Raw genomic sequence first — 57,231 nt, forward strand, 5'->3', positions numbered from 1 at the left:
CCGCGCGCAGTGGCACACCGGCGACGGCAGCGACAAGCACCCGCGCTTTCCGGGCGTGCTGGACCTGCAGGGCCAGTTGCGCAACGCAGACGGCACGCGCGTGCATCGCTACCTGCCGCTGGAAATCCCTGCCGATGCGCGCCACTACGTGCGAGAAGCCATCCACGCCGGGCGCGCAAGCACGGTGAACTTCAAGGTGCGCGGCCACCTGGACCACGTGCCGGCCGAAAAGCCCAGCCAGGGCGAGTTCCATATCGCTGCCAAGCTGCATGACGTGCACTATGAATATGTGCCGCCCCATCTGCTCACGCATGGCGAGGCGCCCTGGCCGGCCCTGGTCGATCTGTCCGGCGAGCTGGTCTTCGACCGCTCGTCGATGGCCGTGCGCAATGCACGCGGCGAGTTCGCGGGCTACCCGCAGCTGCAGATGCGCGACATCCAGGCCAGCATTCCCAACCTGGGCCACACCGAGGTGGCCGTGACCGCCAAGGGCCAGGGCCCGCTGGCCGACATGCTGGGCGTGGTCAAGACCTCGGCCCTGTCGGCGCTGACCGGGCACGTTCTGGACGGCAGCGAGGCCACAGGCGCCGCGCAACTGGCCCTGCAACTGCAATTGCCCATCGACCATCTGGACCGCAGCAAGGTGTCTGGACAGGTCACGCTGGCGGGCAACTCCCTGCAGCTCGATGATCAGACGCCCCATCTGAGCCAGCTGCGCGGGGCCGTCAAGTTCTCCGAAACCGGCTTCTCGCTGGCCGGCCTGCAGGCGCGCGCGCTGGGCGGTGAGCTGCGCGCCGATGGCGGCATGCAGGCGCTGGCGCGCAATGCGCCGGCCACCGAATCCTCCGTGAAGGTGCGTGTGCAGGGCACGGCCACGGCACAGGGGCTGCGCGAAGCCAGGGAGCTGGGCTGGGTGGCCGACCTGGCACGCCATGCCGAGGGCCAGTCGCCCTATTCCCTGCTGCTGAAGGTGCGGCGCGGAACACCCGAAATCCAGGTCCAGTCCAGCCTGCAAGGCATGCGCATCAACCTGCCCGCCCCGCTGGGCAAGGCGGCGGAGTCCATCCAGCCACTGAACGTGAGCCACCAGCTCGCACCCGCCAGCTTCACCTCGCCCGATGCCCCGCTGCGCGACCAGATCAGCGTGCAACTGGGCGATACGGGCTCGGTGTTCTATGAGCGCGACATCAGTGGCAAGCACAGCCGTGTGCTGCACGGCAGCATCCTCATCGGCCAGGAAGCGGGCACGGCTTCCACTTCGGGCCAGGGCGTGCAGGCCCACGTGCAGCTGCCGCTGTTCAATCTCGACGACTGGCTGGCACTGGCGCCGCAGTCCAGCGGCGCCAAGCCGGAGCCCGCCGATGCCGCGGACCCTGCGCGCGAATACATCCCCGACCGGCTGACCCTGCGCGTCAAGCAGCTGCAGGCCAAGGGGCGGCAGCTGCACGACGTGGTGGCGGGCATCTCGCGCGATGGCGGCTCGTGGCACAGCAACCTCGCCTCCCAGGAGCTTGACGGCTACGTGGGCTTTCGCGAAGGCACGGATGCCCAGCCCGAAGGGCAGCTGGTGGCCCGGCTGTCGCGCCTGACGGTGCCCGAGGCCAAATCCGACCGCGTGGACGCCCTGTTCAGCGAGGGGCCGCGCCAGCTGCCGGCCCTGCAGATCGTGGTGGACGACATGCACCTGTCAGGCCACGCCCTGGGCCGCCTGGAAGTGGAGGCCCGCAACCGCCCCGTTCCCGGCGATGCGGCGGCGCGCGAATGGCAGTTGTCGCGCTTCAACATCGCCACGCCCGAGGCCACGCTGACGGCCAGCGGCCAGTGGCGCCTGCCCCAGGGCCAGTCCGAACACCCGGGGCGCAGCCAGTTGCAGTTCCAGCTGGACCTGCGCGACGTGGGCAAGCTGCTCACGCGCTTCGATATGCCCGGCGTGGTGGGCAACGGCAAGGGCGTGCTGCAGGGCTCGGCGGGCTGGACGGGCTCGCCCATCACACCCGACTTCCGCAGCCTCTCTGGCTCCATGCACCTGGATGTGCAGACCGGCCAGTTCCTCAAGGCCGAGCCGGGCCTGGCCAAGCTGCTGAGCGTGCTCAGCCTGCAGGCGCTGCCCCGCCGGCTGACGCTGGACTTCCGCGATGTATTCAGCAACGGCTTCGCCTTCGACTTCATGCGCGGCGACGTGCAGATCACCGACGGCGTGGCGCGCACCAACAACATGCAGATGAAGGGCGTCAACGCCGCCGTGCTGATGGAGGGCACGGCCGACCTGGTCCAGGAGACGCAGAGTCTGCATGTGGTGGTGGTGCCCGAGATCAATGCCATGACGGCCTCCCTGGTGGCCACGGCCATCAACCCCGTGGTCGGCCTGGGCAGCTTCCTGGCGCAGGTGCTGCTGCGCGGCCCGCTGATCGCGGCGGCCACCAAGGAATTCCGCATCGACGGCAGCTGGGACGATCCCCAGGTCACGGCCCTGCCACGGCGCCGGGCCACGACACCCTCCGATCCTGCCGGCAACAGCCCCGCCAGCACGCCCTCCGGCGCCACCGAGCCCGCTTCTTCAGGAGAGAACCCATGAAAATCGCAGCATTGCAAATGGTGTCGGAACCCGATGTGCGCGCCAACCTCGACCAGGCGCTGGCCCTGCTGCGCCAGGCGCGCGACCAGGGGGCCGAACTCGCGGCCCTGCCCGAGTATTTCTGCGCCATGGGCCTGCGCGACACCGACAAACTGGCCTACCGCGAGAGCTTCGGCGCAGGCCCGATCCAGGACTTCCTGCGCCGCGCAGCACGCGAGCTGCAGTTGTGGATCGTGGGCGGCACCCTGCCCCTGGTGGCCGATGACGACGCCCACGTGCTCAACAGCTCCCTGGTGTTCTCGCCCCAGGGCGAATGCGTGGCGCGCTACGACAAGATCCACCTGTTCCACTACGACAACGGACGCGAGCGCTACACGGAAGCCGCCGTGGTCCAGGCGGGCCACACGCCCGTGACCTGCGACATCACCTCGCGCGAGGGCGAGACCTGGCGCCTGGGTCTGAGCGTGTGCTACGACCTGCGTTTTCCCGAGCTGTACCGCCGCCTTGCCGAGCAGGGCGCCGACCTGCTGCTGGTGCCCGCCGCCTTCACCCACATCACGGGGCTGGCGCACTGGGAAGTGCTGCTGCGCGCCCGCGCCATCGAAAACCAGGCCTACCTGCTGGCACCCGCCCAGGGCGGCCACCATGAGAACGGCCGCCGTACCTGGGGCCACAGCCTGCTGGCCGATCCCTGGGGCATGGTGCTGGCGCAGCAGGCCGAGGGTGCCGGCGTGGTGCTGGGCGAGATCAAGCGCGAGCGCCTGGCGCATGTGCGCCGCCAGCTGCCGGCCCTGGAGCACCGCGTCCTGTGAATCCAACGCACCCGCCCATGTCGCCGATGTCGCCCATGCCCGAAGGCCGCTGGCCCTGGCGCCGCTGGCGCACGGCCTGGCGCCGCTGGTCGCTGTGGAGCCTGCTGGTCGCCCTGGTCCTGAGCATGCTCGTCACCATGGTCTGGCTGGCCGGGCGCTACGAGGCCTCCCAGGTCCAGGACAAGCTGGAGCGCGACACGGCCAATGCCGTGGCCGACATACGCGCCGCGCTCAACCGCAACCTGCAGGACCTGCAGGCGCTGAACGCGCCCGACAACGAGCCCGCCGAATGGAAGACCCGCGCCGCCGAGCTGCTGCAGGTGCGCCGCGAACTGATGCGCATCGAGTGGCGCGACGCGGGCCTGCAGATCCGCTCCCATGCCGAGACCCCCTATCGCAACGTGCAGTGGGAAGACCAGCTGCGCACGAACAACACCCACCCCGAGGCCGTGCTGACCTGCACGCACGCGCGCCGCCTGAACGGCCCCGCCTACTCGCCCAGCTACTTCCAGCTGCTGGCCGAGGGCCTGGGCACGGAGATGATGGAGGTCTGCCTGCCGCTGACGCAAAGCGGCCACATCATCGGCTTCGTCATCGGCACCTACAGCCTGCAAAGCCTGCTGATCACCCAGGTCAGCAAGAACCTGCCGCGCACCCAGGAAGTGTCCTTCACCGAGCCCGACGGCACGCGCCTGGCACTGCTGGGCGCCTCCTGGCGCGGCACGCGCATGTTCACGGCGCAGCAGCTGCTGGACCTGCCCGGCAGCACCCTGGTGCTGCGCATGGACAGCTGGCACCGCGCGCCCAGCGTGTTCCCCAACGTGCTCACGGCCCTGGTGACGCTGATGTCCATCGCCCTGGTCTCCGTGGTCGCCGTGCTGGTGCGCGACAACCGCCGCCGCCTGCGTGCCGAGCGCGACCTGGGCGATGCGCTGGCCTTTCGCAAGGCCATGGAGGACTCGCTGGTCACGGGCCTGCGGGCGCGCGATCTGCAGGGCCGCATCAGCTATGTGAATCCGGCCTTCTGCAACATGGTGGGCTTCACGGCCGAGGAGCTGCTGGGCCTGAGCATCGCGCCCTACTGGCCGCCCGAACGCGCCGAAATCTACGCGCGCCGGCGCGACAACCGCCTGTCCGGCAACGCACCGCCGCCGCGCGAGGGCCACGAAAGCATCTTCATGCGCAAAGACGGCACACGCATTCCGGTGCTGATCTTCGAGGCGCCGCTGATCAACGCCCAGGGCCAGCACACGGGCTGGATGAGCGCCTTCATCGACATCAGCGAGCAAAAGCGCATGGAAGAGATCTCGCGCGCCTCGCAGGAGCGCCTGCAGGCCACGGCCCGCCTGGCCACCGTGGGCGAAATGGCATCGCTGCTCAGCCATGAACTTACCCAGCCGCTGGTGGCCATCTCCAGCTACGCCACAGGATCGCTGAACATGCTGGGCAGCGACGGCGGGGCGGCAGGCAGCGCCGGCAACGAAGCCCATCTGCGCCAGCAGTTGCAGGACTTGCGCATGGCCATGGAGCGCATCAGCTTCCAGGCCGACCGTGCAGGCCGCGTGATCAAGAGCGTGCGCGACTTCGTGCGGCGGCGCGACCAATCACGCGAAGTCATAGGTGCCGCCGAACTCATAGACGCCGTGCTGCCGCTGGTCAGCCTGCAGGCGCGCAACCTGGGCGTGCGCGTGACCACCGACATCGAGCCCGGCCTGTCGCCCGTGCTCTGCGATCCGACCATGATCGAGCAGGTGCTGCTCAACCTGGCGCGCAACGGCATGCAGGCCATGGACTCGCCCGAGACCGTGGACCGCGAACTGCAGTTGCGCGTGCGGCGTGCGGCCGCCAGCACGCGCCGCAGCTGGGTGGAATTCGCCGTCATCGACTGCGGCAGCGGGATCCCCAAGCATGTGGCGGAGCAGTTGTTCACGCCCTTCTTCACCACGCGCAACGAGGGCATGGGCCTGGGCCTGAGCCTGTGCCGCACCGTGGTCGAACAGCATGGCGGCCACCTGCAGCACAGCCCGCACAGCCCGCGCGGAACCGTCTTCGCCTTCACGCTGCCGACCCACAACCCGGCACAGGTGGAACCATAGATGGAACAATAGGCCCATGGAACCTGTACCCGACGCCACCGTCTACATCGTCGATGACGACACCGATGTACGCGAAGCGCTGGCCTGGCTGCTGCGCTCGCGCCGCCTGCTCAGCGAATGCTATGACAGCGCAGAGGCCTTCGACGCCATGCTGCAATCGCGCCCGCCGCCACGCAATCCCTGCTGCCTGCTGCTGGACATGCGCATGGGCGGCATGAGCGGGCTGGCGCTGTTCAACCTCATGCTGGAGCGCAACCAAATCGCGGGCATGCCCGTGATCTTCCTGACCGGCCATGCCGACGTGCCCACGGCCGTGGACACGGTCAAGCGCGGCGCCTTCGATTTCTGCGAGAAGCCCTTTTCGGACAACGCGCTCGTGGACCGCATCGAGCAGGCGCTGGAACTGTCAGCCCAGCACCAGGCCGAGACCCGTGCGCGCGAGGCCGTGCGTGCGCGCTTCAACGAACTGACGGAGCGCGAGCGCGACGTGATGCGGCTGGTGGTGGAGGGCATTCCCAACAAGCTCATCGCCGACCAGCTGGACATCAGCGTGCGCACCGTCGAAGTCCACCGCGCGCGCGTCTTCGACAAGATGCAGGTCAAGTCGGCCGTGGAACTGGCCAACCTGCTGCGCACGCACGGCTGACGTCTTCAGAAATACGTGGCGATCACGTCGACCACGTCGTAGCCATCGTTGACGACGGCCATCTGCCGCCATTTGTCGAAGGTCAGGCAGGGGTGGGAGATATCGAAGGCCAGCATGTCGCCGACGCGCAGGCCATCGTCCTCGGCCACCTTCAGGAAAGCATGCTGGTCCATCATGGCCGTGACCTCCCAATGGGGCGGTGCGGCCACCGGCGCGGCATCACCGGGGCGGTAGCGCAGCGCGGGCCGGGGCGGCACGGCCTCGAAGGCGGTATCGCGCTTGCCCAGCGCCACGATGGCGCGGCCAGGCTCGGGCAGTGACTGCACATAGGCCCAGACCTGCAGCGCAGGCAGCAGGCTGGCACGCATCTGCTGCGCCACGGGGTTGGTCTGGTCGATGCGCTGCTGCGCTGCCTGGTAGATGCCCGCATCATGCGTGAGATAGCAGCCGGGGCGCAGCACCAGATCCAGGGGGCCGCCAATGTCGGCCTTGCCGAATTCCTGGGCCACCACGTCGTACCAGGCCGAGCCGGCCCCCGTGAGCACGGCCGGGCTGCGCTGCAATCGTCCATCACCTGCGAGCCGCTCAAGCCAGTGAACGGCGCGCCGCAGCAGGGTGCGGATGGCATCCTCTTCCTTGAGCACGCCCTCGTAGACCTCGATGCCGGCCAGCCGCACGGCCGCGCCAGCCCTTGCCAGCGCATCCAGCAGCGGCTGCATCTGCGCATCAGAGCGCACACCCGTGCGCCCGCCGGGCGGGCCCAGCTCGATCAGCACCTGCACGGACTGGCCCGCCGCGCCAAAGAAGGCCGCCAGTTGCTCGACCTGCTCGGCGCAGTCCACCAGGCAGAAGAACTCAAAACCGGGATCGGCCAGCAGCTCGGCCACGGCGGCCATATTGCGCCGTCCGATCAGCTGGTTGGCCATGAGCACGCGGCGCACGCCGTGGGCATGGGCCACGCGTGTCTGCTGGGCGGTCGCCAAGGTGATGCCCCAGGCGCCCGCATCGATCTGCTGGCGGAACAGGCGGGGCGCCATGGTCGTCTTGCCGTGGGGCGCGAGCTTGGCGCCGTAGGCGTCCACAAAGCGCTGCATCCAGGCAAGGTTGTGCGCCAGGCGCGACTGCGAGAGCACGGCGGCCGGCAGGCCCAGATCCTCGCGCAGCAGGTTCCAGCCCTGCGCTGCGGCGTCCTGCGGCGTGCAGGGCGCCGACAGTGCACCCAGGCCCTTGTCGAGCGGGCTGACCACGTCGGCCATGCCTGCTGTGCTTGCTTCACTCATACGACTCCCCATTGATGGATGGGTGCCAGCATAGGGCAAGGCAGGTGGCCGCCCACGCAAAAACGCCCCGCGTTGCGGGGCGTTGCATCCGGGCCAGAGCCGGGATCAGCGGGGCTGCTGGTACTGGGGCTGGTATTGCGGCTGCTGGTACTGCGGCTGCTGTTGATACTGGGGCTGCTGCTGTTGCTGCGGGATCTCGCCCACGAAGATTTCAACGCGGCGGTTCATGGCACGGCCGCTGGCCGAGTCGTTGGAAGCCACGGGCTGGTGCGAGCCACGGCCTTCGGTGGCGATGCGAGCGCCCGAGACGCCGCGCATGGTCAGGTAGTTGCGCGTGCTGTTGGCGCGGTCCAGCGACAGCGGGTTGTTGATGGCGTCCGAGCCGGTGCTGTCCGTGTGGCCGATGATGCGCACCTCGGCATTGGGGTTGTTGCGCAGGCCTTCGGCGAAGCGGTCCAGGATGGGGGCGAAGTTGCCCTTGATGTCGGAACGGTTGGTATCGAACGAGATGTCGCTGGGAATGTCGAGCTTGAGCTGGTTGTCAGCCGTCTGGCTCACGTTCACGCCCGTGCCCTGGGTGGCCTGCTCCATCTCGCGCTTTTGCTTTTCCATGTTCTGCGACCAGATGTAGGTGCCCAGTGCACCCACGCCGGCACCGATCACGGCGCCCGTGCCGGCCCTGCCGCCGGTGACCGCGCCCAGCACGGCGCCGGCCGCAGCGCCCACGCCAGCGCCCGTGGCCGTGCGGCGCTGGGTGTCGCTCATGTTCGCGCAGCCGGAGATGAACAGTGCGGCAGCCGTTGCGGCGGCCAGAACGATGTGCTTGCGCATGGGAAACTCCTTTTTGAATCTTGGGAACGCACCGTGCGGTAGCGCCAGGGTCCCCATTGTGGAAAGCAGGCTGAGCACAGCCTATCAGTGCGGGCAGGGCATACCCGTAGGACGGCGCCCGCTCCGCGAGGCTGCTTTCGGGTCCGTCACGGGCCGCTGCGATCCTGCCCGGGAGAGGGTTTGTCTGGAGACGGGTGCGAATCCCGTGGCGTGTCCACGGGCAACTCGCCCTTGCGGCGCCCGGAGAACATGGTCCACCACACAATAGCGACCAGAATCACCAAGGCCAGCAGTGCTTCGAGCAAAATCAACCCCATGAATTTCCACCTCCTGCGCCATGCCGCGATGGCGCTGATTGTAGGGACGCTGGTCGCCTGCACGACCACCACCAAGCCGGTCTATGACCCTTCGCCCGTGCCCGACCTGCAGCCGGGAGGCCCGGTCACCGTGACACCCAGGCCCCCGCTGGTCACCAGCACCCCCACCAAGAGCCGCTGGATCGCGGCCGACTGGAGCGAATTGCCCGGCCTGCAGGAAGACGCGCTGCACGAAGCCTGGAATGCCTGGCTCAAGAACTGCGAACGGCCCAGCTCGGTCTTTGCGGGTCTGTGCCGGGACGTGCGCCAGCTGAGCATTGCCACGGGCGACGAGCAGCGCGCCTGGCTCATGGCCAATCTGCAGCCCTACCGCATCGAAGCGCTGGGCGGTGGCCCGGACGGCATGCTGACCGCCTACTACGAGCCCCTGTTCGAGGCGCGGCGCCTGCCGGGCGACGGCTTCAACGTGCCGCTGTACAAGACGCCGGCCGGCGCCGGCTTCGGCAGCCGCAAGCCCTGGTTCTCGCGCCAGCAGATCGAGACGATGCCCGAGGCCCAGGCGGCCCTGGCAGGCCGCGCCATCGCCTGGCTGCGCGACCCCGTCGATGCGATGGTGCTGCACATCCAGGGATCGGGGCGCCTGAACATCACCGAGCCCACAGGCGCGCAACGCACGATCCGCGTCGCCTTTGCGGGCACCAATGACCAGCCCTACAAGAGCGTGGGCCGCTGGCTGCTGGACCAGGGACTGGTGCGCGACGCCACCTGGCCCGGCATCAGCGCCTGGGTGGCTGCCAACCCCGGCCGCGTCAATGAAATGCTGTGGAGCAACCCGCGCTATGTCTTCTTCCGCGAGGAGCCGCTGGAAGGCCTGGACCTGCAATTCGGCCCCAAGGGCGCCCAGGGCGTGGCCCTGACCCCGGGCCGCTCCATCGCCGTGGACAAGCAGAGCATTCCCTACGGCACGCCGGTCTGGTTGTCCACATCCGGGCCCACCGTGGCCCTGAACCGCCTGGTATTCGCCCAGGACACTGGCAGCGCCATCGTCGGCGCCGTGCGCGCCGACTACTTCATGGGCTGGGGACCCGAAGCCGGCGACCTGGCCGGCCGCATCAAGCAGAATCTGCGCCTTTGGGCCTTCTGGCCGCGGAGCCTTGCCAGCCAGGCGCCGCACTTGAGGTGACCCCCTGAGCGGCTACGCCGCTTCCCCCTCTCTACTCGCTTCGCGAGGGAGGGGGACGACAGCCTCGCTTTGGGGTGCGCCGGTTTTATCCTTTGCGCCAAGGCTCGCCCCGCATGGCACAAGACCAGCGCAGACACACCTCTATCCACTGTCCCTCGCTCTGGCGCGGCCCAACGCCAGGGGCGCCGAGCAAGAGCAGCCTCGCTGCGAGGGCGCCGTCCCCCTCAGGGGGAAGGCGCGCAGCGCCTCAGGGGGTATCGAAGTACCTCGTGACGCGCGGCGGCTCCTTGCCCTTGTGATAGGCGAGCTTGCGGTCGCGCAGGGCCACGTCGGCGGCGGTGACGCGGTCGAAGCGGCGCAGGTGCTCGGTCCAGGACTCGTCGATGATCTGCTCCACGTAGCGCTCCGGGTGGCTCATGCTGTGCAGCAGGCTCCAGCCCAGCGCGCCCTGGCGCATGCGGCTGCGGCGGCTTTCCTGCATGAGGGCGCGGAAGGCCTCGGCCTGGGTGGGGTCGATCTGGTACTCGATGGTGACGACCACGCGGCCGGCTTCGGGGATGTTGACCTCGGGGCGCTGGAAGGCCTTGGAGGGACTCAAATCCTCCTCGATCTGGCGGTCGCGCACCAGGCGCTGGACCAGCAGCATGCAGACCACGCCGCTGGCAGCGGCCACCATGAGGCTGCCCCGCACGCCCACCATGCTGGCCACCTGTCCCCAGAGCGCGGCGCCTGTCGCCGTACCCCCCATGATGGACATCTGGTAGATGGACATGCCGCGCGCCCGCACCCAGTTGGGCAAGGCCATCTGGGCCGAGACGCCCAGCACGTTGGCGGTGGAGATCAGCGCCATGCCGGCCAGCATCATGGCCGGCACGGCCATGTAGACATTGGGCGACAGGGCCACGGCCAGCGTGGCCAGCGCATGCACAGCAGAGCCCGACCGGATCAGACTTTCCTTGGACATGGCCTGGCGCAGGCGCGGCAGGAACATGGCGCCCACGATGGCGCCCGCACCCATGGAGGCCAGCAGCAGCGTGAAGGTCTCGGCGCCGCCCCCGCCCTCGGTGGGGCCGTGCAGGCGCTGGGCCACCAGGGGCAGCAAGGCCATCACGGCCGTGCACTGCAGGAAGAAACACACCGTGCGCGCCAGCACCGCATGCATGCGGGGCGACTCGCGCACGAACTGCAGGCCCACGCGCATGGCCGAGGGCAGGCGCTCGCGGCCCAGCGGGTTGGCCACATGGCGGCGCTTCCAGCGGATCAGCACGATGCCCGAGAGGATGGACAGCACGGCGTTCAGCACGAACACCCATGCGCTGCCCAGGCTGGCGATGATGGCGCCGGCCACCAGCGGGCCGATGATGCGCGATGCATTCATGGCCACCGCGTTCAGCGCCATGGCCGAAGGCAGGTGGTGCTTGGGCACGAGTTCGGGGATCAGCGCCGAGAACACGGGCCAGCGCATGGCCAGGCCGATGCCGTTGGCAAAGGTCAGCACCAGCAGCCAGTGCGCCGTCATCTGGCCGGACAGCACGAACAGGCACAGCACCAGGGCCACGGCCGCCACCCAGAACTGGGTGACGATGAAGTAGCGGCGCCGGTCCAGGATGTCGGCCAGCGCGCCGCTGGGCAGGCCCAGCAGGAAGACGGGCAGCGTGGAGGCCGATTGCACCAGGGCCACGAGCACGGGCGAGGTGGTCAGCGAGGTCATGAGCCAGGCCGCCGCCACATCGTTCATCCACATGCAGGTGTTGGCCGCCATCCAGATCAGCCACAGCATGCGGAAGGTGGGGCCGGACAGCGGCGCCCAGACGCCCTGCTGGGCCTGGGCCGTCTTCTGGCCTTCGGCCTCGGCAGCCGCCTTGTCGGCGGCCGTCATGCCTGACGGGTCTTCGATCAGGGTGCCCGGCGCCCCCATGCCCGAAGGCTCGGCCGGAGGCTGGGTGGAAGGCTCGGATTCGGAGGCAGGCGGCTGGGCGGGGACTGGTGTTGTTTGTTCTGCGGCCATGTGCCCCTGATTCTCGGCCCAAACGCGGGGGTGGCGCCAGAAATGGTTGTTGCACTAAGAACCACGATCACCGCCTTGCACGGCAGGCGTTTTTTGCTCCTTTTGCAGGAGCACACTGTCGCTTCGGCGCGACCTTCTTAGGCCAGTCCGCCGGCCTGTGGCTACTGGTCCGGCAGGCCCTTGCCCGCCATGGGCCCCAGCTGGGACAGGGGCAGCGCATGGCTGGACTTGATCTCGCCCAGCGAGAAACTGGTCTGCATGTCCTTCACATTGGGCAGGTTCAGCAGCGTGTTGCGCGCGAACTGCGCAAAGCTGTCCAGGTCGCGCGCCACCACCTGCAGCTCGAAGGTGCCGGTGCCGCTGATGTAGTGGCAGGTCACGACCTCGGGCAGCTTGCGGATGGCGTCCTCCATCTCCAGCGTCAGCGTGCCGGCCGTGCGCACGGCATCGAGCCGCACGAAGGCCAGCACGCCCAGGCCGATCTTGTGGCGGTCGATGTCGGCGTGGTAGCCGCGGATGAAGCCCGCCTCCTCCAGCGCCCGCACACGGCGCCAGCAGGGCGCGGCCGACAGGCCCACGCGCTGGGCCAGCTCGGCATTGGTCAGCCGCGCATCGGCCTGCAGGTGGCCGAGGATGGCAATGTCGAATTTGTCCAAAGTTTGCACAAAATACCGTTTTCAAGAAAGATTCTTGCCAAGAATACTTGAAACAGCGCAAAGAAAGCAAAGACCTATCAGACGAGCACGAATACACTGAAAAAAGGCGATTTGGTTCAGACAACGAGTGCCGTGCATGCCTCTTTCCCGTTCCGGGCAGGACATGACAGGGCGCCGACCATCGATGGAGACAAGCCATGAATGCCCCACTGCCCGAAGACGTGCGCCGCGCCCTGGAGACGGTCACTCTCGACGACAAATACGCTCTGCAGCACGGCCGTGCATTCATGAGCGGAGTACAGGCCCTTGTGCGCCTGCCCATGCTGCAGCGCCAGCGCGACGCTGCAGCGGGCCTGAACACCGCAGGCTTCATCAGCGGCTACCGGGGCTCCCCGCTGGGCGGCTATGACCAGGCGCTATGGGCCGCGAAAAAGCACCTCGAATCCAACAACATCGTCTTCCAGCCCGGCGTCAATGAAGAGCTGGGCGCCACGGCCGTCTGGGGCACGCAGCAGCTGGATCTCTATCCCGAGACCAAGAAGTTCGACGGCGTCTTTGGCCTGTGGTACGGCAAGGGCCCGGGCGTGGACCGCTGCTCCGACGTGTTCAAGCACGCCAACATGGCGGGCACGGCCAGGCACGGCGGCGTGATCGCGCTGGCCGGCGACGACCACATCAGCAAGAGCAGCACGGCCGCCCACCAGAGCGACCACATCTTCAAGGCCTGCGGCACGCCGGTGTTCTTTCCCAGCAATGTGCAGGACATCCTGGACATGGGGCTGCACGCCTTTGCCATGAGCCGCTTCTCGGGCCTGTGGTCGGGCATGAAGACCATCCAGGAGGTGGTGGAGTCCTCGGCCAGCGTGTCGGTGGAGCCGGACCGCGTGAACATCATCCTGCCCGAGGACTTCCAGATGCCGCCCGGTGGCCTGCACATCCGCTGGCCCGATGCGCCGCTGGAGCAGGAGCAGCGGCTGATGAACTACAAGTGGTATGCGGCCCTGGCCTATGTGCGCGCCAACCGGCTCAACCACAACGTGATCGACGGTCCCAACGACCGCTTCGGCCTGATCGCCAGCGGAAAGGCCTACAACGACATGCGCCAGGCCCTGGCCGACCTGGGCCTGGACGACGACACCTGCCGCCAGCTGGGCATACGCGTGCACAAGGTCAACGTGGTCTGGCCGCTGGAGGCCACCATCACGCGCGACTTCGCGCGCGGCCTGCAGGAAATCCTGGTGGTGGAGGAAAAGCGCCAGGTCATCGAATACCAGATCAAGGAAGAGCTCTACAACTGGCGCTCCGACGTGCGGCCCAACGTGGTCGGCAAGTTCAGCGATGAGCACGGCGGCGAATGGTCGGTGCCCAATCCCAGCCAGGACTGGCTGCTGCGCCCCAATGCGGACCTGACGCCGGCCCTCATCGCGCGCGCCATCGTCCAGCGCCTGACCAAGATCGGCGTGCCCGAACACATCGCCCAGCGCATGCACGAGCGCATTGCCGTGCTGGACGCCCGCGAGGCCGCGCTCAAGGCCGCCCAGAGCCAGCCCACGGGCGACCGCGTGCCATGGTTTTGCAGCGGCTGCCCGCACAACACCAGCACCCGCGTGCCCGAGGGCAGCCGCGCCGTGGCCGGCATCGGCTGCCACTACATGACGGTGTGGATGGACCGCTCCACCAGCACCTTCACGCAGATGGGTGGCGAGGGCGTGACGTGGGTGGGCCAGGCGCCCTTCACCAAGGACGCCCATGTCTTCGCCAACCTGGGCGACGGCACCTACTTCCACAGCGGCCTGCTGGCGATACGCCAGAGCATCGCGGCCGGCGTGAACATCACCTACAAGCTGCTGTACAACGACGCCGTGGCCATGACGGGCGGCCAGCGCGTGGGCGAGCGGCCCGAGGGCCACTCGGTGCTGCAGATCATGAACAGCCTCAAGTCCGAGGGCGTGGCCAAACTGGTCATCGTCACCGACGAACCCGCCAAGTACGACGGCGTGCCGCTGGCCGAGGGCGTGACCGTGCACCACCGCGACGAGCTGGACCGCATCCAGCGCGAGTTCCGCACCCTCAAGGGCTGCACGGCCATCATCTACGACCAGACCTGCGCCACCGAAAAGCGCCGCCGCCGCAAACGCGGCACGCTGGCCACGCCCGACAAGACCGTGGTCATCAACGAATTGGTCTGCGAAGGCTGCGGCGACTGCTCCGTGCAGTCCAACTGCCTGTCGGTCGAGCCGGTGGAGACCGAGTTCGGCCGCAAGCGCCGCATCAACCAGAACACCTGCAACAAGGACTACTCCTGCGTGAAGGGCTTTTGCCCCAGCTTCGTCACCATCGAAGGCGGACAGCTCAAGAAGCCCAAGAAGGAGAAGAAGGGCGATCTGTCCATGCTGCCCGCCATCCCGGAGCCCGTGCTGCCGGTGGCCGAGCAGGCCTGGGGCATTGTCGTGGCCGGCGTCGGCGGCACGGGCGTGATCACCATCGGCTCGCTGCTGGGCATGGCCGCCCACCTGGAGGGCAAGGGCGTGATCACCCAGGATGCGGCCGGCTTGGCGCAAAAGGGCGGCTCCACCTGGAGCCACATCCAGATCGCCAACCGTCCCGAGGCCATCTACACCACCAAGGTGGACATGGCCAAGGCCGACCTGGTGATCGGCTGTGACCCCATCGTCACGGCCACGCCGACCACCATGTCCGTGATGCAGCCGGGACGCACCTTCGTGGCGCTCAACAGCCACGGCTCGCCCACGGCAGCCTTCGTCACCAACCCTGACTGGCAGGCGCCGGACGACCGCTGCGCCAGCGCCCTGGCCCAGGCCGTGGGCCCCGAGCTGCTGGGCAGCTTCGACGCCGAGCAGGTGGCCGTGCAACTGCTGGGCGACAGCATCTACACCAACCCGCTGATCCTGGGCTACGCCTGGCAAAAGGGCCGCGTGCCGCTGTCGCATGCGGCGCTGATGCGCGCCATCGAACTCAACGGCGTGCAGGCCGACAACAACAAGGCCGCCTTCGAGTGGGGCCGCCGCTGCGCCCATGACCTGGCTGCCGTGCGCGCCCTGTTCCAGACGGCCCAGGTGATCCAGTTCGTCAAGAAGCCTTCGCTGACCGAGATGGTGGCCAAGCGCGTGGACTTCCTCACGGGCTACCAGAACGCCGCCTATGCGGCCGAGTACCAGGCCTTCGTGGACAAGGTCCATGCCGCCGAGCGCGGCGTGGCGGGCTCCGGCACGCGCCTGTCGGAGGCCGTGGCCCGATATCTGTTCAAACTCATGGCCTACAAGGATGAGTACGAGGTCGCGCGCCTGCACACCGATGCAGCCTTCAGCCAGCGCATCGCCGGCATGTTCGAGGGCGACTACCGCGTGGTCCACCACCTGGCGCCGCCGTCGTCGGCCGGCAAGGATGAGCACGGCCATCTGGTCAAGAAGTCCTACGGTCCCTGGATGCGCAAGGCCATGGAAGTGCTGGCGAAGATGAAGGGCCTGCGCGGCACGGCGCTGGACCCCTTCGGCCGCACGCAGGAGCGCCGCACCGAGCGCGCCCTGATCCAGGAATACCGCCAGTGCATCGAAGGCCTGCTGGCCGAACTCACGCCCGAGCGCCTGGCGCTGGCCGTGGAGATCGCCAGCATTCCCGAGGACATCCGCGGCTACGGCCATGTGAAGGAGCGCAACCTGGCAGCGGCCCGCATCAAGTGGAAGGCACTGATGGCACGCTGGAGCGCACCGTCACGGGGTGCGGGCAGCACGGGCAAGCCCGCCGTCGGCGTCGCCTGAAACCACACGGACTGCCCTGCTCCAGGGGCCTCCTGTAAGATCGCTGCCGCCGCCCGCACCGCAAGGTGTGGGCGGCGCGGCTCCGTCAGGGTCCGTTCCATGGACCGTCAAGCCGAGCGCAAAAATCACGAAAAACCGCGCTCCACCCCTTTAAAAACGGCAGATGGCAGCCAGTTGCAGCCATCGTCGCCGAAAAACCCGCAGCCGCCAGATCCTGGCAGCCCATGTGGGTCAGGGCTGACGCATACAATGCTCCGTTCTCCTGCGCGGGCCCGTGCATACGGCGTGCGCAGCGACCCTTTTTCGACCTTCCAATCCTGGAGTCTTGCCCGTGTTTATTTCTTCCGCTTTTGCCCAGACCGCACCCGCAGCAGCAGCCTCCGGTGGCGACTTCATGTCGCAGCTGTACGGCATGGCACCGCTGGCACTGATGTTCGTGGTGCTGTACTTCGTGATGATCCGCCCCCAGATGAAGCGCCAGAAGGAGCATCGCTCCATGATCGAGGCGCTGGCCAAGGGCGACGAGGTGGCAACGTCCGGCGGCATCATCGGCCGCGTGACACGCATGTCCGAGCAATTCCTGCACATCGAGATCGCCTCGGGTGTGGAAGTCCAGATCCAGCGCAGCGCCGTCGTACAGGTGCTGCCCAAGGACACGCTGAAGTAAGCGCTGTCCCTGTCTTGCGGGTGTGCGGACCGCGCAGGCGGCAGCACACCCTTTTGTGCGTTGCTGTCTACAAAGAGCGAAGAGCGCGATCATGAACCGATATCCGGTCTGGAAGTACGCGATCATCGTGATCGCGCTGCTGGTGGGGGTGCTCTACACCCTGCCCAATTTTTTCGGTGAGGCGCCTGCGGTGCAGGTCTCCTCGGCCAAGGCCACCGTCAAGGTGGACAACGCGGTGCTGCACAGGGTCGAGGAGGCCCTGAAGGCTGCCGATGTCAAGCCCGATGTGCTGACCATTGAGGGCACCTCGGTGCGGGCGCGCTTCAACACGCCCGACGAGCAGCTCAAGGCCAAGGACGTGATCCAGAAGGCCCTGATCCCCGATGCCAACGACCCGGCCTACATCGTGGCGCTGAACCTGGTGTCGCGCTCGCCGCAATGGCTCACGGCCGTCGGCGCCAAGCCCATGTACCTGGGTCTGGACCTGCGCGGTGGCGTGCACTTCATGCTGCAGGTGGACATGGCTGCGGCCCTGACCAAGAAGGCCGACTCCTTTGCCGGCGACCTGCGCACCTCGCTGCGCGACAAGAACATCCGCCACGGCGGCGTCTCGCGCAACGGCAACACCATCGAGATCCGCGTGCGCGACGAGGCCATGCTCACGGCCGCACGCAATCTGGTCACCGACCAGTTCCCCGATCTGGCGGCCACCTCCGAGCCTGATGGCGCCGGCTTCAAGCTGCTGGCCTCCATCAAGCCCGAAGCCCTGCGCAAGGTGCAGGAGCAGGCGCTCAAGCAGAACATCGTCACCCTGCACAACCGTATCAACGAGCTGGGCGTGGCCGAGCCCGTGATCCAGCAGCAGGGTCTGGACCGCATCATCGTCCAGCTGCCCGGCGTGCAGGACACGGCCAAGGCCAAGGACATCCTGGGCCGCACGGCCACGCTGGAAGTGCGCCTGGTCGACGAATCCTCCGAGGCGCGCGGCGCCGAGCTGGGCTCGGGCCCCGTACCCTTCGGCTCCGAGCGCTACCTGGACCGCAACGCCCAGGCCGTGATCGTGCAAAAGCAGGTCGTGCTGACCGGCGAGAACCTCACCGACGCACAGCCCGGCTTCGACAGCCAGACCCAGGAACCCACGGTCAACCTGGTGCTCGATGCCAAGGGCGCGCGCATCTTCAAGGACATCACGCGTGAGAACGTGGGCAAGCGCATGGCCATCATCCTGTTCGAAAAGGGCAAGGGCGAGGTCGTGACGGCTCCCGTGATCCGCACCGAGATCGGTGGCGGACGCGTGCAGATCTCGGGCCGCATGACCACGGCGGAAGCCAACGACACGGCCCTGCTGCTGCGTGCCGGCTCGCTGGCCGCGCCCATGGAGATCATCGAGGAATACACCATCGGCCCCAGCCTGGGCGCCGACAACATCAACCGCGGCATCCACTCCGTGGTCTGGGGCCTGGTGGCCATCGCGGCCTTCATGTGCGTGTACTACATGCTGTTCGGCGTGATCTCCACGGTGGCCCTGTCGGTCAACGTGCTGCTGCTGCTGGCCATCCTTTCCATGCTGCAGGCCACGCTGACCCTGCCCGGCATCGCCGCCATGGCGCTGGCGCTGGGCGTGGCCATCGACTCCAACGTGCTGATCAACGAGCGCATTCGCGAAGAACTGCGCGGCGGCGCCTCGCCGCAGGCCGCCATCCATGCGGGCTACGAGAACGCATGGCACACCATCCTGGACTCGAACGTGACCACGCTGATCGCGGGCCTGGCGCTGCTGGCCTTCGGCTCCGGCCCGGTGCGCGGCTTCGCCGTGGTGCACTGCATCGGCATCCTGACCAGCATGTTCTCGGCCGTGTTCTTCTCGCGCGGCCTGGTCAACCTCTGGTACGGCCGCCGCAAGAAGCTCAAGAGCATCTCCATCGGCCAGGTCTGGAAGCCGGAAGACACCAGCCAGCTGCGCTCCGTGGCTGCCAAGGGTTCCAGCGTCGCCGATTCCGGCGCCAACAACTGAAAGGGGGAAGACCATGGAGTTCTTCCGCATCCGCAAAGACATCCCCTTCATGAAGTACGCGTTGGTCCTCAACGCGATCTCCTTCATCACCTTCGCGCTGGCCGTGTTCTTCCTGCTCACGCGCGGCCTGCACCTGTCCGTGGAGTTCACGGGCGGCACCGTGATGGAGGTGGCCTATACCCAGACCGCCGACATCGCCAAGGTGCGCGATACCGTCTCCAAGCTGGGCTACAGCGACGTCACGGTGCAGAACTTCGGCACGTCGCGCGACGTGATGATCCGCCTGCCCGTGCAAAAGGACGTGTCCTCCGCGCAGCAAAGCGAGCAGGTGCTCACGGCGCTCAAGAAGGAAGACGCCGAAGTCACGCTGCGCCGCACCGAGTTCGTGGGCCCGCAGGTGGGTGACGAGCTCATGCACAACGGCCTGATGGCACTGGGCTTCGTGGTGCTGGGCATCGTGATCTACCTGGCCATGCGCTTCGAATGGAAGTTCGGCGTGGCCGCCGTGATCGCCAACCTGCACGACGTGGTCATCATCCTGGGCTTCTTCGCGTTCTTCCAGTGGGAGTTCTCGCTGTCCGTGCTGGCCGGCGTGCTGGCCGTGCTGGGCTACTCGGTCAACGAGTCGGTCGTGATCTTCGACCGTATCCGCGAAGCCTTCCGCAAGTTCCGCAAGCTCAGCACCACCGAGGTGATCGACCACGCCATCACCAGCACGATGAGCCGCACCATCATCACCCACGCCTCCACCGAGGCCATGGTGCTGTCCATGTTCTTCTTCGGCGGTCCCAGCCTGCATTACTTCGCGCTGGCTCTGACCATCGGCATCCTGTTCGGCATCTATTCCTCGGTCTTCGTGGCCGCCGCCATCGCCATGTGGCTGGGCGTCAAGCGCGAGGATCTGATCAAGGCGCCCAAGGCTTCCACGGACCCCAACGATCCCAACGCCGGCGCCACTGTGTAAGCGAATGTTCTAGCTCCAGACCGGCTTACACTCGCGGGCATGCCCTCTCTGCCCACCCCTTCCAACGCGCCTGCTGGCACCCAGTCCTCACTGGGCCAGCAGGCGCGTTTGCATTGGGTGCGTGGACTGTGCAAGGGCCTGCCCGGCGTGGCCCAGCAGCTGCTGGCCCAGATGGAACAACAGGCCCAGGCCGTGGGCACCGCACGTGAAATGCAGGAGCGTCGCGAGGCCTGGTCCAGCTATCGCCAGCACCAGGCGGCCTGGCTGAATGCCTGCATGCAGGCCCTGCAGGGCGCACTGCAGCCGGGCAGGGCCACACCGGCCTCCTTGCCACAGCGCGGGGCGCTGCAGTTCGAACTGCTCAGCGACGATGTGGTGGAGAACAAGATCCTGGCCTCCCGCATGGCGCTGGCCATGGGGGAAACCACGGCACCCGTCTTCGATACGCTGCGCCTGCGCATGCAGGCCATTGAAAACCAGGAACTGCCATCCGACGACATTCTGCGCAGCGAGTCCGTGTGCCGCCATCTGGTCGAGCAATGGCTCGCCAGCGGCCTGCAGCGCGGCGATCTGCAGCGTGTGAACGATCTGCTGCAGACAGCCCTGGCACCGCTGCTGGTGGCCGGATACCAGGCGGCCCACCAGCTGCTGGATGGCCAGGGCGTCACCCGTTCGCAGGACGTGGCCATGCGGGTGCGGCGCACCGAGGGCGGCCACTCCACGCGCGCCATGGGCCTGGGCCCGGCCACGGCGCCTGCCTCGACCTCGCAGCCTTCCTCAGCCTATGCGCCCACGCAGATGGGTGGCGTGCCGGGCGCTGCCGCCTCCTATCCGCCCAACGGAGCACTGCCCCAGGGCCAGATGCCCGTGGGCCTGACAACACTTTCGCGCGCACGCCACCGCGCCCATGAAGTCGTGGGCCAACTGCGCCGCCTGCTCATGCAGCCGGGCGTGGGCGTGCCGGGCCTGGTGCCCGGCGTGGGCGGCGTGGGCGGTGGCCTGCAGCAGGCCCCCGCATCGGCCGCGCTGACCCAGGCCCTGCTGGAGCAGCGCGTCGTGGCCCAGACGCAGTACCAGCAGATGCTGGCCCGGGGACTGACCACGCTGCAAATCGATGCCAGCCCGGCCGCCATCGGCCAGTTGGTGGGCCAGGTGCGCGAGCGCTCGGCCGAGCTCAAGCGCAAGGCCACCACCTCGGGCGAAAAGGCCACCATCGAGATCGTGGCCCTGATGTTCCAGGCCATCCTGACCGAGGACCGCATCCCGCCCTCGGTGCGCGTCTGGTTTGCCCGGCTGCAGGTGCCCGTTCTGCGCGTGGCCCTGGCCGAGCCGGAATTCTTCAGCAACCTGCGCCACCCGGCCCGGCTGCTGATCGACCGCCTGGGTTCGTGCGTGATGGGGTTCGACGCTTCCAGCATCAGCGGCAGCGCGCTGGAGTCGGAGATCCGGCGCATCGTCCAAGTCATCGAGCAGTACCCGGAGACCGGCCAGAAGGTCTTCGTGCTGGTGCTGCGCGAGTTCGAGGACTTCCTGGCGCGCTACCTGACCCAGTCGCAGGACAAGGCCAAGATCGTCAGCGTGGCCCAGCAGGTGGTGCAAAAGGAAACCCTGGCCATCCAGTACACGATCGAGCTGCGCCACCTGCTCACCGACATGCCGGTGCGCGAAGAGATCCGCGAGTTCCTGTTCAAGACCTGGACCGAGGTGCTGGCCCTGGCCGCCGTGCGCCACGGCGCCAAGGACGCGCGCACCATGCGCTTCAAGCAGGCCGCCAGCGAACTGGTCTGGGCCGCCAGCGCCAAGCCCACGCGCCAGGAACGCTCGCGCGTGATCCAGACGCTGCCGACGCTGCTGCAGACGCTGCGCGAAGGGCTGGCCCTGATCGGCGTCACGGGCGAGGGGCAGTCCGCACGCATCAAGCTGGTCACCGACACGCTGGCCGAAGCCTTCGTCTCCAAGACAGCGACCATCGCACCGGCCCGTATCGAGGCCATGGCCCAGCGGCTGTCCCATCTGGAGCAGTACATCAGCGAAGACGGCATGCTCGACGAGGACATGCCGCTGTCGCCCGAGAACATCGAGATGATCCTGGGCGTGGACACGGCCGGGCTCAACGTCATCCCGAGCACCAACACCCCCGTGGACCCGGTGATGCTGGAGTGGGCCACCTCGCTGGAGCCGGGCCGCTGGTTCACGCTGGACCACAACGGCGCGCGCATCCAGGTGCAATACACTTGGCGCAGCCGCCGCAAGCAGCTGCACCTGTTCGCCGCGCTCGATGGCACCTGCCACCTGCTGCAGCTGCGGCGCATGGCCTCCTACCTGCAGTCCGGCCTGCTGTCCGTGCATGACGAAGAGGCGCTCACGGTGCGCGCGACGCGCGATGCGCTGGAGAAGATTCAGGCGAACCCTGAAAGACTCGGCACCCCCTGAGGCGCTGCGCGCCTTCCCCCCGTGGCACGGCGCCTCTCTACTTGCTTCGCAAGGGAGGGGGACGACGCCCTCGGCTAGGCGCCCCCACCGCGAGGCGGCTCTTGCTCGGCATCTCCCGCTTGGGGACGCGCCAGTTTTTGAGATCAGGCCTGGGCCAGGCGCTGGAACAGGCCGCCGGGCAGGCGCTCCACGCGGCCTTCCAGTTCCAGCTCCAGCAAGTGGGCCTGCAGGGCTGCGGCATCCATGCCTGTGCGGTCCATGAGCTCGTCCAGCGACAGCGGGTCGTGGGCCAGGGCGCGCAGGGTGGCGTCGTTCTCATGGTCCTGGGCGGGCTGAACAGCTGCCGCTGCCGCCGCTGCTGCCGGTACGGGCTTGGCAAGCGGCAGGCGCACGGCCGTTCCCTGCAGCTCATCGAGCACGTCCTGCGCCGTTTCCACGAGCTTGGCGCCCTGGCGCAGCAGCGCATGGCAGCCGCGCGACTGGGGCGCGTGGATGGAGCCGGGGATGGCAAAGACCTCGCGGCCCTGTTCGCTGGCCAGTCTTGCGGTGATCAGCGAGCCCGATTGCAGGGCCGCCTCGACCACCAGCGTGCCCTGCGACAGGCCCGCGATGATGCGGTTGCGCTGCGGAAAGTGTGCGGCCATGGGGCCGGTGCCCAGCGGATATTCGCTGACAATCAGCCCGTGGCTGGCCACTTCGCGGGCCAGGCCGATGTGGCGCCGTGGATAGACCTGGTCCAGGCCCGTGCCCACGACGGCAATGGTGACGGGCGCCGCCTGGGCGCCCGTGCGCAGCACCGCGCGCAGTGCGCCCTCATGGGCAGCGCCATCCACGCCCTGCGCCAGTCCGGAGACGATGCACAGGCCGGCCTCGGCCAGCGCCTGCGCCATGGCGCGCGCATTGGCCGCGCCCTGGACCGTCGGCCCGCGGCTGCCGACCATGGCCAGGGACTGTGGATAGGGGAACCAGGGACCAGAACCTGTCATGCAGCGCTCGCTGCCCTGCACATGCAGCAGCAGCGGCGGATCTTCGGTCTGCAGCAGCGCCTGCGGATACTGGGGATGGCCCAGCGCAAGCACGGCATGCAACTGCCCGGAAGCGGGCTGGTCCAGCCATTGCACCGTGGCCGCCACAAGCTGCTCCAGGCGCTGGGGCACGGTCTGCAGCGAATGGGCCTGTGCCGCCGTCACCAGGCCGTGCCAGGCGGCTGGAGGGCCGCTCCAGATGTTCTGCGCGCCACCGCAGGCCGCCAGCAGGCGCCGCGCCGTGGTGCGGCCCACGCCGGGCGTCAGCAGCAGCCGAAGCCAGGCGGACAGCTCCTCGGGAGCGAGCCGGTCGGTGGACTGCAAGGCGGCCGCCATGGCGTTGCCGGCAGGCCGCTGGGGCTCAGGGAGCCGGCGAGGTCAGGCTGTCGCCCACCTCGACGCCGCGCCGTGCCTCCAGGATCAGCGCGTAGGAGACGCGATCGAAGGTGCGGAACACCATGGCGTGGCCATTGCGTTCGTCGGGCAGCTGCACTTCTTCCTTCTTGTCGCCCGTCTTGTCCACGATGCGCACGCCACGGCGGATCAGCTCCAGCACCGTGCCCACGTCCATGCCGTCCTGCGTGCCCTTGTTGATGGCAATGACCTGGTTGTTGGCCGCCCAGCGCACGGCCTGGTCGCCGTACAGGGACACCACGTGGGCCTTCACGGCAGCCTGCGGCGCATGCGGCGCATAGTTCATGTAGGTTCGTTCCGGTGCGGGCAGCAGGCGGTCGCCAGCACGCATCTCGGTCTTGGCGCGCGACAGGTCCACCGTGGCGGGGGAGGCCTGCTCGTGCTTTTCGCCCTTGCTGTCCACGATCTCCAGCGAGGTCTCTCCCTCGATGAGATCGGCCAGGCCCAGGTACTTGGCCTCGTAGCCCAGCACCTCGCCGGAGATGGGGTCCTTGAGCGCCACCGCATCGCGGAAGACACGGTACTGGCGCGGCAGGCCGTCGCCCTTGCGCAGCGGCGCCTCGGCCGTACCACGCGCATAGGCGCGGTCACCGCTGGCCATGAGCACGCGCTCGTCCGTGGTGGCGATGAGGCGGGGTGCGCGCAGCAGCGTTTCGGCATCCACCACCAGCGGCTCGGCCAGGAAGGGCTCGATCAGATGGGGCTGCAGCGTGGGCAGGGCCGCCTGCGCCAGCGACTCGCTGCGCGTGCTCGGAGACACGCGCACCACACCGGGCTCGCCACCGTCGCCCATGGGACGCGCCGTGCTCAGGCGGGCATAGCCATCACGCTTGTCCAGGTACAGCACCTGGCCCGGATAGATGAGGTGTGGATTGGCGATGGCCTGCATGTTCATGCCCCACAGCTCGGGCCAGCGCCAGGGACGGCGCAGGTACATGCCGGAGATGCCCCACAGCGTGTCGCCGCGCTTGACGGTGTAGCTGTCGGGCGCATCGGGCGCCAGCTCGCCCACGGGAACGCCCTGCTGGGCCACCTGCTGGGCGGCCGAGCGCTGCGATGCCGTCACCGGAAGCTGCTGCGCGTGGGCCGCTGCGAACGCAGCGATCAGGGCCGTTGCGACAGTCCAGGTACGAGCTGTGGCGAATGCAGTCATGGAATTCCTCTTCTTGTGGCTGACGCAGCGTCCCTCCTAGGCACTGCGGCACGGCCGATCTTGTCATGAACGGCCATACAGGTCTTACAAATCAGCAAAGATTCTGCGTGCAAGGCCATGAGAGGGCAACGCTTATTGCGTCGTCCCGCTGCGCCCAGGCAGAAAAGTGGCGAAAATAACGACATTCACCGACCACGCCATGTCCATTCTGCCCATTCTTTGCTATCCCGACCCCCGCCTGCACACCGTCGCCAAGCCGGTTGCCAAGGTCGATGACCGCATTCGCCAGCTGGTCCAGGATATGTACGCCACCATGTATGACGCCCAGGGCGTGGGCCTGGCAGCCACCCAGGTGAACGTGCACGAGCGCGTGGTCGTGGTCGATGTCTCCGAAGGCCGTGACGAGCCCTTTGCGCTGATCAACCCGGAGCTGCTCTGGGCCAGCGAGGAAACGCAGCTGGGCGAAGAAGGCTGCCTGTCGGTGCCCGGCATCTACGACGGCGTCGAGCGCTCCACCGCCATCAAGGTCAAGGCGCTGGACGAGAACGGCAACGAACGCATCATCGAGGCCGAAGGCTTCAAGGCCATCTGCATCCAGCACGAGATGGACCACCTGATGGGCAAGGTCTTCGTCGAATACCTGTCGCCGCTCAAGCGCAACCGCATCAAGACCAAGCTGCTCAAGCAGCAGAAACAGGCAGAACGCGCATGACCCACCTGCCAGCGCTTCGCTTCATGCCGCGCTGGAAGATGGACGGCGCGGGCCTCGTTGCCTGGGCGCTGCTGGCCCTGTCCCTGCTGCTTGCCGGCTGCGCCGTGCCCGAGTGGCAAAAGCCCGGCACGCCACGCTCCGAGATCGAGCGCTCCATGGGCCGCCCGACCCTGAGCCTGCCGCTGGACGGTGGCGGCACGCGCCTGGTCTACAGCCGGCAGCCTGCGGGCCAGCAGGTCTACCACATGGATTTCGACGCCAGCCAGCGCCTGGTGCGCGTGGAGCAGGCGCTCACCATCGAACGCTTCCACGCCCTGCGCAATGGCGAGGACACCCGCGAAAGCGTGCGTCAGCTCTTCGGCCCGCCTGCGCTGATCGAGAGGGTCTACAGTTTCAACGGCGACATCTGGACCTACCGTATTCTGGAAAATGGCATTCGCCGCCAGGCCCATGTGCATATCGACCCCGCCGGCGTGGTGCGCCGCGTGATGTTCACCGACGAAGTGTTCAACGACGACGACCGTCGCTGAGCCGGCACACCGTCCCACTGTCCCTACTGGATTGCATGAGAGTCATTTTTGCCGGCACGCCCGAGTTCGCGCGCGTTGCCCTTGAACGCCTGCTCGCCGCGGGCTTTACCGTCCCCCTGGTGCTGACCCAGCCCGACCGTCCCGCCGGGCGCGGCATGAAGCTGCAGGCCTCGCCCGTCAAGCAGTGCGCGCTGGAGCATGGCATTGCCGTGGCCCAGCCGCGCAGCCTGCGCCTGGACGGCAAATACCCCGAAGAGGCCGCCGCCGCCCGCGCCGCCATCGAAGCGGCCCAGGCCGATGTCATGGTCGTGGCCGCCTACGGACTGATCCTGCCGCAGTGGGTGCTCGATACGCCCCCGCGCGGCTGCCTGAACATCCACGCCAGCCTGCTGCCGCGCTGGCGCGGCGCCGCCCCCATCCACCGCGCCATCGAGGCCGGCGATGCCGAGACCGGCGTCACCATCATGCAGATGGACGCGGGCCTGGACACGGGCGACATGTGCCTCATCGAGCGCCTGCCCATCACCGCCGACGACACCACGGCCAGCCTGCACGACAAGCTGGCCGACCTGGGCGGGCGCCTCATCGTCGAGGCGCTGGAGATGAGCGCCTGCGGCGGCCTGCCGCGCACGCCCCAGCCCGCCGAGGGCGTGAACTACGCGCACAAGATCGAAAAGGCCGAAAGCCAGATCGACTGGCGCCAGGATGCCGAGGCCATTGCCCGGCGCCTGCGCGCCTTCAACCCCTTCCCGGGCGGCGCCACGCAGTACGGCGATGAAGCCATCAAGGTCTGGGAGGCTCACGCCGACCCCGCCATCGCCGTGGCGACGGCAGCCCCGGGCACCGTGCTGTCCGCAGGCGCCGACGGCGTGCGCGTGGCCTGCGGCAATGGCGTGCTGTGCATGACGCTGCTGCAGCGCGCGGGCGGCAAGCGGCTGGCGGCGGGCGATTTCCTGCGCGGCTTCGATCTGCCTGAAGGAGCCGTTCTGGACGGCGCTGCCAGCGGCGGCACGCCATGAACCTGCAGCCCCTGGTGGAGCGCGCACGCGGCATTGCGCGCGATCCCGCCTTCATGACCGGCGTGCGCGACATGTCGGGCACGGCGCTGGGCATAGGCGCCTGGGGCTTGGTCACGGGCGTGGCCATGATCAAGAGCGGCATGTCCCTGCCCCTGGCGCTGTTCATGGGCCTGCTGGTCTATGCCGGCAGTGCCCAGCTGGCCGTGCTGCCGCTGATGGCCGTGGGCGCGCCCATGTGGGTGGTCTGGTTCACGGCCATCTGCGTGAACCTGCGCTTCGTCATCCTCAGCAGCATGTGGCGCAGCTACTTTGCCCACCTGCGCCTGCGCCACCGCCTGGCCATCGCCTATTTCAGCGGCGACGTGATCTTCGTGGGCTTCATGAAGCGCTACCCCGATGCCCGGCCCCAGCCCGAGCAGCTGCCCTATTTCTGGGGTGCCGCATCGACCAACTGGCTGGCCTGGCAGATCCCGTCCACGCTGGGCATCCTGCTGGCCGACCAGGTGCCCCTGTCCTGGGGCCTGGGCTTTGCGGGCGTGCTGGCCCTGATGGGCGTGCTGCTGTCCATGCTCAACGACCGTGCCACGTGGGTGGCAGGCGTGGTTGCGGCCAGCGCGGCCGTGGCGGCCTTTGCGCTGCCGCTCAAGCTCAATATCCTCGTGGCCATCGCTGCAGCCGTGGCCGCAGGCCTGCTGGCGGAAACGCTGCAGCAGCGCCTGCGCGCCCTGCAGGCGCCTGAAAAAGGGGAGTCGAGCCCGGTGATTCTCCCGCCCGACACAGCCCATGGCGAGCGCCATGCCCGGCTGCCGCTGGACGAAGACGCCCGGCCCGTGGAAACCAAGGAAAAGGAAACGCTCTGATGGATCTGTCCTGGCTGTGGCCCTGGCTGGCCTGCGTGGGCCTGGCGGCCATCACGCTGTTCACACGCGCCTTCTTCCTGATTCCCGAGCGCGAGGTGCCCCTGCCGCAATGGCTCAAGCGCGGCCTCAAGTACGCGCCGCTGGCGGCCCTGGCGGCCGTGATTGCGCCCGAGATCGTGATGACCAACGGCCGGCTGATCTCCACCGTGGTCGATGCGCGCCTGCCGGCCCTGGCTTGCGCGGTCATGTATTTTTTTTACAAGCGCAGCATCATGGGCACGATCGCGCTTGGCATGGCGGTCTATCTGCCACTGCATATCGGCCTGGGCTGGTAGGCGCAGCGCGGGCGAGAGCGGCCGAGAGCGCCCGGCTCCCCGGCTGAAACCGGATTACAGGCGCTCCCGATGCCCCGGATCGCCGGTGCGCCCGCCCGCTGCCAGGGCGGGCACGCCGCCTACAATGGCCGCGCTTTACCTCTTTTTCGTTTCAATTCCATGGCGATCGCCACCGATCGCAACGCCGCCGTCATGAACATTCTCCGTTTCTCCGATCTGTGCGCCCAGGGCAAGGCCCAGGGCCAGCGCGTCTTCATCCGCGCCGACCTCAACGTGCCCCTGAACGATGCCGGCGAGATCACCGAGGACACGCGCGTGCGCGCCTCCGTGCCCGCCATCGAGATGGCGCTGAAGGCCGGCGCCGCCGTGATGGTGACCAGCCACCTGGGCCGCCCCACCGAAGGCGAGTTCAAGCCGGCCGATTCGCTGGCGCCCGTGGCCCGCCGCCTGGGCGAGCTGCTGGGCCGCGAAGTGCCCCTGGTCGCCGACTGGGTGGACGGCGTGCAGGTGGCGCCCGGCCAGGTCGTGCTGCTGGAGAACTGCCGCGTGAACGTGGGCGAGAAGAAGAACAAGGAAGAACTGGCCCGCAAGCTGGCCGCGCTGTGCGACATCTTCGTGCACGACGCCTTCGGCACTGCCCACCGTGCCGAAGGCACGACCTACGGCATCGCCCAGTTCGCGCCCATTGCCTGCGCGGGACCGCTGCTGTCGGCCGAGATCGACGCCATCACCAAGGCCCTGGCCAACCCGCGCCGCCCGCTGGCCGCCATCGTGGCTGGCTCCAAGGTGTCGACCAAGCTGACCATCCTGCAGTCGCTGGCCAAGAACGTGGACCAGCTCATCGTGGGCGGCGGCATTGCCAACACCTTCATGCTGGCGGCGGGCCTGAACATCGGCAAGAGCCTGGCCGAGGCCGACCTGGTCGGCGAGGCCCGCGCCGTGATCGACGCCATGGCAGCACGCGGCGCCGATGTGCCGATTCCCACCGACGTGGTGGTCTCCAAGACCTTTGCGGCCGACGCGCCCGCCACCGTCAAGAAGGCCACCGAAGTGGCTGACGACGACATGATCCTGGACATCGGCCCCGAGACCGCCGCCCGCCTGGCCGAGCAATTGCGCAAGGCCGGCACCATCGTCTGGAACGGCCCCATGGGCGTGTTCGAGTTCGACCAGTTCGCCAACGGCACCAAGGTCGTGGCCCAGGCGATTGCCGAGTCCGACGCCTTCAGCATCGCCGGTGGCGGCGACACCCTGGCCGCCATCGCCAAGTACGGCATCGAGGACAAGGTCGGCTACATCTCCACGGGCGGCGGCGCCTTCCTGGAGGTGCTGGAAGGCAAGACCCTGCCCGCCTTCGAGATCCTGCAAAAGCGCGCCAACGGCTGAGCACGGCAACATCCGGATACGGGGCACTTTCTTGTCAGTGCCTCGCGGCGAAGCCACAATCGACACTTTGCGCAGCTGCAGCAATCCGCCGCAGCGCGCCCCCGCACCGAGGAGAAATCCATGCGATCGTTCAAATCCGCTGGCGGCCTGGCCCTGGCGGGCCTCTGCCTGGCTCTGGCGGGCTGCGTCAATGCACCGATGACCAGCTACTTCGAAGCCACGGCCCAGCCCAAGATCGGCGCTGCCGGCCACTGGGACTCCGTGGCCAACGATGTCGTCGCCAAGACGCTGGAAACCCTGCAAAAGACCGGCATCGAGCGCACCACGCCGGTCCACGTGGCCCTGCCGGCCGAGCCCAGCCAGTTCGACAAGGGCTTTCGTGAGCTGATCATCACCAAGCTCGTGCAAAGCGGCGTGACCGTCATGCAGCAGCCGGCCCAGGCCCAGCTGCAGGTGAGCTACGGCGCCCAGGTCGTGCGCCACGGCAAGCGCCTGCCCAACCCCGAACTCGTGCTGACGACGACGGTGGTGCGCAACAACCAGTACCTGGCGCGCAAGACCGACGTCTATTACCTCGAAAAGAGCGACGCCGTGCTGTTCACGGCCGAGGACGAGCGCCCCGAATTCCCCGCCAAGAACCTGAAGGTGGTGGGCCAATGACGCTGCGCACGCCCCTCCTGCCTGCCGCGCTGGCTGCGGCGGCCCTGCTGTCCGCCTGCGCCGTGCCCGCTCCCGCGACCACGCCCGAATCGTCGGCCGCGCGCCGCGGCGAGCCCACCTACCAGTCGGCCGCAGCCAACCCCTTCATCGCCAGCAGCCGCGCTGCCGTGGACGAGCTGGTCAAGGGCCTGAACACCGAGGAACTGGGCGAGGCGCCCGTGCTCGTGGCCACCGTGGTCAACGTCAACGACCTGACGCGCTCGGCCCCGCTGGGCCGCACGCTCAGCGAGCTGTACGCCTCCCAGCTGTCCGCCAAGGGCTACAACGTCAAGGAGCTGAAGCTGCGCGGCGATGTGTACGTCAAGGAAGGCACGGGCGAGCTGCTGCTGTCGCGCGAGATCAAGGACATCGCACGCAACCACAATGCGGCCCTGGTCCTGGTGGGCACGTACTCGGCGGCTGCCAAGTACACCTATGTGAGCCTGAAGCTGGTTCGCACCGACGACAGCCGCATCGTGCGCAGCCACGACTACGCGCTGCCCAACAACATCGACATCCAGCGCCTGCTGGGCGCCCCGGCCACGGCGCAACGCTGAGGCCCTGCAGCCTGACTGCGCCCGTGTGCGCAGTCAGGCTGCGTCTTCTTCTCCCGACGTTCTCCTGCTTGCCCTCAGCGGCCGCGCGCCGGCCACAGCACCGAGGCGATGGCCACCACCATCAGCGCCACGGCCGTCCAGTCCTGCCAGTGCAGCACCTCGCCCAGCCACCAGGCGCCGCTGAACACGCCCAGCACGGGGATCATCATCACGCTCAGCGTGGACGCCACGGGCGGCAGGCTGCGCGCCAGGAAGAACCAGACCGTCTGGCCAAAGCCCAGCACCAGCACGCCGTTGAAGACGATGGCGCCCGTGGCCTGAGCATCAGGCCAGTGCCACAGGTGGCGCTCGAAGACGAAGGCCAGCACCGTGAGCGTCAGCGCGGTCAGCGCCACCATCCACAGCGTCATCGTCAGCAGGGGCACGGGCACCTCGGCGCGGCGCAGCTTCTGCGTGCCGAAGGCCCAGCTCAGCGCGGCGGCCAGCATCAGGCCCACGCCGATGGGACGGCTGCCCAGGGCGCCGACCTCGTGCCACAGCAGCAGGAGCACGCCCGCCAAGGCCGCCGCCACACCCGCCCAGGCACGCGGCGCCAGCCGATCATGGAAGAACAGGCTGCCCAGCACGGCCGAGAAGATGGGCATGGTGTAGCCCAGGATGGCCGCCCGCCCGCTGGACAGCATGGGGATGGCAATGATGATCAGGCTGTTCCACAGCACCATGTTGAACAGCGTCAGCTGCGCCAGCCGGGGCCAATAGGCACGCGGCACGGCCAGCGGCAGGCGGCGCCAGACCACGAAGGCCGCCAGGATGGGCAGGCCCACCCACATCGAGGCCATGCGGAAACTCAGCGGCGGGAAATGCTGCACGCCCAGCTTCATCACCGGCCAGTTGATGCCCCAGATCAGGGTCAGCGCGATCAGCAAAAGGATTTGTCGGGCGGTGAAGGCAGGCATAGGCCGCCGATTGTGCCCGCGGGCCGCCAGGCCCGCTGGATGCCCGGCGACAGGCCCCGGGAAGGGCCGATCGCTAAAATCGCGCCCCATGACCTTTCTCGACATGCTGCGCAATGCCACCGCCCAGAACCAATCCATGCTGTGCGTGGGCCTGGACCCCGAACCCAGCCGCTTTCCTGCGGCCATGCGCGGCGATGCAAGCAAAATCTACGACTTCTGCGCCGCCATCGTCGACGCCACGGCCGACCTGGTGAACTCCTTCAAGCCCCAGATCGCCTACTTCGCGGCCCACCGCGCCGAAGACCAGCTGGAAAAGCTCATGGCCCACATGCGCGCCGTCGCTCCCCATGTGCCCATCATCCTGGACGCCAAGCGCGGCGACATCGGCTCCACCGCCGAGCAATACGCCAAGGAAGCCTTCGAGCGCTACGGCGCCGACGCCGTGACCCTGTCGCCCTTTATGGGCTTCGACTCCATCACGCCCTACCTGCAGTACGAGGGCAAGGGCGCCTTCCTGCTGTGCCGCACCTCCAACCCCGGCGGCGACGACCTGCAGGCCCAGCGCCTGGCCGACCTGCCGGGCCAGCCTCACCTGTTCGAGCATGTGGCGCGCCTGGCGCAAGGCCCCTGGAACACCAACGGCCAGCTCGGCCTGGTGGTGGGCGCCACGCGCCCGCAGGAGATCGAGCGCGTGCGTGAATTCGCGCCCTCGCTGCCGCTGCTGATTCCCGGCGTGGGCGCCCAGGGGGGCGATGCCGTGGCCACGGTCAAGGCGGCGCGCATCGGCGGCGGCCCCATCATCATCAATTCCTCGCGTGCGGTGCTCTATGCATCGCAGGGCGAAGACTTCGCTGCCGCCGCGCGCACCGCCGCCCAGGCCACGCGCCAGACGCTGCAAGACGCAGCCGCCGCCTGAGACGGCAGGGAAGCCCGGCCATGCAAGGCAAATGGCTGGAAGACTTCCTGCTGCTGGCCCAGGAGCGCAGCTTCACGCGCGCGGCCGAGCTGCGCCATGTCACCCATCCGGCCTTCGGGCGGCGCATCCGCGCGCTGGAGGCCTGGGCCGGCACGCCCCTGGTCGAGCCCGGCGGCGGCCCCGTGCGGCTGACGCCGGCCGGCGAAGCCTTCCGCGACACGGCCGAGCAACTGGTGCGCACGCTGGCCCAGTCGCACGATGAACTGCAGGCCGTGGCCGGGCGCCAGGCCCGCGTGATCACCCTGGCCACGGGACGCACGCTGGCGCGCACCATCGTGGCCGACTGGCTGACGCGCCACGGCAGCGTGCTGCAGACGGCCGAGCTGCGCGTGGTCACACGCACGCTGGACGAGACCGTGGCCATGCTGCAGCGCGGCGAAGTCAGCTTCACGCTGGTCTACCACCACGCCGCCATTGGCGTGCGCCTGGACGGCCGCCAGTTCAGCTACCTGACGGTGATGCAGGACAGGCTGGTGCCCGTGGCCCGCGCCGATGCCCAGGGCCGTCCGCTGTACGAGCTGTCGGCCAGCCACCAGCCCGTCGCTCCCGTACCCTACCTGGCCTTCTCCCACAGCATGGCCCTGGGCCGCCTGGTGGAAGACCACCTGGCCCGGCATCCGCTGGCGCCGCGCCTGCGCCGCTGCGTGGACTGCGATTCGGCCGACGCCCACTACGAATACGTACTGCGCGGCCTGGGTCTGGCCTGGATGCCGTGGTCCATGGTGCGCGGCGACTGCCAGGCCGGCCGCCTGGCCGTGGCCGGCGACCCGGGCCTGGAAGTGCACTTCGACGTGCGCCTGTACCGTCCCAAGCGCCACCTGGGCCCCGCGGCCGAGCAGTTCTGGAGCGACATCACGGGCGCCTGACGGGTGCATGCATGCGCCCTCATGGTGCAAACCCGCACCGGGCTGTGGAACAAGCGGGTTTTGGTGCTGCAATGGCTCCGCCTCGTGCCGAATCAGCACCGAATGCCTGGATAGTCCTTCGCACAATCAAACTCATACATTTCAGGAATAACCCCATGCCCAGCAACTCCCTCCTGCGCCGCACCGCCCTGGCCTGCGGCCTGCTGATCGCCGCCACCGGCAGCGCCTTCGCCGACGACGCCGCCAGCTACCCCAACCGTGCCATCACCATGATCGTGGGCTACCCCGCCGGCGGCAGCACCGACCTGGTGGGCCGCTTCGTGGCCGATGGCCTGGCCTCGCGCCTGGGCCAGCCCGTGGTGGTGGAGAACCTGGGCGGCGCCGGCGGCGCCATCGGCGCGCAAAAGGCCGTCAAGGCCACGCCCGACGGCTACACGCTGTTCGTGGGCGCCAACAACGAGCTGGCCATCGCACGGCTGATCAACAAGAGCATCAAGTACTCCATCGGCGACTTCACGCCCATCGGCATGATCGGCTCCCAGCCCATGGTGCTGGTGGCCTCGCAGAAGGCCGGCGTCAAGACAGCCGCCGAGTTCAGCGCCCTGGTGGCCAAGAACCCGGGCAAGTTCAGCTACGGCAGCTCGGGCGTGGGCACGGCACTGCACCTGGCCGGCGAGATGATCAAGGAGCAGGGCAAGCTGCACATGACCCACATCCCCTACCGGGGCGTGGCGCCCCTGACCACGGACCTGGTGGGCAACAACATCGAGTTCGGCATGTTCGTGCTGTCCTCGGGCCTGCCCCAGATCCGCGCGGGCAAGGTCATCGCCCTGGGCACGACGGAGGCCAAGCGCTCGGCCATCACGCCCGACATCCCGGCCCTGTCCGAGCTGCCCCAGTACAAGAACGTGGACATCAACGTCTGGTTCGCGCTGATGGCACCCAAGGGCCTGCCCGCACCCGTGGCCGCCAAGGTCAAGAAGGCGCTGGACGAGACCATGGCCTCGCCAGAGTTCCGCAAGAAGATGGAAGAGTCAGGCTCGGTGGTGGCCGATCCCAAGACGGATGCCGGCAAGTACATCAACGCCGAGATCGCCAAGTACACAAAAATCGTCCAATTCGCCCATATTGAGAATTGATCCCCCCTGAGCGGCTGCGCCGCTTCCCCCCACTCTCGCCGTGCTGCGCACGGCGGGCGGGGGGACGCAGCCCTCGCTGCGGGGCGGCCCTTGCTTGGCTGCCCTCGCTTGCGCTGCGCCAGTTGCAAAAGCCGTGCGCGTGTAGACAACGGAGTGAGTGATGGAAACTTTGCGATTTGACCTTCCCCTGCCCGACCTGAGCGCCTGGCGCGCGGGCAATACCGGTACCGAGGGCGTGTGGCAATTCGACTCGGGACGCCCGGGCCGCCACGTGATGATTTCCGCGCTGGTGCACGGCAACGAGATCTGCGGCGCCTGGGCCGTGTCCGGGCTGCTTCAGGCCCTGAACAACGGCCTGGCGCTGGACAATGGCCGCCTGACCCTGGTGCTGGCCAACCTCGATGCCTTCGACCGCTTCGACGCGGCCAGCCACGATGCCTCGCGCTTCGTGGACGAGGACATGAACCGCCAGTGGATAGACGCACGCATCGACGAGGGCAGCACCCGCGAGCGCCGCCGCGCCGCCGCGCTGCGCCCCTTCGTGCAGCAGGCCGACTGGCTGCTGGACCTGCATTCCATGCACGAGCCCTCGGCCCCGCTGCTGCTGACCGGCATGCAGCCGCGCAACCGCGATCTGGCACGCCAGATGGGCGCGCCGGCGAACATCGTCGTGGATGCCGGCCACAAGGACGGCACGCGGCTGCGCGACTACGGGCGCTTCGGCCTGCCCGACGCCGAGGCCGGCGACTCGCGCTCGCTGCTGATCGAATGCGGCTTCCACGGCGATCTGGCCAGCCGCGACGTGGCGCACGACCAGTGCCTGCGTTTCCTCGAAGTGGCCGCCATCTTCGACAACGGCGCGCTGCACGCCGCCCTGCCCGGCTGGAAGCAGGCCGACGCACCGGCCCAGTGGGCGCTGGAAGTCACGGCGCCCGTGGTGGCCAAGAGCAGCGGCTTTCGCTTCACGGCGCCGTTCACGGGGCTGGAGCGCTTCGAGAAGGCCGGCACGGTGATCGGCGACAACGATGGCGAGCCGGTGATCACGCCCTATGGCGACTGCGTGCTGGTCATGCCCTCGGTGCGCCAGGCGCGCGCGGGCGTGACCGTGGTGCGCTTCGCCAGGCGCTCGCCGCTCTGAGCGGCACGCTTCAGCCGAACCTCAGCCGCGCTGGCAGCGCGCAGGCGACAGCCGTTCAGGCTGCACGCCCTGCGCGGCCAGGCGTGCATCCAGCGGCTCGCCACGCAGCAGGTTGCGCGCCAGCAGGCTGTAGCCGAAGGCGCTCTGTATGCCGTAGCCGCCCTGGGCGGCCACCCAGAAAAAGCCCGGCAGCGGCACGGGCGAGGCATCCCAGCCAATGGCCATCTCGCCGTCGGCCACAAAGCTGCGCAGCCCGGCCCAGGTGTGGGAGGGGCGGCGGATCTGCAGCGTGGTCACTTCCTCGATGCGCCAGATGCCCGTGGCCACGTCCAGTTCCTCGGGCGCCACGTCCTGCGGCGCCACGGGGTCGGCGTTGGCGGGCGATCCCAGCAGCTGGCCTGCATCGGGCTTGAAGTAAAAGCCCTCGTCGGCGCTGATCACGGCGGGCCAGTGCGCGGCATCCATGCCTTCGGGCACGGCAAAGGTGAAGGCACTGCGCCGCTTGGGCACCAGGCCGATGGGCGCTGCGCCCGCCAGCGCGCCCAGCGCATCGGCCCAGGCGCCAGCCGCGTTGACCACGCAGCGCGCACGCACCTGGCTGCCGTCGGCCAGGTCCACGGTCCAGACACCTGCGTCATGCGCCAGCGCGCGGACCTCGGCGCTGCAGCGCAGCTCGCCGCTGCACTGGCGCAGGCCGCGCAGGAATCCCTGGTGCAGGCCATGCACGTCGATGTCGCGCGCGCCGTCGTCCGCAAAGCCATCGACCAGCAGCGTGGTGTTCAGGCAGGGCACCAGGGCCTTGAGTTCATCGGGGCCCAGGCGCCGCGCCTGGGGCGAGTGCAGGAGCGCCTCGGCATGGGCGGCATCGAGCAGGTCCTTCTGCGCGGCCGTGCCCACATAGAGCACGCCGCGCGGCGCCAGGATGGGCGCCTGCACAAAGCCCTGCGGCGGCTGCTCGTAGAAGGCGCGGCTGGCGCGCGTCAGCGCCTGGACCTGCAGCGGGCCATAGTGCTCCTCATACAGCGCGGCCGAGCGGCCCGTGCTGTGGTAGCCGGGCTGGGATTCGCGCTCCAGCACCAGAACCGAGGCGCCGCCATCGCGCGCCAGCTGCCAGGCCACCGAGGCACCGGCCATGCCCGCGCCCACCACCACGAAATCACGGATGCTGCTGTCCATGGCCGGCCTCACTTTGCGTTCTTGCGGCCTGGCTTGGCCTGCGCGGGAGCGGCCGCTGCCTCCAGGTAGGGCCGCAGATAGCGCCCCGTGTGGCTGGCCGGGTTGGCCGCCACGTCCTCGGGCGTGCCCGTGGCCACTACCTGACCGCCGCCCGAGCCGCCTTCGGGGCCCATGTCGATGATCCAGTCGGCCGTCTTGATCACGTCCAGGTTGTGCTCGATGACCACGATGGTGTTGCCCGCATCGCGCAGCTGCTGCAGCACTTTGAGCAGCAGGGCGATGTCGGCGAAGTGCAGGCCCGTCGTGGGCTCGTCCAGGATGTAGAGCGTGCGCCCCGTGTCGCGCTTGGACAGTTCCTGGGCCAGCTTGACGCGCTGCGCCTCGCCGCCCGACAGCGTGGTCGCGCTCTGGCCCAGCCGGATATAGGACAGGCCCACGTCCAGCAGGGTCTGCAGCTTGCGGGCGATGGTGGGCACGTCCTTGAAGAAGGCATGGGCGTCCTCCACCGTCATCTCCAGGATCTGGGAGATGTTGCGGCCCTTCCACTGCACCTCCAGCGTCTCGCGGTTGTAGCGCTGGCCGTTGCAGATGTCGCAGGGCACGTAGACGTCGGGCAGGAAGTGCATCTCCACCTTGACCACGCCATCGCCCTGGCAGGCCTCGCAGCGGCCGCCGGCCACGTTGAACGAGAAGCGCCCGGGGCCGTAGCCGCGCTCCTTGGCGGTGTTGGTCTCGGCCATCAGGTCGCGGATGGGCGTGAACAGGCCCGTGTAGGTGGCCGGGTTGCTGCGCGGCGTGCGGCCTATGGGCGACTGGTCCACATTGATGACCTTGTCGAAATGGCCCATGCCGATGATGTCGTCGTGCGGCGCAGCCTCGCCGCCGGCGCGGTGGATCTGGCGCGCGGCCTCGGTATAGAGCGTGTCGTTGACCAGCGTGCTCTTGCCCGAGCCAGAGACGCCGGTCACGCAGGTCAGCAGGCCCACGGGAAAGTCCGCCGTCACGCCCTTGAGGTTGTGGCCGCGTGCGCCCACCACGCGCAGGGCCTGCAGTTGCGGCGCGCCGGGCGCGGTTGCGTTGTCGGGATTGGCGGGGGGCTGCTGGGTGCGGGCCGGGAAGCCCTTGGCCGCTGGCCGGGCCTCGCCCTCGGCCGTTGCCTCCAGCACCGGTTGCCAGGGCGTGCGCCGCGCAGGCACTTCGATGCGCTGGGTGCCCGCCAGGTAGCGGCCCGTGGGTGAATCGGGGTTGGCGCGCACCTCATCGTAGCTGCCCTGGGCCATGACGCGGCCGCCATGCACGCCCGCGCCGGGCCCCAGGTCGATGATCTGGTCGGCCGCGCGCATCATGTCCTCGTCGTGCTCGACCACGATGACGCTGTTGCCGATGTCGCGCAGGTGCTGCAGCGTGCCGATGAGCTTGTCGTTGTCGCGCTGGTGCAATCCGATGCTGGGCTCGTCCAGCACATACATCACGCCCGTCAGGCCGCTGCCGATCTGGCTGGCCAGGCGGATGCGCTGGGCCTCGCCGCCGGACAGCGTGTCGGCGCCGCGCTCCAGGCTCAGGTAGCTCAGGCCCACGTCGTTGAGGAACAGCAGGCGCGAGGCGATCTCGCGCACCACCTTGCCCGCGATCTCGGCCTTGGCGCCCGACAGCTGCAGGGACGCGCACCAGGCATGGGCCTCGGCCAGCGTGGCGTGGCCCACCTCGTAGATGGCGCGGGCCTGCTCGCCCTCGCCGATGCGCACGAAGCGCGCCTCTCGGCGCAGCCGCGTGCCGCCGCAGTCGGGGCAGACGGCGACGCTGCGCAGCCGCGCCAGATCGTCGCGCACCACGCTGGACTCGGTCTCGCGCCAGCGCCGCGTGATGTTGGGAATGATGCCCTCGAAGGGATGGCTCTTGACCATGGACTCGCCCTTGCGCGCGCCGCTGTCGAAGACGTAGCTGAAGGGCATTTCCTCTTCGCCCGAGCCCCAGAGCACCACATGGCGCACCTTCTCGGGCAGCTCCTCGAAGGGCAGCTCCACATCGGTGCCGTAGTGGCGCGCCACGCTCTCCAGCATGGAGAAGTAGTAGCCGTTGCGCCGGTCCCAGCCCTTGACGGCGCCGCTGGCCAGGCTCAGCGTGGGGAAGGCGACCACGCGCTCGGGGTCGAAGGACTCCGTGCAGCCCAGGCCGTCGCAGCCCGGGCAGGCGCCCATGGGCGAGTTGAACGAGAACAGGCGCGGCTCCAGCTCGGGCAGCGAATAGCTGCACAGCGGGCAGGCGAACTTGGCGCTGAAGAGGTGTTCCTTGCCGCTGTCCATCTCCAGGGCGATCACGCGGCCGCCGGCGTCGGCGCCACCCGCGCGCAGGGCGGCCTCGAAGCTCTCGGCCAGGCGCTGCTGGGCGTCGGCACGCACCTTGAGGCGGTCGATCACCACGTCGATGTCGTGGCGCTCGTTCTTCTCCAGCGCGGGCAGGGAATGGGACTCGTGGATCTTGCCGTCGATGCGAAAGCGCACATAGCCCTGGGCCTGCATCTGCGCGAACAGCTCGGCGAACTCGCCCTTCTTGTTGCGCGCCAGCGGCCCCAGCACCATGAGGCGCGTGTCCTCGGGCAAGGCCAGGGCTGCATCCACCATCTGGCTGATGGTCTGGGACTGCAGCGGCAGGTTGTGGTCGGGGCAGTAGGGCGTGCCGGCACGTGCGAACAGCAGGCGCAGGTAGTCGTTGATCTCGGTCACCGTGCCCACGGTGGAGCGCGGGTTGTGGCTGGTGGCCTTCTGCTCGATGCTGATGGCGGGCGACAGGCCCTCGATCAGGTCCACATCGGGCTTGTCCAGCCGCCCCAGGAACTGGCGCGCATAGGCCGACAGGCTCTCCACATAGCGGCGCTGGCCCTCGGCATACAGCGTGTCGAAGGCCAGGCTGGACTTGCCCGAGCCCGACAGCCCGGTGATCACCACCAGCCGGTTGCGCGGAATGTCCAGGTCGATGTTCTTGAGGTTGTGCGTGCGCGCACCGCGGATGGCGATGCGTGACTGCGCCAGCGCCAGGCCAAGGTAGCGGCCGTCGGGCTGGGAGCGGGAGTCGGCGGCCCGGTCCAGGCCGCCGTCTTCGGAAATCGTGTGGGAACCAGGCATCGGGAAAACCCCTGCGAAGGCGAACCCGCCATGATAGGTCAGAACCCGTGCCACCGCATGGCGGCTCGGTCTGCGGGGCGGCAGGGTCTGCCGCGGCGCCCCTTCACAAAACTGTCTTGCACTGCCTTGCATAACCCAGCCACCCCGCAGCGCCGGCCTATGGGCGAGAATGGCGGATTGCTTGCCCCCACAACAGTGCACCCCGTGCTCGATTCCCCCACACCCGTCCACGGCGCCCAGGCGCCAGCCCCCTCCTCGGCCGCATCGGGCCGCATGACCCCGCAGGAACGCCGATCCAGCGCCAGCCTGGCGCTGATCTTTGCGCTGCGCATGCTGGGCCTGTTCCTGGTGCTGCCGGTGTTCGCGCTGGAGGCGCGCAAGTACCCGGGCGGGGATGATCCGGCCATGATCGGCCTGGCCATGGGCCTGTACGGGCTCACCCAGGCCGTGTTCCAGCTGCCCCTGGGCCTGGCTTCGGACCGGTTCGGGCGCAAGCGCGTCATCGTCGCCGGGCTGCTGGTCTTTGCCGCGGGCAGCCTGCTGGCGGCCACGGCCGACTCGCTGCTGGGCCTGATGTGGGGCCGGGGCCTGCAGGGCGCGGGCGCCGTCTCGGCCGCCGTGACCGCGCTGCTGGCCGACCTCACGCGCGACAGCGTGCGCACCAAGGCCATGGCCATGGTGGGCGGCAGCATCGGACTCATGTTCGCGCTGGCCCTGGTGCTCAGCCCCCTGCTGGCTGCCTGGGGCGGGCTGCCTGGCATCTTCGGCCTGACCTGCGCCCTGGCGCTGGCGGGCATTGCCGTCGTGCTCTGGGTCGTCCCGCCCGAGCCCGCGCGCCACGCCGACCAGCCGCGCGGCCGCATGGCCGAGCTGTGGCGCCACGGCGATCTGGTGCGCCTGAACCTGGGTGTGTTCGTGCTGCACACCGTGCAGATGTCCATGTGGGTGGCCGTGCCCGCCATGCTGGTGCAGGCAGGCCTGGACAAGCAGGCGCACTGGCATGTCTACCTGCCGGCCGTGGTGCTGTCCTTCGCCGCCATGGGCGGCCTGTTCGCCATGGAGCGGCGCGGGCGCCTGCGCGCGGCCCTGCTGGGCGCCATCGCCCTGATCACCCTCGTGCAGATCGGCCTGGGCCTGCTGGCGGCCGGCGGCGCGCAGCCGCCACTGTGGGCCATGGCCGTGCTGATGTTCGTGTTCTTCTGCGGCTTCAACGCGCTGGAGGCCACCCAGCCCAGCCTGGTATCGCGCATGGCCCCGTCCCCGCTGCGCGGCGCGGCGCTGGGCGCCTACAACACGCTGCAATCGCTGGGCCTGTTCGCAGGTGGCGCGCTGGGCGGCGCCGTCGCCAAATGGGCCGGCATGCCGGGCCTGTTCACCCTGACGAGTGTCCTGGCCGTGCTGTGGCTGGTCGTCACCTGGCCGCTGCGCCCCGTGGGCCGCCACGGCTGAACGGCGGATTTTCAGACGGTTACAAGCCGCCGCCACAGGCGGTTGCCACGGGATATCCGCCCCCTGCCATCGGCGGACGGCTTGCGGCACAATGGCGCGTCTGGCCCGGGATCCATCCCTCTATGCCCGGGCCACTTCCCTATGTAAAGGTATTTCACTCATGGCATCCGTCAACAAGGTCATCATCGTCGGCAACCTCGGACGCGACCCCGAAATGCGCACCTTCCCGAGTGGCGATCAGGTGGCCAACGTGACCATCGCCACCACCGACCGCTGGCGCGACAAGAACACCGGCGAGAACAAGGAAGCCACCGAGTGGCACCGCGTGGTCTTCAATGGCCGCCTGGCTGAAATCGTGGGCCAGTACCTGCGCAAGGGCAGCCAGGTCTATGTCGAAGGCAGCCTGCGCACCCGCAAGTGGACCGACCAGGCCAGCGGCCAGGAACGCTACGCCACCGAAATCCGTGCCGACAGCATGCAGATGCTGGGCAGCCGCCAGGGCGGCGGCGGTGGCCAGCAAGGCGGCGGTTACGGCGATGAAGGCTACGGCGACAGCGGCTACGACGCCCCTCCGCAGCAGCAACAGCGCCGCCCGGCCCCTGCCCCCATGGCAGCGCCCGCACCGCGCCAGGCCCCTGCCCAGCGCCCCGCTCCCGCGCCCATGGCACCCCCGCCCCAGCGCGCAGCCTCGGGCTTTGACGATATGGATGACGACATTCCGTTCTAAATCCGAAGAGGATTGTTTTTGTTGATTCGGGCCCGCCTGCTCTTCGGAGAGGCGGGCTTTTTCTTTGCCAGTCGCATGCCGACCCCGCTGAAGCGAACCGAGGCCCAGGCCGCAGCGGATGTGCCGCAGCTGTGCAAGCCAGCCAGACCTTGATCGTCTTCTATATAAAGAATAAAATATTTATCTTTGAATGATTTTTTAATATTTAAAGATAAAAATAATGAATCTTGGACTTTACTCTTCCTCACAAATCGCGGCAGAGCTATCGTCACGGCTGCGCAAGCATCGCATCGCCCAAAAGTTCACTCAGGCGGAACTGGCCAGCCGTGTAGGCGTATCCAAGGCCACCATCGTCAACATGGAGGCAGGCAAGAACGTCTCATTCGAGACCGTGATTGCCGTTGTACAGGTGCTGGGCCTTGCCATTCAGCTTGAAGAGCTGTTTCTTTATCAACCACGCACGATTGAAGAGCTTGAAAGGATTTCAACTCTTCCTCAGCGGGTGCGTTCCCTGAAAGCTTCACATGGTTCAGAAGATTAATGTCTACTACGAAGGCTGGGGCGACAAATTTCATTGGGCAACCCTTGGTGCAGCCGACGCCAGAAGCAGCATTATTTTTGAATATACCGACGAGGCTTTTGCCAAGGGACTGGAGCTATCGCCCTACCTTTTCCCGCTTGTAAAGGGACGAGATTTCTCCCAATCTCTACCAAGACACCAATTAGGTCTACCAGGCCCTGTCTACGATTCTTTGCCGGATGGATGGGGTTTGCTCCTGATGGACAAACTATTCCAAAAACGTGGATTGGACCCTGCTCGGTTATCTGCGCTGGATCGATTGGCATATGTCGGCGACAGCGCATTAGGTGCAATGACATTTGCACCTGCTGATAGTTTCATGAAACAGCCTCAAGCAGATATTCCTATGGCAATGCTTGCACAAGAAGTGCAACAAGTGCTTGAGGACAAGGACACAGCTCTGCTAGCGCAACTCGCCCTGGTGGGTGGCTCGCCTCATGGGGCTCGGCCCAAGGCGCTGGTCTATCTGAATAGCGAGACACATCGCGCGAGCACCGTACCCATGGAGGGCGCTGAACCTTGGCTGGTGAAATTTCCCGCAATGAATGAACACTCCGAGGTTTGTGCCATTGAGGATCTCTACATCAAGTCTGCCAGTGCATGCGGGCTTGAGGCGCCGCCTACCGTCAGCTTGGATTTGGGACAGGGGCTGTCTGCCTTTGGCATCAAACGCTTCGACAGAGAAGGCAAGTACCGCGTTCCTGTCCACACCTTGGCTGCATTTGTTGGCGCTGATTTCCGGGTGGCCGGGTCCATCGGCTATATCACCTTGATTCAGGCAACACGATTTCTGACCAGAGATTCAAGGGAAGTGAAAAAAGCCTTTGAACGCGCTGTGTTCAACGTGATTTTCAACAATCGGGATGACCACGGAAAGAATTTCTCCTTCAGGATGGGAAAGGATGGCCATTGGAAGCTTGCCCCGGTTTATGACATAACCTTCAATAGAGGACCGGGCGGCTACCATCAAATGGACGTAGCAGGCGAGGCATCCATTATTCGATTGGCGCATCTGCAACAGCTCGGCAAAGAAGCTGGAGTCAGCAAAAAAGAAACAATAGAAATCATTTCGAGAGTTGCGCAGGAGGCATCTTTATTCTCTGCACGAGTGCAGGAATACGATGGCGCCATCCGCAGGCAAACAGAACAGAGTATCTCGAGAATTCTTCAAGCGAATATCAAAGCGGCCACATCATAGGCGCCGCATCCATGGCGCCTTCATGATCGGAGCGGCGCTTCCCGCCCCCCCGAACACCCACCCCCTCGTACAATCGCGCCCGTGATTTCAGTCCACCGGCACCGTCAACCCGAGGCTCGCCATGCGCGCAGCCGCGATGCCGCGCGCCTTCACAGCTTCACGCTGGCCCGCATCGCGCGCGGCTCGCAGAGCCGGCGTTCGGGCTGCACCCGCCTGGCGCCGCCGTAGCACGGCCGAACCGTACAAGCCGCCAGGTTTCGGGCATCGCCCGACGCCCGGCATGTTCATTCCCGTCTACAAAATCCTGCTCCGCCTTGTCACACCCAGCGCGGCGGGGCCGGCCATTTCCATGTCGAAACACCCCCATCCCTTTCGCGCCGAGTGGGCGCCCAGCATTCCGCGCGAGCTCATGGCCGGCGCCGTGGCCACCTTTGCGCTGATCCCCGAGGTCATCGCCTTCTCCTTCGTGGCCGGGGTCGATCCCGCCGTCGGGCTGTTCGCCTCCTTCATCATCAGCATCGTCATCGCCTTCACGGGCGCGCGCCCGGCCATGGTGTCGGCGGCGGCGGGCTCGGTCGCGCTGGTGGCGGCGCCGCTGGTGCATGCGCATGGCGTGCAGTACCTTTTTGCGGCCGGCATCCTTGCGGGAGCCGTGCAGATCCTGTTCGGCCTGCTGCGCCTGGGCGTGCTGATGCGCTATGTGTCGGGCTCGGTGCGCACGGGCTTCGTCAATGCGCTGGCCATCCTGATCTTCTCGGCCCAGATACCGCACCTGATCGGCGCCAATGCCGCCACCTGGGCCATGGTGGGTGCCGGCCTGCTGATCATCTACGGCCTGCCCCGGCTGACCACGGCCGTGCCCTCGCCCCTGGTCTGCATCGTGGTGCTGACGGTGGCGGCGCAATGGCTGGACCTGCCCCTGAAGACGGTCGCCGACCTGGGCCTGCTGCCGGACGGCCTGCCCAGCTTCGGGCTGCCGCAGGTGCCTTGGTCGCTGGAGACGCTGCGCCTGATCGCCCTGCCCGCGCTGGCGATCGCCATGGTGGGATTGCTGGAGTCCATGATGACGGCCAGCGTGGTCGATGAACTCACGGACACGCCCAGCTCCAAGAACCGCGAGTGCAGCGGCATCGGCGTGGCCAACATCGCGGCCAGCCTGTTCGGCGGCATTGCCGGCTGCGCCATGATCGGCCAGACCGTGGGCAATGTGCGCTACGGCGGCCGCGGCCGGCTGTCCACGCTGTTCGCGGGCGCCTTCCTGCTCATCCTGATGGTGCTGCTCAAGCCCTGGGTGTCCCAGGTGCCGGTGGCGGCGCTGGTGGCCATCATGGTGATGGTGTCGGCCTCCACGCTGGACTGGGGATCGGCCCGCGCCCTGCTCAGGCATCCCAAGCTGTCCAGCGCCGTCATGCTGGCCACCGTGGTGGTCACCGTCGCCACGGACAACCTGGCCGCCGGCGTGGGCGTCGGCGTGCTGCTCAGCGGGGTGTTCTTCACCTTCAAGGTCTCAAGGCTGCTGTCCGTCGAGAAGACGCAGGACGGCGCAGGCCTGACCTACCGCGTATCGGGCCAGGTCTTCTTTGCATCGGCCGACCAGCTGGTCGATGCCTTCGACGTGCGGGACATCGAAGGCCGGCCGGTGCGCATCGAACTGACCAACGCGCATTTCTGGGACATCACGGCCGTCAATGCGCTGGACAAGGTCTGCCAGCGCCTGCGCAAGCACGGCAGCACGGTCGAGGTGACGGGCCTGAACGAACACGGCCGGGCACTGGTGTCGCGGCTGGATATCGGCATCGAGTAGGAAACCTGCCCCGGGCATGGTTTTCCAGCGCTGGCAGACCGCTTGCTTTCCTGGGGCAGACGCGGCCTGCTCTTTCGCAAAGAGAAATCCGTCAAATATCGAATGAGTCATTCAGAAATTTCTCTATTTCAAAGAGTTACTCTTTTGAAATAAAGATTTCAGCCCGCTCATTTAGGATCTGGACCGCTGTCACCTCCCCAAACCCGTCCCATCTCTTCCATGCGACTCAGATCCGTTATCTTGGGCCTTGTCCTCCTGGTCTTTGCCGCATCCGCATCCTGGTTGGCCGTGTATGGGTTTCTCATCTCCCAGGAGGACTACTCGCCTGAGCGGGGATCGCTCAGATATTACGTAGGAATCTCTTCCCTGATACGCAATGCGCCAGCGACAGGGACGATGGCGCAGCCCGCCTACTTCGGCTCCGTCGGTGATGGCAACAAGCCCCCGCAGTCCGAGATGACCTTCGAGACCAGCGCCAACGACATCACCGAAGCCACTGCGGCCATCACCAGCTACCTGCGCCAGAAGGATTTCCACCAGAGATCCATCGATGCCGAAAATGCCGCCGCATCGTTTGTCCCCGAGGGAGAGCGCCTTGTCCAATACGCGCAATACGCGTCATCGGCCGGCGAAGTTGCCGTACTGGCGGTCACCCAGGCAATGGCAACAGGCCTGTGCAAGGTCACGCTCACCCATTACGACTGAACATGTCCAGCAGATCCCACATACCCCGAAGACTCATCTATACCTGCAACTGCGGATGGATTGACCTGGGCCACCTCCAATCGGTCGAGAGCCATCGCAATCGCTACGCCAGTGCGGCCTATCTCTGGAAAGACATACTGCATGAGCGCGGCATCGGGATTCCCGGTCACTCCGACAGCCATCTGATTCAATACAAGCAATCCATGGGGCGCTTTGGCCTGACCCAGGAATTTGCCAAGTTCTATCTCGTCAAGAAAGGCCTGTCTCTTTCAGCGAAGCGCTCCGTGGCCCTGGCCATATTCATGGAGGTTTCCATGGGTTTCGAGAGCCTGCAGGCATCCATGTCGCTCCTCACAGACAGTGGATTCAGCCAGGAAGACCTCGTTTCCAACCTGATTGGCTTCTACATGGTCGTGCACGGGGCACTGGACTGGAAGAACCTGTGCAAGCCGGTTTCCACCGAGGCATCGCTGGCCGTCTGGGATGCCAACGGTCCCGTGGGAAGCCATAAAAACAAAGTCTTCCAGCCGCAGTTCCACGCCTGCGAGGAATGCAAGAGCAAGCACCATGTGCAGCTGCCGCGCTTTCCTTCCGCGTTTCAGTCCATACAGCCCGCATCCAAGGGTTTGCACTTCATCGAAGCATCTGATGGGCTGCCAGTGCCAAAGCACATGCTTTCGACACTGTTTCCCTGAGTCTTCCTGCCCTGCGCCAGAACGCAGGCGCCCTCACCGCTCATCGAACGACAGCACCACGCGCTCGGTCAGCGGATGCGCCTGGCAGGTCAGGACAAAGCCGCAGGCGACTTCGTTCTTGTCGAGGGCGAAGTTGCGCTCCATGCGCACCTCGCCCTCGACCACCTTGGCGCGGCAGGTGCCGCAGACGCCCGAGGTGCAGGAATAGGGCACTTCCAGCCCGGCCGAGGAGGCCGCGTCCAGGATGCTGGCCTGGCCGCGCGTGAAGGGGATCTCGCGCGAGAGGCCATCGCGCACCAGGGTGATGCGGGCGGTGGCGGCGTCGCCGGGCTGGGCCTCGTGCACCACGGCGCCCACCGTACCCTGGCCTGCGGCCGGCAGGGCCACGCCGAAGCGCTCGATGTGGATGCGCTCCTCGGCCACGCCGGCGGCCAGCAGGGCGGCCTCGGCCTCGTCGTTCATCTGGAAGGGGCCGCAGATGTAGACATGGTCGATGTGCGCGGCCGGCACCACGCCCTGCAGGAATTCGGCGATCTTGCTGCGGTCCATCACACCCATGTTCAGCGGCAGGTCGGTGTGCTCGTCCGAGAACACATGCTGCAGCGACAGCCGCGACATGTAGCGGTTCTTGAGGTCCTCGATCTCCTCCTTGAACATGGTGGACTGCAGCTGGCGGTTGCCGTAGATCAGCGTGAAGCGGCTGGCGGGCTCGCGCGCCAGCACGGTCTTCATGATGGACAGGATGGGCGTGATGCCGCTGCCGCCGGCGACGCCTACATGGTGGCGCGCGGCCCCGGGCTCGATGGGCACGAAGAAGCGGCCCTGGGGCGCCATGACCTGCAGCGTGTCGCCGGGGCGCAGATGCTCGTTGATCCAGTTGGAGAACTGGCCGCCGCGCACCTTGCGCACGCCCACGCGCAGCTCGCCGTCATCCACGCCTGCGCAGATGGAGTAGCTGCGGCGCAGGTCCTGGCCGTCGATCTGGTGGCGCAGGGTGAGGTACTGGCCCTGGGTGAAGCCGAAGACCTCGCGCAGCGCGGGCGGCACGTCGAAGGAGACGACCACGGCCTCGGCCGTGTCGGGCGCAATGCTGCGCACGCGCAGCGGGTGGAACATCGTGGTCGTGGTCATATCGGCTTGAAGTGTTCGAAGGGTTCGCGGCAGTCCAGGCAGCGGTGCAGGGCCTTGCAGGCCGTGGCGCCGAAGGCCGAAAGCCGCTCGGTGTGCGCGCTGCCGCAGTGCGGGCAGGCAACGGGTTCGGGCACGGCAATGCCCTGGCGCCTGCGCACCAGGCGGATGGGCGAGGTGCCTTCCGGCAGGCCGGCGTCGCCGCAGCGCCCGGGCGGCGCGATGCCGTACTCGCGCAGCTTGCGCCGGCCGTCGTCGCTGATCCAGTCCGTGGTCCAGGCCGGGGCGCGGCGCAGCACGGCGCGCGCGGGGCCCAGGCCTGCGGCCTCGATGGCATCGAGCACGCTGCGCTCGATGACCTCGGTGGCGGGGCAACCCGAGTAGGTGGGCGTGAGCACGATCTCCATGCCCTGGCCTTCGGGCAGGGCATGGACCTCGCGCACGATGCCCAGCTCGCAGACCGAGATCACGGGCACCTCGGGATCGGGCACGTCCTGCAGCGCGGCCCAGGCCAGGCGCTCGCGCTCGGCCAAGGCGGATGTGACGGCCACAAGCCGTGCGGCAGCCATCACCACACCCCGCCCGGATAGGCGCGCTGCAGGTGCTGCATCTCGGCCAGGATGAAGCCCATGTGCTCGCTGTGAACGCCGTTGCGGCCCGTGCTGCGGAAGGCGGATTCGGCTGGCATGTCCAGCGTGGCCTCCTGCAGCAGGGCGGCCATTTCGGCCTGCCAGGGCTCGCGCAGCTCGGACCAGGCCGGACCCAGGCCGCTGGCGCGCGCGGCAGCGTCCGTGGCGTCGTCGGTGAACAGCTCGGCCGCGTAGCGCCACAGCTGGGCCAGCGCCGCCTCCATGCGCTGGCGCGATTCCTCGGTGCCGTCGCCCAGGCGCACCACCCAGTCGCCCGCGTGCTGCTCGTGGTAGCGCGCCTCCTTGAGCGCCTTGGCGGCGATGGCGGCCAGCTCGGCATCGCTGGAGTGCACCAGGCGCTCCCACATCAGGCGCAGCCAGGTGGCGGCCATGGCGTTGCGCAGCACGGTGAAGGCGAAGTCGCCGCGCGGCAGCTCGGCCAGCGTGGCGTTGAAGTAGTCGCGCTCGTCGCGCAGAAAGGCGAGCTGGTCCTCGTCGTGCGCGCGGCCTTCAAGCTGGCCGGCGCGGGTCAGCAGGGCTCGTGCCTGGCCGACCAGGTCCAGCGCCATGTTGGTCATGGCGATGTCCTCTTCGAGGATGGGCGCGTGGCCGCACCACTGGCCCAGGCGCTGGGCCAGGATCAGGCAGGTATCGCCCAGGCGCAGCAGGTACTGCACCTCGGGACGGGCGTCGATGGCGATGGAGGAGGCCGAGGCGGAGGCGTTCATGGCTGCACCCCGCTCACATGTGGTCCACCGAGGGCGGCAGCTGGTAGAAGGTCGGATGGCGGTAGACCTTGTCCTGGGCCGGGTCGAAGAACATGTCCTTGTCGCCGGGGTCGCTGGCCACGATCTGGTCCGAGCGCACCACCCAGACGCTCACGCCCTCCTGGCGCCGCGTGTAGACATCGCGCGCCATCTGCAGCGCCATCTGCGGGTCGGCCGCATGCAGGCTGCCGCAGTGCTTGTGGTCCAGGCCGGCCTTGCTGCGGACGAAGACTTCCCACAGCGGCCATTCGTTGGTGATGTTCTGTTCGACGGTGGTCATGCGGCCTCCTTGCGGGTCTGGTTTCTCTGTGTCTGCTTGCGGGCATGGGCCAGGGCGGCCTCGCGCACCCAGGCGCCTTCGTCCCAGGCCTTGACGCGGGCGCCCAGGCGCTCGCGGTTGCAGGGGCCGTCTCCGGCGATCACGCGCCAGAACTCGTCCCAGTCGATGGGGCCATGGTCATGGGCCTGGCGGGCCTCGTTCCATTTCAGGTCGGGGTCGGGCAGGGTCACGCCCAGCACCTTGGCCTGGTCCACCGTGGCGTCGATGAACTTCTGGCGCAGCGCGTCGTTGGAGATGCGCTTGATGCCCCAGCGCATGGACTGCGCGCTGTTGGGCGACTGGTCGTCGGGCGGGCCGAACATCATGATGGACGGCCACCACCAGCGGTTGACGGCGTCCTGCACCATGGCCTTCTGCGCCTCGGTGCCCTGCTGCATCATGGTCAGCAGCGCCTCGTAGCCCTGGCGCTGGTGAAAGCTCTCCTCGCGGCAGATGCGCACCATGGCGCGCGCGTAGGGCGCATAGGAGCAGCGGCAGATGGGCACCTGGTTCATGATGGCCGCGCCGTCCACCAGCCAGCCGATGGTGCCCATGTCGGCCCAGGTCAGCGTGGGGTAGTTGAAGATGGAGCTGTACTTGGCCTTGCCCGTGTGCAGCGCGTGCAGCATCTGGTCGCGGCTGCTGCCCAGCGTCTCGGCGGCCGCGTAGAGGTACAGGCCATGGCCGCCCTCGTCCTGCACCTTGGCCAGCAGGATGGCCTTGCGCTTGAGCGTGGGCGCGCGGCTGATCCAGTTGCCCTCGGGCAGCATGCCGACGATCTCGCTGTGCGCGTGCTGGCTGATCTGGCGCAGCAGCGTCTTGCGGTAGTTGTCGGGCATCCAGTCCTTGGCCTCGATGAATTCGCCGGCATCGATGCGCTCGTCAAAGCGCTGCTGCAGGCGCATTTCGTCGGCCGAGCGCACGGCCTTGCCGCCATCGCCCGCTTCCTTGCCCATGGTGTCCATGGCCTGGGTATACATGTGCGATCTCCTTCAATGAAATGGTTGACGACGGCCGGCGGTGCCTCAACGCGGCCGCTTGTCGTACACGCGCCGGGCCTTGCCGGTCTGCGTGCGCTCGATGGTGTCGGGATCGAAGACGCGCACCGCCGTGGAAATGCCCACCAGGGTCTTGATGCGCTGCTGCACCCACTGCGCGATCTCGCCGCGCTCGGCATCGCCCAGGCCGCGCCGCTGCGGCTGCAGCTCGCAGTGCACCTCGACGGTGTCCAGCAGGCCTTCACGGCTGATGTGCATCTGGTACAGGCCCGTGAGGCTGGCATTGGCCAGCACGATTTCCTCGATCTGGGTCGGAAAGACGTTGACGCCGCGGATGATCATCATGTCGTCGCTGCGCCCCACGATCTTGCCCATGCGCCGGAAGCTGCGGGAGGTCGGCGCCAGCAGCCGCGTCAAATCCCGCGTGCGGTAACGAATGATGGGCATGGCTTCCTTGGACAGCGACGTGAAGACCAGCTCGCCCTCGCTGCCGTCGGGCAGCACCTCGCCCGTGTCCGGGTCGATGATCTCGGGATAGAAATGGTCTTCCCAGATCACCGGCCCGTCCTTGCTTTCCACGCATTCGCTGGCCACGCCCGGGCCCATGACTTCGGACAGGCCGTAGATGTCCACGGCATCCAGCCCCGCCTTGCCCTCGATCTCGCGGCGCATGGCCTCGGTCCAGGGCTCGGCGCCGAAGATGCCGATCTTGAGCGAGCTCTCGCGCGGGTCCATCCCCTGGCGCTGCATCTCCTCCACGATCACCTGCATGTAGCTGGGCGTGACCATGATGATGTCGGGCCGAAAGTCCTGGATCAGCTGCACCTGCTTTTCGGTCTGCCCGCCCGACATGGGCACCACGGTGCAACCCGCGCGCTCGGCACCGTAGTGCGCGCCCAGCCCGCCCGTGAACAGGCCGTAGCCATAGGCCACATGCACCATGTCGCCGGGCCGCCCGCCCGCCGCGCGGATGGAGCGGGCCACCAGGTTCGCCCAGTTGTCGATGTCATTCAACGTGTAGCCCACGACCGTGGGCTTGCCCGTGGTGCCCGAGGAGGCATGCACGCGCGCCACCTTCTGGCGCGGCACGGCGAACATGCCGAACGGGTAGTTCTCGCGCAGGTCCTTCTTGGTGGTGAAGGGAAAACGGGCCAGGTCGGACAGCGTGCGCAGGTCGGACGGATGCACGCCCTTCTCGTCGAAGGCGCGCCGGTAGTGGGGCACGTTGTCGTAGGCATGCTGCAGCGACCAGCGCAGGCGCTGCAGCTGCAACGAGGCGATCTCGTCGCGGCTGGCGGTTTCGATGGGGTCGAGGTCGCCGGGGGCGGGGCGCAGGTCTTTGTTCATCGGGGTTCTGGCGTCGTGAGGCAAGGGGTTCAGAATAATTGACCGACCGGACGGTAGGATTATAAGATGCAGCTTTCTTGAGCAACAAGGCTTGTTGTCCGGTACTAACCCTGATAGCGACGCCACATTCCAACCCAGGAGACATCCCATGCCCGCCCACGCCCTCTACGAACGCCACCGCCCCCTGCTCGACGACGCCCTGCAGGCCCTGTCCCGCCGGGGCCACTGGTCGCCCTTCCCCGAGGCGCCCTCGCCCAAGGTCTATGGCGAGACCGCCCAGGCCCAGGGCCACGCCGCCGTGCAGGCGCTGTTCGGCAAGGACTATCCGCTGCGCCAGCCCGGTGAACGCGCCCGCGTGGCCACCGAGCAATCGCCCTATGGCGTGGCCCTGGACATCCGCTACCCCGAGTGCGATGCCCAGGCGCTGGTGGATGCCGCCCAGGCGGCCGAGCCTGCATGGCAGGCGCTGGGACCCCAGGGCCGCACCGGCGTGCTGCTGGAGGCGCTGACGCGCATCCACCAGCGCAGCTTCGAGATCGCGCATGCCGTGATGCTGACCACGGGCCAGGGCGCGATGATGGCCTTCCAGGCCGGCGGCCCCCATGCCCAGGACCGGGCCCTGGAAGCCATTGCCGTGGCCTGGAAGGCCATGGCCGACGTGCCTGCCGAGGCCGTCTGGGAAAAGCCCCAGGGCAAGCATGCGCCCGCCGTGCTGCACAAGCGCTTCGAGATCGTGGGGCGTGGCGTGGCCCTGGTCATCGGCTGCGCCACCTTCCCGACCTGGAACACCTACCCGGGCCTGTTCGCCGCGCTGGCCACGGGCAACCCCGTGATCGTCAAGCCCCACCCCAACGCCGTGCTGCCGGCCGCGCTCACCGTGAGCGTGCTGCGCGATGTGCTGACAGAACAGGGCCTGGACCCCAACCTCGTGACCCTGGCCGTGAGCGACAAGCCCGAATTGACCCAGGCCCTGGCCACGCACGCGGCCGTGGCCTCCATCGACTTCACCGGCGGCAATGCCTTCGGCCAGTGGCTGCAGTCCAACGCGCCGCAGGCACGCCTGTATGCCGAGATGGCCGGCGTGAACCTGGTGGTGATCGAGTCCACCGATGCCTACGCAGGCATGCTGCGCAACCTGGCCCTGTCACTGTCGCTGTACAGCGGCCAGATGTGCACCACCACGCAGAACCTGCTGATTCCGGCCGGCGGCATAGAGACTGACCAGGGCCACAAGAGCTTCGAGCAGGTCGGCGCCGATCTGGCCGCCGCCATCGACCAGTTGCTGGCCGATCCCAAGGTGGCCTTCACCGTGCTGGGCGCCATAGGCTCTGCGCAGACCGTGGAGCGCGTGGAACAGGCGGCCACCGTGGGCCGCGCCGTGCGCGCCTCGCAAAAGCTCACCCATCCCGAGTACCCGCAGGCCGAGGTGCGCACGCCCGCGCTGCGCGCGCTGGACGTGGGGGACGCCGCCATCTACGAGCGCGAATGCTTCGGCCCCGTCTCCTACCTGGTGGCCGTGCCCTCGGCCCAGGCCGCGCGCGAGCTGGCCGAGCGCAGCGTGCGCGCGCATGGCGCGATGACGCTGGGCCTGTACTCCACGGATGCGGCCTTTGTCGATGCCGTGGCGGCCTCGGCGCTGCGCTCGCGCGTGGCCCTGTCCATCAACCTCACGCAGGGCGTGATGGTCAACCAGTCGGCAGGCTTCTCGGACTTCCACGCCACGGGCGGCAATCCCGCGGCCAATGCCAGCTACACCACGCTGGCCTTCGTGGCCGACCGCTTCGTGGTCGTGCAGCGCAGGTGGTGAGGGACCGGGCCGGGCCTAGGCCTGGCGGGCCTTGCGCGGCTTCTTGCCGTCCGGCACGCTGACCGCGCGCACGCCGCCGAAGAACAGCTGGGACACCATGGTGCCTATGGCGTCATGGTCCAGCGTGCCGCCCGGCTTGAGCCAGGTGAAGGTCCAGTTGATCATGCCGAACAGCAGCATGGCCAGGGGCTTGCCCAGGGCGCTGTCGGCAGGTTCTCCGCGCACCTGGGCAATGGTCTGCGCAAAGGCCGCGACCACGCGGCGCTCCACGTCCAGGATGCGCTGCTGGTCTTCCTCGCGCAGGAAGCGCACGTCCTCGGTCAGCACGCGGTGGGCATTCTGGGCCTGGGCGTACTCCTGGCCGAAGCCGCGGATCAGCGCATGCAGGCGCTGCTCGGGATCGGCATGGGCCTGCAGGGTGTCGTTGACCAGGGCTTCGAGGCGCAGCACATGCTCTTCGGCAATGCGCACGGCCAGGTCGTGCTTGTCGATCACATAGTGGTAGAGCGTGGCCTTGGAGACGCCGCAGGCCGCAGCCACCTCGTTCATGGAGGTGCCCGCATAGCCGCGCTGCGCGAACAGCTGGGCGGCGTGGGAGAGGATCATTTCACGCTGGCCATCGTAGCCAGCAGGGTCACGTACGCGTGCCATGCGGCGGCGTCCTTTCGGTAGGTGTCGTTGCCAGGGTCCGCCCGTGCGGCCCGGGCCGGAATTATGGACGGCGCAGCGGCGCGCGCCCCCGCGATTACCAGTTTTCAGGGATATGCAAAGATGCGGGCTTCGCCCACAGTCGGGCGGCCATCCTGCCCCTTTTTACGCCCGCCGCTGCGCACGCCTTTTCCATGCCCGCCCACCTGCTTGTCCCAGAGTCCACGCTTCCGGCCCCGGTGCTGGTAGTGGAGGACGAGCCGCTGATCCGCCAGCGGCTGCAGTCCGTGCTGGGCCAGCTGGGCTACACGCCCGATGCCCTGCTGTTCGCCGGCTCCCTGGCCCAGGCCCGCGCCTGCCTGGCCGAGCCCGTGGCCCTGGCCCTGGTGGACCTGGGCCTGCCCGACGGCAGCGGCATCGACCTGATCGCCGAGATGCGCAGCGCAGACCCGGCCGTGGGCATCCTGGTGATCTCGGCCTGGAGCACGGAGGACGCCATCCTCGCGGCGCTGCGCGCAGGCGCCACCGGCTATGTGCTCAAGGAGCGCGACGACCTGGAAGTGTCGCTGTCCATCCGCAGCGTGCTGCGCGGCGGCGCCCCCATCGACCCCTTCATCGCGCGCCGCGTGATCGCCGAGCTGCAGGGCGCGGCACCCGCCACGCCGGAGAGCAGCGGCACCGAGTCCACGCTGAGCGCGCGCGAAAGCCAGATCCTGCGCCTGGTGGCCGATGGCCTGACCAACCGCGAGATCGCCGAGCAGCTGCACCTGTCGCGCTACACGGTGGAATGCCACATCAAGCACATCTACCGCAAGCTGGCCGTGTCCTCGCGCACGCGCGCCGTCAACACGGCACGCGTGCGCGGATTGCTGGGCTGACGGCCATGGGCTGGGGGCGCCGGTGGTGCGGCCTGGTGCGGCACTTCGCCCTGGGCCTGGCGGTTCTCCTGTGCAGTAGCTGCGCCTTGGCCCAGGCCTGCCTGCCGCAGATCCTGTCCATCCAGTCCGCCAAGGCCGCAGGCCTGGGACCGCCGCCCATCGCCAGCGCGGTACGCGACTGGCACAACGTGACCCTGCCCGACCACTGGCTGGACCGCTGGCCCGGCTACAGCGGCGCCGTCTGGTACCGCATCGACTGGCAGCGCGGCTGCGCTCACCCCCCTGCCGCTTCTGCCACCGCTCCCACCCCCGCCGATCCCGTGGCGCTGGCCCTGCACTCCATGGTCATGGCCGGCGAGGTCTTCGTGAACGGCGACCTGCTGTGGCGCGACCGGCACCTGGTCGAGCCCCTGTCGCGCAGCTGGAACATGCCGCGCTTTTGGCTGCTGCCCGAATCCGCCCTGCATGCGGGCACCAACAGCGTGTGGATCCGCGTGCACGGCCTGGCCGAGCAGACGCCGGGCCTGGGCGAAGTGCGCCTGGGCGAGCCCGAGGCGCTGCGCCAGTGGCACGAGCAGACCTGGTGGAACCAGCGCACGCTGTTTGCCATGAACATCGTGGTCTCGCTGGTGCTGGGCGTGCTGTTCGCCTTTGCCTGGCTGCAGCGGCGCGCCAGCAAGGCCTTTGGCTGGTACGCGCTCAATGCCTTCTGCTGGGCGCTGTTCCTGGCCAATATCCTGGCCACCGAGGCCTGGCCCTTCCCCGACACCCTGGCCGTGGCACGCGGCAATTTGCTGGTCTTTTTGCTGTTCGGCCAGAGCTTTTGCCTGTTCACCTGGCGCTTCGGCAGGCTGCACCTGCCCCGGCTGGAAAAGCTGCTGTGGGCGCTGACGCTGGCCGGCATGGCCGCCGCCATCTTCGCGCCCTGGTCGCTGGTGGACGGCGTGCTGCACATCGGCCTGGTGTACTTCGGCATCTGCGTGGCCGTGTCGCTGCACTTTCCGCTGCACGCCTGGCGCACGCGCGAGCCGGGCCACCTGGTCTATGCAGCCTGCCTGCTGGTCTTCCTGTGCGCGGGCCTGCACGACATGCTGGCGCTCAAGAAGGTGATTGGCCCCGCCACGCCCTGGATGCCCTATACCGCGCCGCTGACCATGCTGGCCCTGTCCATGGTGCTGGGCCGGCAGTTCGTGCTCAGCATGCGCCGCATCGAACAGTTCAACCAGGA

General features: G+C 67.9%; 49 protein-coding genes (2 of these 49 cut by a window edge). 32 read left to right on the forward strand and 17 right to left on the reverse strand.

Features of this window, described 5'->3' with window-relative positions; all coding sequences use genetic code 11:
- The 4 genes in view from DA1_RS15045 to DA1_RS15060 are tightly spaced (at most 26 nt apart) and all read left to right on the forward strand, a layout consistent with a single transcriptional unit that may run on beyond the window.
- Positions 1-2,575 carry the 3' portion of a YhdP family protein gene (locus DA1_RS15045; RefSeq protein WP_034389762.1) on the forward strand. 1,571 nt of this gene lie to the left of the window's left edge, so the window shows 2,575 of its 4,146 coding nt (coding positions 1,572-4,146); its start codon lies beyond the left edge, outside the window; it ends in the stop codon at positions 2,573-2,575.
- Complete coding sequence (locus tag DA1_RS15050; protein WP_034389761.1) at positions 2,572-3,387, forward strand: carbon-nitrogen hydrolase family protein; 816 nt, start codon at positions 2,572-2,574, stop codon at positions 3,385-3,387. The genes DA1_RS15045 and DA1_RS15050 overlap by 4 nt, the downstream gene beginning before the upstream one ends.
- Before the next feature lie 26 nt (positions 3,388-3,413).
- Positions 3,414-5,483: a two-component system sensor histidine kinase NtrB gene (locus DA1_RS15055; RefSeq protein WP_174549398.1), complete on the forward strand. Its 2,070-nt coding sequence runs from the start codon at positions 3,414-3,416 to the stop codon at positions 5,481-5,483.
- A gap of 16 nt (positions 5,484-5,499) precedes the next feature.
- Positions 5,500-6,129, forward strand: coding sequence for a response regulator transcription factor (locus DA1_RS15060; RefSeq protein ID WP_012202778.1), 630 nt, complete (start codon positions 5,500-5,502; stop codon positions 6,127-6,129).
- Positions 6,130-6,134: 5 nt separating this feature from the next.
- On the opposite strand, the gene DA1_RS15065 is transcribed toward DA1_RS15060, so the two are convergent.
- From DA1_RS15065 to DA1_RS31055, 3 genes are all read right to left on the reverse strand, one after another.
- Positions 6,135-7,409 carry an amino acid deaminase gene (locus DA1_RS15065; RefSeq protein ID WP_034389756.1) on the reverse strand — a complete coding sequence of 425 codons (1,275 nt, stop codon included), beginning with the start codon at positions 7,407-7,409 and terminating at the stop codon, positions 6,135-6,137.
- A gap of 105 nt (positions 7,410-7,514) precedes the next feature.
- On the reverse strand, positions 7,515-8,240 hold the full coding sequence (locus DA1_RS15070) for a YiaD family glycine zipper/OmpA-like lipoprotein (RefSeq protein ID WP_034389754.1): 726 nt from the start codon (positions 8,238-8,240) through the stop codon (positions 7,515-7,517).
- 146 nt (positions 8,241-8,386) lie between these two features.
- Positions 8,387-8,557 carry a hypothetical protein gene (locus DA1_RS31055; protein WP_016449371.1) on the reverse strand — a complete coding sequence of 57 codons (171 nt, stop codon included), beginning with the start codon at positions 8,555-8,557 and terminating at the stop codon, positions 8,387-8,389.
- On the opposite strand from DA1_RS31055, the gene mltA reads away from it, so the two are divergent.
- Positions 8,556-9,740, forward strand: a complete 1,185-nt coding sequence (gene mltA, locus DA1_RS15075; RefSeq protein WP_034389752.1) for a murein transglycosylase A — start codon at positions 8,556-8,558, stop codon at positions 9,738-9,740. The genes DA1_RS31055 and mltA overlap by 2 nt on opposite strands.
- Positions 9,741-9,987: 247 nt before the next feature.
- Here mltA and DA1_RS15080 read toward each other — a convergent pair whose 3' ends face one another.
- Both DA1_RS15080 and DA1_RS15085 read right to left on the reverse strand, forming a co-directional pair.
- Positions 9,988-11,658 carry an MFS transporter gene (locus DA1_RS15080; RefSeq protein WP_502690322.1) on the reverse strand — a complete coding sequence of 557 codons (1,671 nt, stop codon included), beginning with the start codon at positions 11,656-11,658 and terminating at the stop codon, positions 9,988-9,990.
- 251 nt (positions 11,659-11,909) lie between these two features.
- Positions 11,910-12,413: an Lrp/AsnC family transcriptional regulator gene (locus tag DA1_RS15085; protein WP_012202773.1), complete on the reverse strand. Its 504-nt coding sequence runs from the start codon at positions 12,411-12,413 to the stop codon at positions 11,910-11,912.
- 188 nt (positions 12,414-12,601) lie between these two features.
- Here DA1_RS15085 and DA1_RS15090 point away from each other — a divergent pair, with 188 nt between their 5' ends.
- From DA1_RS15090 to DA1_RS15110, 5 genes are all read left to right on the forward strand, one after another.
- Positions 12,602-16,183 carry an indolepyruvate ferredoxin oxidoreductase family protein gene (locus tag DA1_RS15090; RefSeq protein ID WP_034389748.1) on the forward strand — a complete coding sequence of 1,194 codons (3,582 nt, stop codon included), beginning with the start codon at positions 12,602-12,604 and terminating at the stop codon, positions 16,181-16,183.
- Between the two features lie 331 nt (positions 16,184-16,514).
- Positions 16,515-16,850, forward strand: coding sequence for a preprotein translocase subunit YajC (yajC, locus tag DA1_RS15095; RefSeq protein WP_012202771.1), 336 nt, complete (start codon positions 16,515-16,517; stop codon positions 16,848-16,850).
- Between the two features lie 91 nt (positions 16,851-16,941).
- Positions 16,942-18,864 (forward strand): protein translocase subunit SecD, encoded by a 1,923-nt coding sequence (gene secD / locus DA1_RS15100; RefSeq protein ID WP_034389747.1) that lies wholly within the window; start codon positions 16,942-16,944, stop codon positions 18,862-18,864.
- A gap of 13 nt (positions 18,865-18,877) precedes the next feature.
- The gene (gene secF, locus DA1_RS15105) at positions 18,878-19,828 is read left to right on the forward strand and encodes a protein translocase subunit SecF (RefSeq protein ID WP_012202769.1); all 951 of its coding nucleotides are present in this window, start codon (positions 18,878-18,880) and stop codon (positions 19,826-19,828) included.
- 39 nt (positions 19,829-19,867) lie between these two features.
- Positions 19,868-22,261: a DUF1631 family protein gene (locus tag DA1_RS15110; protein ID WP_034389744.1), complete on the forward strand. Its 2,394-nt coding sequence runs from the start codon at positions 19,868-19,870 to the stop codon at positions 22,259-22,261.
- 143 nt (positions 22,262-22,404) lie between these two features.
- Here the strand turns inward: DA1_RS15110 and dprA are convergent, their stop codons facing one another.
- Both dprA and DA1_RS15120 read right to left on the reverse strand, forming a co-directional pair.
- Positions 22,405-23,622, reverse strand: a complete 1,218-nt coding sequence (gene dprA, locus DA1_RS15115; RefSeq protein ID WP_034389742.1) for a DNA-processing protein DprA — start codon at positions 23,620-23,622, stop codon at positions 22,405-22,407.
- Positions 23,623-23,647: 25 nt separating this feature from the next.
- Positions 23,648-24,853, reverse strand: a complete 1,206-nt coding sequence (locus tag DA1_RS15120; RefSeq protein WP_034389740.1) for a LysM peptidoglycan-binding domain-containing protein — start codon at positions 24,851-24,853, stop codon at positions 23,648-23,650.
- A 199-nt stretch (positions 24,854-25,052) separates the two neighbouring features.
- Here DA1_RS15120 and def point away from each other — a divergent pair, with 199 nt between their 5' ends.
- From def to DA1_RS15160, 8 genes are all read left to right on the forward strand, one after another.
- Positions 25,053-25,565 (forward strand): peptide deformylase, encoded by a 513-nt coding sequence (def, locus tag DA1_RS15125; RefSeq protein WP_012202765.1) that lies wholly within the window; start codon positions 25,053-25,055, stop codon positions 25,563-25,565.
- On the forward strand, positions 25,562-26,095 hold the full coding sequence (locus tag DA1_RS15130) for a membrane protein (protein ID WP_034389738.1): 534 nt from the start codon (positions 25,562-25,564) through the stop codon (positions 26,093-26,095). The genes def and DA1_RS15130 overlap by 4 nt, the downstream gene beginning before the upstream one ends.
- A gap of 35 nt (positions 26,096-26,130) precedes the next feature.
- Positions 26,131-27,114, forward strand: a complete 984-nt coding sequence (fmt, locus tag DA1_RS15135; protein ID WP_034389736.1) for a methionyl-tRNA formyltransferase — start codon at positions 26,131-26,133, stop codon at positions 27,112-27,114.
- Positions 27,111-27,974: an AzlC family ABC transporter permease gene (locus tag DA1_RS15140; RefSeq protein WP_034389734.1), complete on the forward strand. Its 864-nt coding sequence runs from the start codon at positions 27,111-27,113 to the stop codon at positions 27,972-27,974. Before fmt ends, DA1_RS15140 begins: the two co-directional genes overlap by 4 nt.
- Positions 27,974-28,309, forward strand: coding sequence for an AzlD domain-containing protein (locus tag DA1_RS15145; RefSeq protein ID WP_012202761.1), 336 nt, complete (start codon positions 27,974-27,976; stop codon positions 28,307-28,309). Before DA1_RS15140 ends, DA1_RS15145 begins: the two co-directional genes overlap by 1 nt.
- Before the next feature lie 192 nt (positions 28,310-28,501).
- Positions 28,502-29,695 carry a phosphoglycerate kinase gene (locus tag DA1_RS15150; protein ID WP_034398067.1) on the forward strand — a complete coding sequence of 398 codons (1,194 nt, stop codon included), beginning with the start codon at positions 28,502-28,504 and terminating at the stop codon, positions 29,693-29,695.
- Positions 29,696-29,815: 120 nt separating this feature from the next.
- Entirely contained in the window at positions 29,816-30,355 is a 540-nt protein-coding gene (locus DA1_RS15155; protein ID WP_012202759.1) for a hypothetical protein, read from the forward strand.
- Positions 30,352-30,951, forward strand: a complete 600-nt coding sequence (locus DA1_RS15160) for a FlgO family outer membrane protein (RefSeq protein ID WP_012202758.1) — start codon at positions 30,352-30,354, stop codon at positions 30,949-30,951. Before DA1_RS15155 ends, DA1_RS15160 begins: the two co-directional genes overlap by 4 nt.
- A 74-nt stretch (positions 30,952-31,025) precedes the next feature.
- Here the strand turns inward: DA1_RS15160 and DA1_RS15165 are convergent, their stop codons facing one another.
- Positions 31,026-31,907, reverse strand: coding sequence for a DMT family transporter (locus DA1_RS15165; protein ID WP_034389732.1), 882 nt, complete (start codon positions 31,905-31,907; stop codon positions 31,026-31,028).
- 88 nt (positions 31,908-31,995) lie between these two features.
- Here DA1_RS15165 and pyrF point away from each other — a divergent pair, with 88 nt between their 5' ends.
- The 4 genes from pyrF to DA1_RS15185 all read left to right on the forward strand — a co-directional run bounded on the left by pyrF (position 31,996) and on the right by DA1_RS15185 (position 36,026).
- Positions 31,996-32,823: an orotidine-5'-phosphate decarboxylase gene (gene pyrF / locus DA1_RS15170; RefSeq protein WP_034389730.1), complete on the forward strand. Its 828-nt coding sequence runs from the start codon at positions 31,996-31,998 to the stop codon at positions 32,821-32,823.
- Between the two features lie 20 nt (positions 32,824-32,843).
- Positions 32,844-33,749, forward strand: coding sequence for a LysR family transcriptional regulator (locus DA1_RS15175; RefSeq protein WP_012202755.1), 906 nt, complete (start codon positions 32,844-32,846; stop codon positions 33,747-33,749).
- Positions 33,750-33,904: 155 nt separating this feature from the next.
- Positions 33,905-34,888, forward strand: a complete 984-nt coding sequence (locus DA1_RS15180) for a Bug family tripartite tricarboxylate transporter substrate binding protein (RefSeq protein WP_034389728.1) — start codon at positions 33,905-33,907, stop codon at positions 34,886-34,888.
- A gap of 160 nt (positions 34,889-35,048) precedes the next feature.
- Positions 35,049-36,026, forward strand: coding sequence for a M14 family metallopeptidase (locus DA1_RS15185; protein WP_012202753.1), 978 nt, complete (start codon positions 35,049-35,051; stop codon positions 36,024-36,026).
- A gap of 21 nt (positions 36,027-36,047) precedes the next feature.
- Here the strand turns inward: DA1_RS15185 and DA1_RS15190 are convergent, their stop codons facing one another.
- Positions 36,048-37,202: an NAD(P)/FAD-dependent oxidoreductase gene (locus DA1_RS15190; RefSeq protein ID WP_034389726.1), complete on the reverse strand. Its 1,155-nt coding sequence runs from the start codon at positions 37,200-37,202 to the stop codon at positions 36,048-36,050.
- A gap of 8 nt (positions 37,203-37,210) precedes the next feature.
- Positions 37,211-40,324 carry an excinuclease ABC subunit UvrA gene (gene uvrA, locus DA1_RS15195; RefSeq protein ID WP_034389724.1) on the reverse strand — a complete coding sequence of 1,038 codons (3,114 nt, stop codon included), beginning with the start codon at positions 40,322-40,324 and terminating at the stop codon, positions 37,211-37,213.
- A gap of 273 nt (positions 40,325-40,597) precedes the next feature.
- On the opposite strand from uvrA, the gene DA1_RS15200 reads away from it, so the two are divergent.
- From DA1_RS15200 to DA1_RS15225, 7 genes are all read left to right on the forward strand, one after another.
- Positions 40,598-41,773 carry an MFS transporter gene (locus DA1_RS15200; RefSeq protein ID WP_034389722.1) on the forward strand — a complete coding sequence of 392 codons (1,176 nt, stop codon included), beginning with the start codon at positions 40,598-40,600 and terminating at the stop codon, positions 41,771-41,773.
- A 160-nt stretch (positions 41,774-41,933) separates the two neighbouring features.
- Positions 41,934-42,500: a single-stranded DNA-binding protein gene (gene ssb, locus DA1_RS15205; RefSeq protein ID WP_012202749.1), complete on the forward strand. Its 567-nt coding sequence runs from the start codon at positions 41,934-41,936 to the stop codon at positions 42,498-42,500.
- 220 nt (positions 42,501-42,720) lie between these two features.
- Positions 42,721-43,041 carry a helix-turn-helix transcriptional regulator gene (locus DA1_RS29755; protein ID WP_034389720.1) on the forward strand — a complete coding sequence of 107 codons (321 nt, stop codon included), beginning with the start codon at positions 42,721-42,723 and terminating at the stop codon, positions 43,039-43,041.
- Positions 43,025-44,278: a type II toxin-antitoxin system HipA family toxin gene (locus tag DA1_RS15210; RefSeq protein WP_062794130.1), complete on the forward strand. Its 1,254-nt coding sequence runs from the start codon at positions 43,025-43,027 to the stop codon at positions 44,276-44,278. Before DA1_RS29755 ends, DA1_RS15210 begins: the two co-directional genes overlap by 17 nt.
- A 349-nt stretch (positions 44,279-44,627) precedes the next feature.
- Complete coding sequence (locus DA1_RS15215; RefSeq protein WP_230590699.1) at positions 44,628-46,082, forward strand: SulP family inorganic anion transporter; 1,455 nt, start codon at positions 44,628-44,630, stop codon at positions 46,080-46,082.
- Between the two features lie 396 nt (positions 46,083-46,478).
- Positions 46,479-46,787, forward strand: coding sequence for a hypothetical protein (locus tag DA1_RS31340; RefSeq protein WP_230590698.1), 309 nt, complete (start codon positions 46,479-46,481; stop codon positions 46,785-46,787).
- 2 nt (positions 46,788-46,789) lie between these two features.
- On the forward strand, positions 46,790-47,482 hold the full coding sequence (locus DA1_RS15225; protein ID WP_016449342.1) for a hypothetical protein: 693 nt from the start codon (positions 46,790-46,792) through the stop codon (positions 47,480-47,482).
- Positions 47,483-47,515: 33 nt separating this feature from the next.
- On the opposite strand, the gene paaE is transcribed toward DA1_RS15225, so the two are convergent.
- The 6 genes from paaE to paaK are packed head-to-tail and all read right to left on the reverse strand — an operon-like array spanning position 47,516 to position 52,670.
- Entirely contained in the window at positions 47,516-48,613 is a 1,098-nt protein-coding gene (gene paaE / locus DA1_RS15230) for a 1,2-phenylacetyl-CoA epoxidase subunit PaaE (protein WP_034389713.1), read from the reverse strand.
- Entirely contained in the window at positions 48,610-49,179 is a 570-nt protein-coding gene (paaD, locus tag DA1_RS15235) for a 1,2-phenylacetyl-CoA epoxidase subunit PaaD (RefSeq protein WP_034389711.1), read from the reverse strand. The genes paaE and paaD overlap by 4 nt, the downstream gene beginning before the upstream one ends.
- Positions 49,179-49,967, reverse strand: coding sequence for a 1,2-phenylacetyl-CoA epoxidase subunit PaaC (gene paaC, locus DA1_RS15240; protein ID WP_013804630.1), 789 nt, complete (start codon positions 49,965-49,967; stop codon positions 49,179-49,181). Before paaC ends, paaD begins: the two co-directional genes overlap by 1 nt.
- 13 nt (positions 49,968-49,980) lie before the next feature.
- Positions 49,981-50,286: a 1,2-phenylacetyl-CoA epoxidase subunit PaaB gene (gene paaB / locus DA1_RS15245; protein WP_016454266.1), complete on the reverse strand. Its 306-nt coding sequence runs from the start codon at positions 50,284-50,286 to the stop codon at positions 49,981-49,983.
- On the reverse strand, positions 50,283-51,305 hold the full coding sequence (gene paaA, locus DA1_RS15250) for a 1,2-phenylacetyl-CoA epoxidase subunit PaaA (RefSeq protein ID WP_012202742.1): 1,023 nt from the start codon (positions 51,303-51,305) through the stop codon (positions 50,283-50,285). The genes paaB and paaA overlap by 4 nt, the downstream gene beginning before the upstream one ends.
- 45 nt (positions 51,306-51,350) lie before the next feature.
- On the reverse strand, positions 51,351-52,670 hold the full coding sequence (paaK, locus tag DA1_RS15255) for a phenylacetate--CoA ligase PaaK (RefSeq protein ID WP_034389709.1): 1,320 nt from the start codon (positions 52,668-52,670) through the stop codon (positions 51,351-51,353).
- Positions 52,671-52,818: 148 nt separating this feature from the next.
- Here paaK and paaN point away from each other — a divergent pair, with 148 nt between their 5' ends.
- On the forward strand, positions 52,819-54,477 hold the full coding sequence (gene paaN / locus DA1_RS15260; RefSeq protein WP_034389707.1) for a phenylacetic acid degradation protein PaaN: 1,659 nt from the start codon (positions 52,819-52,821) through the stop codon (positions 54,475-54,477).
- A gap of 15 nt (positions 54,478-54,492) precedes the next feature.
- On the opposite strand, the gene DA1_RS15265 is transcribed toward paaN, so the two are convergent.
- Positions 54,493-55,128, reverse strand: coding sequence for a TetR/AcrR family transcriptional regulator (locus DA1_RS15265; protein ID WP_034389704.1), 636 nt, complete (start codon positions 55,126-55,128; stop codon positions 54,493-54,495).
- A gap of 191 nt (positions 55,129-55,319) precedes the next feature.
- Here DA1_RS15265 and DA1_RS15270 point away from each other — a divergent pair, with 191 nt between their 5' ends.
- The gene (locus tag DA1_RS15270; protein WP_013804635.1) at positions 55,320-56,003 is read left to right on the forward strand and encodes a LuxR C-terminal-related transcriptional regulator; all 684 of its coding nucleotides are present in this window, start codon (positions 55,320-55,322) and stop codon (positions 56,001-56,003) included.
- Positions 56,004-56,008: 5 nt separating this feature from the next.
- Positions 56,009-57,231: the 5' portion of a sensor histidine kinase gene (locus DA1_RS15275; RefSeq protein WP_034389702.1), read on the forward strand. Its footprint extends 748 nt past the window's final position; the window shows 1,223 of its 1,971 coding nt (coding positions 1-1,223); it begins with the start codon at positions 56,009-56,011; the stop codon falls past the right edge of the window.

The organism is Delftia acidovorans NBRC 14950, from assembly GCF_001598795.1.
GTDB classification, from domain to species: Bacteria; Pseudomonadota; Gammaproteobacteria; order Burkholderiales; family Burkholderiaceae_C; genus Comamonas; species Comamonas acidovorans.

Bases quoted from the DNA above. Each gene is read 5' to 3' on its own strand.
- secD (WP_034389747.1), top strand. From the start codon at position 16,942: ATGAACCGATATCCGGTCTGGAAGTACGCGATCATCGTGATCGCGCTG.
- DA1_RS15140 (WP_034389734.1), top strand. From the start codon at position 27,111: ATGAACCTGCAGCCCCTGGTGGAGCGCGCACGCGGCATTGCGCGCGAT.
- DA1_RS15155 (WP_012202759.1), top strand. From the start codon at position 29,816: ATGCGATCGTTCAAATCCGCTGGCGGCCTGGCCCTGGCGGGCCTCTGC.
- DA1_RS15270 (WP_013804635.1), top strand. From the start codon at position 55,320: ATGCCCGCCCACCTGCTTGTCCCAGAGTCCACGCTTCCGGCCCCGGTG.
- DA1_RS15225 (WP_016449342.1), top strand. From the start codon at position 46,790: ATGTCCAGCAGATCCCACATACCCCGAAGACTCATCTATACCTGCAAC.
- DA1_RS31340 (WP_230590698.1), top strand. From the start codon at position 46,479: ATGGCGCAGCCCGCCTACTTCGGCTCCGTCGGTGATGGCAACAAGCCC.
- paaD (WP_034389711.1), bottom strand. From the start codon at position 49,179: ATGGCTGCCGCACGGCTTGTGGCCGTCACATCCGCCTTGGCCGAGCGC.
- def (WP_012202765.1), top strand. From the start codon at position 25,053: ATGTCCATTCTGCCCATTCTTTGCTATCCCGACCCCCGCCTGCACACC.
- DA1_RS15060 (WP_012202778.1), top strand. From the start codon at position 5,500: ATGGAACCTGTACCCGACGCCACCGTCTACATCGTCGATGACGACACC.
- DA1_RS15120 (WP_034389740.1), bottom strand. From the start codon at position 24,853: ATGACTGCATTCGCCACAGCTCGTACCTGGACTGTCGCAACGGCCCTG.
- paaB (WP_016454266.1), bottom strand. From the start codon at position 50,286: ATGACCACCGTCGAACAGAACATCACCAACGAATGGCCGCTGTGGGAA.
- DA1_RS15160 (WP_012202758.1), top strand. From the start codon at position 30,352: ATGACGCTGCGCACGCCCCTCCTGCCTGCCGCGCTGGCTGCGGCGGCC.
- DA1_RS15130 (WP_034389738.1), top strand. From the start codon at position 25,562: ATGACCCACCTGCCAGCGCTTCGCTTCATGCCGCGCTGGAAGATGGAC.
- DA1_RS15080 (WP_502690322.1), bottom strand. From the start codon at position 11,658: ATGGGGGCGCCGGGCACCCTGATCGAAGACCCGTCAGGCATGACGGCC.
- DA1_RS15070 (WP_034389754.1), bottom strand. From the start codon at position 8,240: ATGCGCAAGCACATCGTTCTGGCCGCCGCAACGGCTGCCGCACTGTTC.
- DA1_RS15165 (WP_034389732.1), bottom strand. From the start codon at position 31,907: ATGCCTGCCTTCACCGCCCGACAAATCCTTTTGCTGATCGCGCTGACC.
- DA1_RS29755 (WP_034389720.1), top strand. From the start codon at position 42,721: ATGAATCTTGGACTTTACTCTTCCTCACAAATCGCGGCAGAGCTATCG.
- DA1_RS15065 (WP_034389756.1), bottom strand. From the start codon at position 7,409: ATGAGTGAAGCAAGCACAGCAGGCATGGCCGACGTGGTCAGCCCGCTC.
- mltA (WP_034389752.1), top strand. From the start codon at position 8,556: ATGAATTTCCACCTCCTGCGCCATGCCGCGATGGCGCTGATTGTAGGG.
- paaK (WP_034389709.1), bottom strand. From the start codon at position 52,670: ATGAACAAAGACCTGCGCCCCGCCCCCGGCGACCTCGACCCCATCGAA.
- DA1_RS15210 (WP_062794130.1), top strand. From the start codon at position 43,025: ATGGTTCAGAAGATTAATGTCTACTACGAAGGCTGGGGCGACAAATTT.
- DA1_RS15090 (WP_034389748.1), top strand. From the start codon at position 12,602: ATGAATGCCCCACTGCCCGAAGACGTGCGCCGCGCCCTGGAGACGGTC.
- DA1_RS15215 (WP_230590699.1), top strand. From the start codon at position 44,628: ATGTCGAAACACCCCCATCCCTTTCGCGCCGAGTGGGCGCCCAGCATT.
- DA1_RS15175 (WP_012202755.1), top strand. From the start codon at position 32,844: ATGCAAGGCAAATGGCTGGAAGACTTCCTGCTGCTGGCCCAGGAGCGC.
- fmt (WP_034389736.1), top strand. From the start codon at position 26,131: ATGAGAGTCATTTTTGCCGGCACGCCCGAGTTCGCGCGCGTTGCCCTT.
- paaA (WP_012202742.1), bottom strand. From the start codon at position 51,305: ATGTATACCCAGGCCATGGACACCATGGGCAAGGAAGCGGGCGATGGC.
- DA1_RS15150 (WP_034398067.1), top strand. From the start codon at position 28,502: ATGAACATTCTCCGTTTCTCCGATCTGTGCGCCCAGGGCAAGGCCCAG.
- dprA (WP_034389742.1), bottom strand. From the start codon at position 23,622: ATGGCGGCCGCCTTGCAGTCCACCGACCGGCTCGCTCCCGAGGAGCTG.
- DA1_RS15180 (WP_034389728.1), top strand. From the start codon at position 33,905: ATGCCCAGCAACTCCCTCCTGCGCCGCACCGCCCTGGCCTGCGGCCTG.
- DA1_RS15185 (WP_012202753.1), top strand. From the start codon at position 35,049: ATGGAAACTTTGCGATTTGACCTTCCCCTGCCCGACCTGAGCGCCTGG.
- DA1_RS15055 (WP_174549398.1), top strand. From the start codon at position 3,414: ATGTCGCCCATGCCCGAAGGCCGCTGGCCCTGGCGCCGCTGGCGCACG.
- DA1_RS15265 (WP_034389704.1), bottom strand. From the start codon at position 55,128: ATGGCACGCGTACGTGACCCTGCTGGCTACGATGGCCAGCGTGAAATG.
- DA1_RS15050 (WP_034389761.1), top strand. From the start codon at position 2,572: ATGAAAATCGCAGCATTGCAAATGGTGTCGGAACCCGATGTGCGCGCC.
- DA1_RS15145 (WP_012202761.1), top strand. From the start codon at position 27,974: ATGGATCTGTCCTGGCTGTGGCCCTGGCTGGCCTGCGTGGGCCTGGCG.
- paaC (WP_013804630.1), bottom strand. From the start codon at position 49,967: ATGAACGCCTCCGCCTCGGCCTCCTCCATCGCCATCGACGCCCGTCCC.
- DA1_RS15110 (WP_034389744.1), top strand. From the start codon at position 19,868: ATGCCCTCTCTGCCCACCCCTTCCAACGCGCCTGCTGGCACCCAGTCC.
- DA1_RS31055 (WP_016449371.1), bottom strand. From the start codon at position 8,557: ATGGGGTTGATTTTGCTCGAAGCACTGCTGGCCTTGGTGATTCTGGTC.
- DA1_RS15190 (WP_034389726.1), bottom strand. From the start codon at position 37,202: ATGGACAGCAGCATCCGTGATTTCGTGGTGGTGGGCGCGGGCATGGCC.
- uvrA (WP_034389724.1), bottom strand. From the start codon at position 40,324: ATGCCTGGTTCCCACACGATTTCCGAAGACGGCGGCCTGGACCGGGCC.
- pyrF (WP_034389730.1), top strand. From the start codon at position 31,996: ATGACCTTTCTCGACATGCTGCGCAATGCCACCGCCCAGAACCAATCC.
- ssb (WP_012202749.1), top strand. From the start codon at position 41,934: ATGGCATCCGTCAACAAGGTCATCATCGTCGGCAACCTCGGACGCGAC.
- DA1_RS15200 (WP_034389722.1), top strand. From the start codon at position 40,598: ATGACCCCGCAGGAACGCCGATCCAGCGCCAGCCTGGCGCTGATCTTT.
- secF (WP_012202769.1), top strand. From the start codon at position 18,878: ATGGAGTTCTTCCGCATCCGCAAAGACATCCCCTTCATGAAGTACGCG.
- paaN (WP_034389707.1), top strand. From the start codon at position 52,819: ATGCCCGCCCACGCCCTCTACGAACGCCACCGCCCCCTGCTCGACGAC.
- paaE (WP_034389713.1), bottom strand. From the start codon at position 48,613: ATGACCACGACCACGATGTTCCACCCGCTGCGCGTGCGCAGCATTGCG.